The 57,671-nt window shown below is 33.2% G+C and carries 63 protein-coding genes and 4 pseudogenes (1 of these 67 running past the window's edge); 52 read left to right on the top strand and 15 right to left on the bottom strand.

All coding sequences use genetic code 11. From position 1 onward, the window contains the following. Nucleotides 1-238: 238 nt before the first annotated feature. The 6 genes from M1D73_RS29680 (at nucleotide 239) to M1D73_RS29705 (ending at nucleotide 5,156) form a co-directional block, all read left to right on the top strand. Nucleotides 239-883 (top strand): YIP1 family protein, encoded by a 645-nt coding sequence (locus tag M1D73_RS29680; protein ID WP_481158075.1) that lies wholly within the window; start codon nucleotides 239-241, stop codon nucleotides 881-883. 35 nt (nucleotides 884-918) lie between these two features. Then, nucleotides 919-1,113 (top strand): circular bacteriocin, circularin A/uberolysin family, encoded by a 195-nt coding sequence (locus M1D73_RS29685; protein ID WP_065211885.1) that lies wholly within the window; start codon nucleotides 919-921, stop codon nucleotides 1,111-1,113. 92 nt (nucleotides 1,114-1,205) lie between these two features. Continuing rightward, on the top strand, nucleotides 1,206-1,727 hold the full coding sequence (locus M1D73_RS29690; RefSeq protein WP_065211886.1) for a stage II sporulation protein M: 522 nt from the start codon (nucleotides 1,206-1,208) through the stop codon (nucleotides 1,725-1,727). Nucleotides 1,728-1,750: 23 nt separating this feature from the next. Beyond that, nucleotides 1,751-3,502 carry a hypothetical protein gene (locus M1D73_RS29695; protein WP_481158076.1) on the top strand — a complete coding sequence of 584 codons (1,752 nt, stop codon included), beginning with the start codon at nucleotides 1,751-1,753 and terminating at the stop codon, nucleotides 3,500-3,502. Nucleotides 3,503-3,543: 41 nt separating this feature from the next. Continuing rightward, nucleotides 3,544-4,257: an ABC transporter ATP-binding protein gene (locus M1D73_RS29700; protein WP_065211888.1), complete on the top strand. Its 714-nt coding sequence runs from the start codon at nucleotides 3,544-3,546 to the stop codon at nucleotides 4,255-4,257. A gap of 569 nt (nucleotides 4,258-4,826) precedes the next feature. Next, nucleotides 4,827-5,156 (top strand): PadR family transcriptional regulator, encoded by a 330-nt coding sequence (locus M1D73_RS29705; protein WP_065211889.1) that lies wholly within the window; start codon nucleotides 4,827-4,829, stop codon nucleotides 5,154-5,156. A 188-nt stretch (nucleotides 5,157-5,344) separates the two neighbouring features. Here M1D73_RS29705 and M1D73_RS29710 read toward each other — a convergent pair whose 3' ends face one another. Beyond that, nucleotides 5,345-5,980 (bottom strand): recombinase family protein, encoded by a 636-nt coding sequence (locus M1D73_RS29710; RefSeq protein WP_227596073.1) that lies wholly within the window; start codon nucleotides 5,978-5,980, stop codon nucleotides 5,345-5,347. A 163-nt stretch (nucleotides 5,981-6,143) separates the two neighbouring features. Between M1D73_RS29710 and thsB the strand changes: the two are divergent. Together thsB and M1D73_RS29720 are read left to right on the top strand one after the other, a co-directional pair. Next, nucleotides 6,144-6,581 (top strand): annotated as a pseudogene (thsB, locus tag M1D73_RS29715) (Thoeris anti-phage system ThsA activator ThsB); the annotation flags it as partial. Between the two features lie 365 nt (nucleotides 6,582-6,946). Further along, nucleotides 6,947-8,302 (top strand): annotated as a pseudogene (locus tag M1D73_RS29720) (IS3 family transposase). A 70-nt stretch (nucleotides 8,303-8,372) separates the two neighbouring features. Here the strand turns inward: M1D73_RS29720 and M1D73_RS29725 are convergent. The 3 genes from M1D73_RS29725 to M1D73_RS29735 all read right to left on the bottom strand — a co-directional run bounded on the left by M1D73_RS29725 (nucleotide 8,373) and on the right by M1D73_RS29735 (nucleotide 11,389). Continuing rightward, a complete protein-coding gene (locus M1D73_RS29725) occupies nucleotides 8,373-8,813 on the bottom strand; it encodes a hypothetical protein (RefSeq protein ID WP_481158077.1) in 441 nt (146 codons plus the stop codon). Between the two features lie 202 nt (nucleotides 8,814-9,015). After that, nucleotides 9,016-10,230 carry an MFS transporter gene (locus tag M1D73_RS29730; RefSeq protein WP_481158078.1) on the bottom strand — a complete coding sequence of 405 codons (1,215 nt, stop codon included), beginning with the start codon at nucleotides 10,228-10,230 and terminating at the stop codon, nucleotides 9,016-9,018. Next, nucleotides 10,220-11,389, bottom strand: coding sequence for an ATP-grasp domain-containing protein (locus tag M1D73_RS29735; protein ID WP_481158095.1), 1,170 nt, complete (start codon nucleotides 11,387-11,389; stop codon nucleotides 10,220-10,222). Before M1D73_RS29735 ends, M1D73_RS29730 begins: the two co-directional genes overlap by 11 nt. Here M1D73_RS29735 and M1D73_RS29740 point away from each other — a divergent pair. Beyond that, nucleotides 11,343-11,798 (top strand): annotated as a pseudogene (locus M1D73_RS29740) (RNA-guided endonuclease TnpB family protein); the annotation flags it as partial. The gene M1D73_RS29735 and the pseudogene M1D73_RS29740 overlap by 47 nt on opposite strands. Nucleotides 11,799-11,909: 111 nt before the next feature. Here the strand turns inward: M1D73_RS29740 and M1D73_RS29745 are convergent. The 3 genes and pseudogenes from M1D73_RS29745 to M1D73_RS29755 all read right to left on the bottom strand — a co-directional run bounded on the left by M1D73_RS29745 (nucleotide 11,910) and on the right by M1D73_RS29755 (nucleotide 13,259). Next, nucleotides 11,910-12,101: an aspartyl-phosphate phosphatase Spo0E family protein gene (locus M1D73_RS29745; protein WP_322374206.1), complete on the bottom strand. Its 192-nt coding sequence runs from the start codon at nucleotides 12,099-12,101 to the stop codon at nucleotides 11,910-11,912. A 208-nt stretch (nucleotides 12,102-12,309) separates the two neighbouring features. Continuing rightward, nucleotides 12,310-12,390, bottom strand: a pseudogene (locus M1D73_RS29750) (LSm family protein); the annotation flags it as partial. An 11-nt stretch (nucleotides 12,391-12,401) separates the two neighbouring features. After that, entirely contained in the window at nucleotides 12,402-13,259 is an 858-nt protein-coding gene (locus tag M1D73_RS29755; RefSeq protein WP_481158079.1) for a hypothetical protein, read from the bottom strand. A gap of 302 nt (nucleotides 13,260-13,561) precedes the next feature. On the opposite strand from M1D73_RS29755, the gene M1D73_RS29760 reads away from it, so the two are divergent. Genes M1D73_RS29760 through M1D73_RS29775 form a run of 4 tightly spaced genes read left to right on the top strand, consistent with a single transcriptional unit; the run spans nucleotide 13,562 to nucleotide 16,125 of the window. After that, nucleotides 13,562-13,963: a hypothetical protein gene (locus tag M1D73_RS29760; RefSeq protein ID WP_481158080.1), complete on the top strand. Its 402-nt coding sequence runs from the start codon at nucleotides 13,562-13,564 to the stop codon at nucleotides 13,961-13,963. Between the two features lie 25 nt (nucleotides 13,964-13,988). Beyond that, a complete protein-coding gene (locus M1D73_RS29765; RefSeq protein ID WP_427260321.1) occupies nucleotides 13,989-14,312 on the top strand; it encodes a hypothetical protein in 324 nt (107 codons plus the stop codon). Nucleotides 14,313-14,324: 12 nt separating this feature from the next. Then, on the top strand, nucleotides 14,325-15,488 hold the full coding sequence (locus M1D73_RS29770; protein WP_481158081.1) for an FtsK/SpoIIIE domain-containing protein: 1,164 nt from the start codon (nucleotides 14,325-14,327) through the stop codon (nucleotides 15,486-15,488). Then, on the top strand, nucleotides 15,472-16,125 hold the full coding sequence (locus M1D73_RS29775) for a replication-relaxation family protein (protein WP_427260319.1): 654 nt from the start codon (nucleotides 15,472-15,474) through the stop codon (nucleotides 16,123-16,125). The genes M1D73_RS29770 and M1D73_RS29775 overlap by 17 nt, the downstream gene beginning before the upstream one ends. Before the next feature lie 28 nt (nucleotides 16,126-16,153). On the opposite strand, the gene M1D73_RS29780 is transcribed toward M1D73_RS29775, so the two are convergent. Continuing rightward, on the bottom strand, nucleotides 16,154-16,375 hold the full coding sequence (locus tag M1D73_RS29780) for a helix-turn-helix domain-containing protein (protein WP_427260318.1): 222 nt from the start codon (nucleotides 16,373-16,375) through the stop codon (nucleotides 16,154-16,156). 382 nt (nucleotides 16,376-16,757) lie between these two features. Between M1D73_RS29780 and M1D73_RS29785 the strand changes: the two genes are divergently transcribed. Together M1D73_RS29785 and M1D73_RS29790 are read left to right on the top strand one after the other, a co-directional pair. Further along, a complete protein-coding gene (locus M1D73_RS29785; RefSeq protein WP_481158082.1) occupies nucleotides 16,758-17,228 on the top strand; it encodes an endonuclease domain-containing protein in 471 nt (156 codons plus the stop codon). A 493-nt stretch (nucleotides 17,229-17,721) separates the two neighbouring features. Further along, on the top strand, nucleotides 17,722-18,306 hold the full coding sequence (locus M1D73_RS29790) for a hypothetical protein (RefSeq protein ID WP_481158083.1): 585 nt from the start codon (nucleotides 17,722-17,724) through the stop codon (nucleotides 18,304-18,306). Between the two features lie 50 nt (nucleotides 18,307-18,356). On the opposite strand, the gene M1D73_RS29795 is transcribed toward M1D73_RS29790, so the two are convergent. Both M1D73_RS29795 and M1D73_RS29800 read right to left on the bottom strand, forming a co-directional pair. Continuing rightward, nucleotides 18,357-18,776 carry a hypothetical protein gene (locus tag M1D73_RS29795; RefSeq protein ID WP_481158084.1) on the bottom strand — a complete coding sequence of 140 codons (420 nt, stop codon included), beginning with the start codon at nucleotides 18,774-18,776 and terminating at the stop codon, nucleotides 18,357-18,359. A 27-nt stretch (nucleotides 18,777-18,803) separates the two neighbouring features. Further along, a complete protein-coding gene (locus M1D73_RS29800) occupies nucleotides 18,804-19,970 on the bottom strand; it encodes an Alp7A family actin-like protein (protein ID WP_481158085.1) in 1,167 nt (388 codons plus the stop codon). Between the two features lie 570 nt (nucleotides 19,971-20,540). Between M1D73_RS29800 and M1D73_RS29805 the strand changes: the two genes are divergently transcribed. Continuing rightward, entirely contained in the window at nucleotides 20,541-21,107 is a 567-nt protein-coding gene (locus M1D73_RS29805; protein ID WP_481158086.1) for a M23 family metallopeptidase, read from the top strand. Nucleotides 21,108-21,222: 115 nt separating this feature from the next. On the opposite strand, the gene M1D73_RS29810 is transcribed toward M1D73_RS29805, so the two are convergent. Then, nucleotides 21,223-21,711 (bottom strand): dihydrofolate reductase, encoded by a 489-nt coding sequence (locus M1D73_RS29810; RefSeq protein WP_481158087.1) that lies wholly within the window; start codon nucleotides 21,709-21,711, stop codon nucleotides 21,223-21,225. Nucleotides 21,712-22,146: 435 nt separating this feature from the next. Between M1D73_RS29810 and M1D73_RS29815 the strand changes: the two genes are divergently transcribed. After that, nucleotides 22,147-22,755, top strand: a complete 609-nt coding sequence (locus M1D73_RS29815) for a DUF3967 domain-containing protein (RefSeq protein WP_481158088.1) — start codon at nucleotides 22,147-22,149, stop codon at nucleotides 22,753-22,755. Nucleotides 22,756-22,934: 179 nt separating this feature from the next. On the opposite strand, the gene M1D73_RS29820 is transcribed toward M1D73_RS29815, so the two are convergent. Beyond that, nucleotides 22,935-23,279, bottom strand: coding sequence for a hypothetical protein (locus tag M1D73_RS29820; protein WP_481158089.1), 345 nt, complete (start codon nucleotides 23,277-23,279; stop codon nucleotides 22,935-22,937). A gap of 406 nt (nucleotides 23,280-23,685) precedes the next feature. On the opposite strand from M1D73_RS29820, the gene M1D73_RS29825 reads away from it, so the two are divergent. Next, nucleotides 23,686-24,087 (top strand): ArpU family phage packaging/lysis transcriptional regulator, encoded by a 402-nt coding sequence (locus M1D73_RS29825; protein WP_481158090.1) that lies wholly within the window; start codon nucleotides 23,686-23,688, stop codon nucleotides 24,085-24,087. 901 nt (nucleotides 24,088-24,988) lie between these two features. Next, nucleotides 24,989-25,417, top strand: coding sequence for a helix-turn-helix domain-containing protein (locus M1D73_RS29830; RefSeq protein WP_481158091.1), 429 nt, complete (start codon nucleotides 24,989-24,991; stop codon nucleotides 25,415-25,417). A 24-nt stretch (nucleotides 25,418-25,441) separates the two neighbouring features. On the opposite strand, the gene M1D73_RS29835 is transcribed toward M1D73_RS29830, so the two are convergent. Beyond that, a complete protein-coding gene (locus M1D73_RS29835) occupies nucleotides 25,442-26,368 on the bottom strand; it encodes a tyrosine-type recombinase/integrase (RefSeq protein WP_481158092.1) in 927 nt (308 codons plus the stop codon). A gap of 1,043 nt (nucleotides 26,369-27,411) precedes the next feature. Further along, nucleotides 27,412-28,416, bottom strand: a complete 1,005-nt coding sequence (locus M1D73_RS29840; RefSeq protein ID WP_481158093.1) for a Replicase RepFR55 — start codon at nucleotides 28,414-28,416, stop codon at nucleotides 27,412-27,414. 453 nt (nucleotides 28,417-28,869) lie between these two features. Here M1D73_RS29840 and M1D73_RS29845 point away from each other — a divergent pair, with 453 nt between their 5' ends. The 3 genes from M1D73_RS29845 to M1D73_RS29855 all read left to right on the top strand — a co-directional run bounded on the left by M1D73_RS29845 (nucleotide 28,870) and on the right by M1D73_RS29855 (nucleotide 30,440). Then, nucleotides 28,870-30,039, top strand: coding sequence for an AimR family lysis-lysogeny pheromone receptor (locus M1D73_RS29845; RefSeq protein ID WP_427260359.1), 1,170 nt, complete (start codon nucleotides 28,870-28,872; stop codon nucleotides 30,037-30,039). Continuing rightward, nucleotides 30,036-30,164, top strand: coding sequence for a hypothetical protein (locus tag M1D73_RS29850; protein ID WP_255290535.1), 129 nt, complete (start codon nucleotides 30,036-30,038; stop codon nucleotides 30,162-30,164). Before M1D73_RS29845 ends, M1D73_RS29850 begins: the two co-directional genes overlap by 4 nt. 135 nt (nucleotides 30,165-30,299) lie before the next feature. Further along, entirely contained in the window at nucleotides 30,300-30,440 is a 141-nt protein-coding gene (locus M1D73_RS29855) for a hypothetical protein (protein ID WP_176518721.1), read from the top strand. Between the two features lie 55 nt (nucleotides 30,441-30,495). Here the strand turns inward: M1D73_RS29855 and M1D73_RS29860 are convergent, their stop codons facing one another. Continuing rightward, on the bottom strand, nucleotides 30,496-30,888 hold the full coding sequence (locus tag M1D73_RS29860) for a helix-turn-helix domain-containing protein (protein WP_427260357.1): 393 nt from the start codon (nucleotides 30,886-30,888) through the stop codon (nucleotides 30,496-30,498). A 106-nt stretch (nucleotides 30,889-30,994) separates the two neighbouring features. On the opposite strand from M1D73_RS29860, the gene M1D73_RS29865 reads away from it, so the two are divergent. The 30 genes from M1D73_RS29865 to M1D73_RS30010 form a co-directional block, all read left to right on the top strand. Then, nucleotides 30,995-31,231 carry a helix-turn-helix domain-containing protein gene (locus M1D73_RS29865; RefSeq protein WP_000881199.1) on the top strand — a complete coding sequence of 79 codons (237 nt, stop codon included), beginning with the start codon at nucleotides 30,995-30,997 and terminating at the stop codon, nucleotides 31,229-31,231. Between the two features lie 165 nt (nucleotides 31,232-31,396). After that, nucleotides 31,397-33,661 carry a SpaA isopeptide-forming pilin-related protein gene (locus tag M1D73_RS29870; RefSeq protein WP_481158094.1) on the top strand — a complete coding sequence of 755 codons (2,265 nt, stop codon included), beginning with the start codon at nucleotides 31,397-31,399 and terminating at the stop codon, nucleotides 33,659-33,661. A gap of 34 nt (nucleotides 33,662-33,695) precedes the next feature. Beyond that, nucleotides 33,696-33,881 carry a hypothetical protein gene (locus M1D73_RS29875; protein WP_000334852.1) on the top strand — a complete coding sequence of 62 codons (186 nt, stop codon included), beginning with the start codon at nucleotides 33,696-33,698 and terminating at the stop codon, nucleotides 33,879-33,881. A gap of 77 nt (nucleotides 33,882-33,958) precedes the next feature. Next, complete coding sequence (locus tag M1D73_RS29880) at nucleotides 33,959-34,141, top strand: hypothetical protein (RefSeq protein ID WP_481158054.1); 183 nt, start codon at nucleotides 33,959-33,961, stop codon at nucleotides 34,139-34,141. Between the two features lie 59 nt (nucleotides 34,142-34,200). Next, nucleotides 34,201-34,440 (top strand): hypothetical protein, encoded by a 240-nt coding sequence (locus tag M1D73_RS29885; protein WP_481158055.1) that lies wholly within the window; start codon nucleotides 34,201-34,203, stop codon nucleotides 34,438-34,440. Between the two features lie 32 nt (nucleotides 34,441-34,472). After that, nucleotides 34,473-37,298, top strand: a complete 2,826-nt coding sequence (locus M1D73_RS29890; RefSeq protein ID WP_481158056.1) for a type IV secretory system conjugative DNA transfer family protein — start codon at nucleotides 34,473-34,475, stop codon at nucleotides 37,296-37,298. A gap of 5 nt (nucleotides 37,299-37,303) precedes the next feature. Further along, a complete protein-coding gene (locus M1D73_RS29895) occupies nucleotides 37,304-38,146 on the top strand; it encodes a replication-relaxation family protein (RefSeq protein ID WP_000337181.1) in 843 nt (280 codons plus the stop codon). Between the two features lie 4 nt (nucleotides 38,147-38,150). Continuing rightward, nucleotides 38,151-38,363: a hypothetical protein gene (locus M1D73_RS29900; protein ID WP_481158057.1), complete on the top strand. Its 213-nt coding sequence runs from the start codon at nucleotides 38,151-38,153 to the stop codon at nucleotides 38,361-38,363. A 5-nt stretch (nucleotides 38,364-38,368) separates the two neighbouring features. Next, nucleotides 38,369-38,623 carry a hypothetical protein gene (locus M1D73_RS29905; RefSeq protein WP_479350106.1) on the top strand — a complete coding sequence of 85 codons (255 nt, stop codon included), beginning with the start codon at nucleotides 38,369-38,371 and terminating at the stop codon, nucleotides 38,621-38,623. Nucleotides 38,624-38,636: 13 nt separating this feature from the next. Further along, nucleotides 38,637-39,614: a conjugal transfer protein gene (locus tag M1D73_RS29910; RefSeq protein ID WP_000487023.1), complete on the top strand. Its 978-nt coding sequence runs from the start codon at nucleotides 38,637-38,639 to the stop codon at nucleotides 39,612-39,614. 9 nt (nucleotides 39,615-39,623) lie between these two features. Then, nucleotides 39,624-39,875 (top strand): TcpD family membrane protein, encoded by a 252-nt coding sequence (locus M1D73_RS29915; protein ID WP_000281809.1) that lies wholly within the window; start codon nucleotides 39,624-39,626, stop codon nucleotides 39,873-39,875. A 27-nt stretch (nucleotides 39,876-39,902) separates the two neighbouring features. Further along, nucleotides 39,903-40,454 carry a TcpE family conjugal transfer membrane protein gene (locus M1D73_RS29920; RefSeq protein WP_481158058.1) on the top strand — a complete coding sequence of 184 codons (552 nt, stop codon included), beginning with the start codon at nucleotides 39,903-39,905 and terminating at the stop codon, nucleotides 40,452-40,454. Further along, nucleotides 40,414-42,984, top strand: a complete 2,571-nt coding sequence (locus M1D73_RS29925; RefSeq protein WP_481158059.1) for an ATP-binding protein — start codon at nucleotides 40,414-40,416, stop codon at nucleotides 42,982-42,984. Before M1D73_RS29920 ends, M1D73_RS29925 begins: the two co-directional genes overlap by 41 nt. A 58-nt stretch (nucleotides 42,985-43,042) precedes the next feature. Then, nucleotides 43,043-43,552 carry a hypothetical protein gene (locus M1D73_RS29930; protein WP_440047063.1) on the top strand — a complete coding sequence of 170 codons (510 nt, stop codon included), beginning with the start codon at nucleotides 43,043-43,045 and terminating at the stop codon, nucleotides 43,550-43,552. Then, on the top strand, nucleotides 43,549-46,269 hold the full coding sequence (locus M1D73_RS29935) for a CD3337/EF1877 family mobilome membrane protein (RefSeq protein WP_481158060.1): 2,721 nt from the start codon (nucleotides 43,549-43,551) through the stop codon (nucleotides 46,267-46,269). Before M1D73_RS29930 ends, M1D73_RS29935 begins: the two co-directional genes overlap by 4 nt. 56 nt (nucleotides 46,270-46,325) lie before the next feature. Then, a complete protein-coding gene (locus tag M1D73_RS29940; protein WP_481158061.1) occupies nucleotides 46,326-46,724 on the top strand; it encodes a hypothetical protein in 399 nt (132 codons plus the stop codon). A 27-nt stretch (nucleotides 46,725-46,751) separates the two neighbouring features. After that, nucleotides 46,752-47,879 carry a peptidoglycan DD-metalloendopeptidase family protein gene (locus M1D73_RS29945; protein ID WP_481158062.1) on the top strand — a complete coding sequence of 376 codons (1,128 nt, stop codon included), beginning with the start codon at nucleotides 46,752-46,754 and terminating at the stop codon, nucleotides 47,877-47,879. A 24-nt stretch (nucleotides 47,880-47,903) separates the two neighbouring features. Beyond that, entirely contained in the window at nucleotides 47,904-48,488 is a 585-nt protein-coding gene (locus tag M1D73_RS29950; RefSeq protein WP_481158063.1) for a hypothetical protein, read from the top strand. Nucleotides 48,489-48,506: 18 nt separating this feature from the next. Further along, a complete protein-coding gene (locus M1D73_RS29955; RefSeq protein WP_481158064.1) occupies nucleotides 48,507-48,827 on the top strand; it encodes a hypothetical protein in 321 nt (106 codons plus the stop codon). A gap of 25 nt (nucleotides 48,828-48,852) precedes the next feature. Beyond that, complete coding sequence (locus M1D73_RS29960; protein WP_000636253.1) at nucleotides 48,853-49,149, top strand: hypothetical protein; 297 nt, start codon at nucleotides 48,853-48,855, stop codon at nucleotides 49,147-49,149. Between the two features lie 127 nt (nucleotides 49,150-49,276). After that, the gene (locus M1D73_RS29965) at nucleotides 49,277-49,597 is read left to right on the top strand and encodes a hypothetical protein (RefSeq protein WP_481158065.1); all 321 of its coding nucleotides are present in this window, start codon (nucleotides 49,277-49,279) and stop codon (nucleotides 49,595-49,597) included. Nucleotides 49,598-49,628: 31 nt separating this feature from the next. Continuing rightward, nucleotides 49,629-49,835: a hypothetical protein gene (locus M1D73_RS29970; protein ID WP_098389773.1), complete on the top strand. Its 207-nt coding sequence runs from the start codon at nucleotides 49,629-49,631 to the stop codon at nucleotides 49,833-49,835. A gap of 135 nt (nucleotides 49,836-49,970) precedes the next feature. Continuing rightward, nucleotides 49,971-51,236 carry a Y-family DNA polymerase gene (locus M1D73_RS29975; RefSeq protein ID WP_481158066.1) on the top strand — a complete coding sequence of 422 codons (1,266 nt, stop codon included), beginning with the start codon at nucleotides 49,971-49,973 and terminating at the stop codon, nucleotides 51,234-51,236. Next, nucleotides 51,233-51,574 carry a YolD-like family protein gene (locus M1D73_RS29980; protein ID WP_481158067.1) on the top strand — a complete coding sequence of 114 codons (342 nt, stop codon included), beginning with the start codon at nucleotides 51,233-51,235 and terminating at the stop codon, nucleotides 51,572-51,574. The genes M1D73_RS29975 and M1D73_RS29980 overlap by 4 nt, the downstream gene beginning before the upstream one ends. Before the next feature lie 331 nt (nucleotides 51,575-51,905). Then, the gene (locus M1D73_RS29985) at nucleotides 51,906-53,186 is read left to right on the top strand and encodes a hypothetical protein (RefSeq protein ID WP_481158068.1); all 1,281 of its coding nucleotides are present in this window, start codon (nucleotides 51,906-51,908) and stop codon (nucleotides 53,184-53,186) included. Between the two features lie 70 nt (nucleotides 53,187-53,256). Beyond that, complete coding sequence (locus M1D73_RS29990) at nucleotides 53,257-54,270, top strand: hypothetical protein (RefSeq protein ID WP_481158069.1); 1,014 nt, start codon at nucleotides 53,257-53,259, stop codon at nucleotides 54,268-54,270. 960 nt (nucleotides 54,271-55,230) lie between these two features. Then, entirely contained in the window at nucleotides 55,231-56,442 is a 1,212-nt protein-coding gene (locus M1D73_RS29995; RefSeq protein ID WP_481158096.1) for a replication initiation protein, read from the top strand. Nucleotides 56,443-56,785: 343 nt separating this feature from the next. Beyond that, complete coding sequence (locus M1D73_RS30000) at nucleotides 56,786-57,148, top strand: GIY-YIG nuclease family protein (RefSeq protein WP_481158070.1); 363 nt, start codon at nucleotides 56,786-56,788, stop codon at nucleotides 57,146-57,148. A gap of 252 nt (nucleotides 57,149-57,400) precedes the next feature. Next, nucleotides 57,401-57,535, top strand: coding sequence for a hypothetical protein (locus M1D73_RS30005; RefSeq protein ID WP_255481549.1), 135 nt, complete (start codon nucleotides 57,401-57,403; stop codon nucleotides 57,533-57,535). A gap of 127 nt (nucleotides 57,536-57,662) precedes the next feature. After that, nucleotides 57,663-57,671, top strand: partial view of a hypothetical protein gene (locus tag M1D73_RS30010; RefSeq protein WP_481158071.1) — the 5' portion only. 327 nt of this gene lie beyond the right edge of the window; the window shows 9 of its 336 coding nt (coding positions 1-9); it begins with the start codon at nucleotides 57,663-57,665; its stop codon lies beyond the right edge, outside the window.

Consider the following 57,671-nt stretch of genomic DNA (forward strand, 5'->3'; position numbering starts at 1 on the left):
TTAATATTTAGACTTTTTTAATACATATAGCAATATATCTAGATTAATGATATATTGTTTTTGCGAGCAAGATATTACTAAATTTAGAAAAGGTTACTAATAAATGTTATAAAATAACATTTAATTTTGGTAAACACACTTCAAAAAAGTAATAACATTACAATTTTATAATAAAATGTGTAAATCATCAATAGCGTAATATCTTATTATAAAATTAGTAGGAATTAAAGGTGAAAGAATGTTAAAAAATAAAAATATCCTTTTCAATGTATTATTTAAACCGGTAGATTATTTTGATAAATTCAAACAAAAAAGGTCAACGTTTTTAAACATTATAACTTTACTAGTTCTAAATTCTATTATCATATATATGTTTTCAGGAACTATATTTGATAGTGTCTTAACAGATAAGGTTGATACTTCTCTCCCTATAGAAACTTATGAAAAATTCAAACCAATATTCTCAATATTAATTTTATTTATGAATAACATCCAATTAATATTTACTTTGCTATTATCAAGCATAATTCTAGTAGTGCTTGCAAAGGTGTTTAAAGTTAAAGTTAAAATGGCAGATGGGTTTGCAATATTGGTTGTAGCATACTTACCTATAATGATTAGTAATGCGATTAACTATTATGCTTTAAGTAAGTTCGGGATAGAATCACCTATTACGAGTATGGGGATTTTACTTGAGAAAACAGGATTTCCAATTTTAATGCACCTTGGTTCACAAGTAGAAATATTTAATATATGGTCTTGTTTTTTAATAGGATTAGGGGTACTAACTTGTGCGGATTCTAATTCAAAAAATGTAAGAAACCTTATTATAGCTTATTGGATTTTACAAACAGCGTTAAATGTAGTATTCAAATCGATGTAACTTAATAACTTTTCATTTAAAGGAGGTGAAATAATATGTTCTTAGAGTTAATTTCTAAATTAAACTTATCATCTAATATTGCAGAGAAGATTGTTGCTGTTTTAGATGCAGGCTCTGATGTTGCTACTGTTGTGGCAATGTTTACAACATTTGGTGTTGGAGCTTTAGCTATTCAAACTGGTAAACAAATCTTGAAAAAACAAGGTAAAAAAGCAGCTGTTAAATTCTAATAGCAATTATTTATTAATTAAATTAATACTATTAAAAAGTAAAGTAGGCGGTTTTGACCCGCCTACTTTACTTTTATAATTGAGGAGAACACATGAGTTTAAATAGATCACAAAAAATAGTAATATTTACAATAATATTTTCAATACTATCTATTGGTTTCCTTACTGGGTATAAATTAATAACTTTATTCGATTTAAATGCTACTGATTACAATGGTGCAGATTATTATAAAAATAATGAAGGATTTTCAGGTGTTATATCAATTTTTATGAATAATATTAAGATTGATATATTAGTTATTTCAGGGATATTTTTATTATGTTTGCCAACCATACTACTATTATTTATGAATGGATTTTGGATAGGGGCTACCATTAAAGCAAGCTTATCTTCAGGACTATCAATAAAATATATAATTTTGAGTATTCTCCCACATGGCATATTAGAGATACCAATATTAATTTTAGCTGCTTATATTGGGATGCAAGGAATATACTTTTATCAAAGTAAAAATAAGGATTATAAAAAGATAGTTAGGATAATAATATTAACCATAGTGTTAGGCTTTATAGCTTCTATGATAGAAGTGTATATAACACCTATATTTTTATAATAAATAAAAGTGAGGTTTATCAATTGAAAGGATACATGCTTAAATGGTTGAAATGGAAAATAAAGATAAGATGGAGGAATACATGGAATTATTTTTCATTCCTAAATTTAAAATTAAATGGGCAAATATTCTTTTTACTTAGTATATTAAAAGATTTAACTACAATGATGGTTAATCTTGGAATTTTTTATTTCTTATTTTATTATTTCTTAAATAATCCAGTGAATACTAATAGTGATTTAAATTTTATAAACTTGACTATTAAATTAATTTCAAGTTTATTTGGATCACAATTTTCTATTTTAATCTTAATTATTATTATAACAGTTCTATATGCTATTCAAATTGGAATAGTTTCATCGAAAAGGTTTAATTATTCCAAGGATAAAGAATGGATGGTATCACATTTAAATTTAACACAAAAAGAAACAATAATTTTATTATTTACTGAAGAAATGATATGGAGATTAAGAGATTTATCTATCATAATAATCCCTATATTAATAGCTTTCATACTTAATACAACGACTAATGCATTGTTCATATTGGGTTTGATACTATCAATAACATTTTTATATATTAGTTTAATTATTATAGTGGCCACAATACATAATTACTATTTAAAGCAGCAGTCAGGAAAACAGAATTTTTATCTAAGGTTAATAACTTCAGTAATATTTAAAACATCTTTATTTGTATTAGGCATTATAATAGCAAATATTTTAACACCATGGATTAATAATTTTCCTCAGTTATCATTAGAGAAGAAAACAGGTAGGCTTGAATTATGGGTAAAAGAAGGGTTTACTACGATTCAAGAACCAATGAAGCCAATGTTCTACAATATAATAAATATGATACAAGAGAACTATTATTTTGTCCCACTTTTTAGTTTTGTATTGTTTGTAATTGCTATTGTTATTGTTATACTCATATACAAGCGAGATATACATTATACTACACATGCAGAGAGTACATATTTAAGTAGCGTTGAGCGGCTATATACTTCAATGTTCACCAATAAAAAATTAAAAACATTAATTAAAGTTTTTTTTAGGAGTAAATATACTCATAATGTGTTTCCGATTTTATTTGGAAGTATGATGTTTTGGCTTGAGTTAGGCATATTTTCGGGGATACTTAGAAATTTAAAGAACTATGAATCAGAAATCTCAATATTTATAATTTCGTTTTGTCTATACTTTTTGACCTTCCATTTTATAAATCCTATACTGGATAAGCTCGTTGGGATTTTATCTTTAGAAAGCGATGGGAAACTAATTGTTACTTATTTTTTAGCGGGTAAAACACTTTGGGATGTAATGAAACAAAAACTAATGTTAATCTTTATTTTATTAATTCCAATATATGTTTTTTATCAAATAGTATTCTTTTTTGTAAGTCATATCCCAATACATTTAACTATATTCATAATTTTTACAAATATGATCATTTCGATATTGTATGTAATTATTTTACAAGTTCCGAGCGTAGTGAGTCCGCACTTTAATTATTTAAATATTGAAGACATTGATGATTATCCTGAGAAAATGCAAATTAAAGGGTTGATAGTAAGCGGAGTAAGTGTATTGTTTAATCCAATATTAATGATTCCAAGTGCTTTCTTCATGGTAAATAAATTTACGTATAATCAATATATTTTGTATCAATATATAATAGTAAACACAATAATAATCACTATAATTATTATTATCTTACTATTAATAAAGAAAAGGTTACAAAAGATAAGCTCGACTGAAAACTTAGATGTATAAATTGTATATTTTATATAAAAAATAAAAGGATGAAGACAATTATGCCTTTAACAACCTTAAAATTAGAGTCTTTAAACAAAAAAATAAATGCTGACCATATCATAAAGAACATCAATCTAGAATTACATTCGGGCAACCTTATAACCCTGTTAGGACATAATGGTGCCGGGAAAACAACATTATTTAAGCTTATTACAAAATTATTAGCACCGACTTCAGGGACAGTGCGTATATTACAAGATAATAATCAAATAACTAATGACAGAAATATGATTGGTTATATTGAGGCTGAGCCTTTCTTTTATGAAGAACTAACCGGTGTAGAACATATAGAATTTATAACCGAGCTATTTAATATTCCTAATAATACAGATGAAATAAAAAGGTTATCAACAATCCTGAATCTCGATGAATATGATTTAAATAAGAAAGTAAATGAGTATTCATTGGGAATGAAAAAAAAATTAGCACTAATAAGTACATTAATTAGAAAACCTAAAATATTATTACTTGATGAATATATATCTGGATTAGATCCTGTAACTTTAAAGAGGACAAAAGAAATACTAACTGATTTGAAAAAAAACACATTAATTATTCTATCCACACATCAATTAGAAGTAGTTCAAACGTTCTGTGATAAAATAGTTCTAATGAATGAAGGGACGATAGAGGAAAAAGTAACAGATATAAATAAGATAATAGAAGAATTCGATACTTTAGAGAATTATTTCATGTTTCATTTTGATAAATAAAATGAGGCATAAAATAATTACATATTTTAAAATAGAAAGGGATATTTATATTTTATAAATATCCCTTTCTAAAGATTCCAGAAATAATTTTTTCTTTTCAATGCGTTTAATTTTTTTGAATGTTAAAACTGATATTATGCAAAATAAAACATAATAAACATCATTATAGGTATTATCAATTATTTTTTTCATTATTTTCCTCTCAGCAATAAAAATTTTATTGAATATATTATACCATACCAAACTAAATAAGTTTGGTTCTGACGTATGAAAAAGAACATCCACGGTATTAGAGATATAATGAAATCATATTTCATAAACTTATTTATCAAGAGAGAACCCTGTTTTTTTACCCTTTATTCGCTTCAACTGCAAATTTTGATGACCAAGAAAACATATAATAATCACCTACTGCTACTAAAATACTCCCCTTCGTAAATGGTTTTTCTCTCAATTTTTTAAAGTGTAACTTAGTTTAATAAAACTTACAATGTGAATTTTATTTATTGTTTTTTGATTAAATAACATCAAGAAACTTGTATAACAACCTATAGAAAGGAAATGAACTGATGCATAGTCAAATGTTAAAAGGAGTTTTGGAAGGTTGTATTTTATATATTATCTCACAAGAGGAAGTATACGGTTATGAATTGAACACAAAATTGAATCAATACGGTTTTACGTATGTCAGTGAGGGGAGTATTTACCCACTATTATTACGTATGCAAAAAGAAAAGTTAATTGAAGGAACCTTAGTAACTTCAAATCAAGGACCTAAACGTAAGTATTATCATTTAACTAAGAAAGGATTTAAGCAATTAGAAGTATTTAAGGAAGCTTGGGGTATAGTATCAACATCTGTAAATCAATTACTAAGGAACGAAGAAAAAAGAAGATAACATTTCTTTTTTTGAATTATACTATGTAAGTTTAAAGTAGCTAAGCTAAAGAAAAAATACACTTTGTGGAGAAATTACATAATAATATAGAAAAAATGTTCCTCCTTTTGTAATTGTTATAGGAGGAACAGCGGAAGGTTTTTGGTTGCTCAGTTTTTAATTAAAAGATTTAACTTCCATTCGATAAATTATTGTTTAATTGCTTCATACTCTTTGATTATTTTATAAAAAGTATTTTTTTTAAGCTCTAATAGTTTCATAAATTGAACTCCAGTTATCTCTCTATTTTTCCACTTAGGATAAGTTTCTTCTATTATATATAGTTTCTTCTGATTTAATGCTGAAAGGTTAAGTTGGGGACGTCCTAGGTGTTTTCCTTGAGATTTAGCTACAGCAATACCTTCCGCTTGTCGCTGACGAATCTTTTTACGTTCTTGATCCGCAACATAGGACAGCAAAGATAAAAATTGATCTTCCATTAAACGGCCCATGTCCCCCATTTCACGAAATTTACGACTGTCAAACAGAGTTTCGTTTTCTAAAACAATAATATCTGCTTGTAATTCTCTTGTTATATATTTCCACTCCGAAATTACTTCATCATAGTTACGCCCCATACGATCTAAAGCATCTATATACACAATATCACCTTGACTCAATATTTTTCTTAATAATTGATATTGAGGGCGATTAAAATTTCGTCCACTTGCTTTATCAACAAAAATACGTCGAGCTTCTACTCCTCGTTCCATCATCTTATGTAACTGACGTTGTTCATTTTGTTCTTTTGTACTTACACGTATATATCCATAAATATTTGCCACGTTTCATATTCTCCTTACAGTTGTTACCATAATTATACCATTTTCGTTTATAAAGATGTTAGTTAAAAATAAACGTTTATAAAATAATTCGGATTACCTTTGTAAACTTGATGTTCCAACGTTTCCTAGATAGGGTTCCCGCGTTTGTAAAGGTATACCTTTACAAACGCGGGATATAGCACTTAAAAGATTAATAAATGGCGGGCTAAACAATACCTCAGTTACATGTGTTTTAATTGGATCTCAGACTTTTAATAGAAGATGGGTGAGATATGAAATTATGAAAAGTATAGAAAAAGGGAATAAGATAATAGGAATTCATATTAATGGCTTTAAAGATAAAAAAGGAAATATTAAAAGTAAAGGGCCTAATCCTTTCGATTATTTAGGGTATCAATATAGTGAAGACAGCAAACGGTTACATCTGTATGAGTGTACAGGGTAAAAATGGGTGGGATGTAAAGATTTATAACCGTATAGGGTGAATCAAATTGCTCCAGAATCACTTAGAGGAAAATTCTATAGTTTTTCATCGGTTTATCATGTGTATGATTCGGTTGCTGATGATGGATATAACAAATTTTTCTCTTGGATGAAATAATTAAGTTTTGGCTAAAAATATAAATGAAATTATCATTGGGATTAGATACAAAATTAATTAAATAAGAAAAGTACCTATAAAAGTAGGTGCTTTTTTCTTTGTTATATAGAAATTACACATTAATTTATATTTAGGTTATTTTAAAAAGAAAAAGTGATGAAGGGATTGATGGGGTATGTGTAGCAATGGAACAAAATTACGCAACAAGCATTAGCGGACATTATATGTGTTTGTAAAAAATATTTTTCAAACTATTAATTTGATTTCCTTTTTGTAAAAGATAAACAAATAAAAAAGAATGCTAGTTAACTGAACTGCACCCCAATTGTTAGACACAGTCTAACAATTGGAGGTGCAGTTTTTCTATGGCTAAATTTACAGCTGATGAAAAAATACAAATCGTTCTACGTTATTTGAACGGAAATGAAAGTTATCGAGAAATGGGTAGATTGCTCGGTATAAGTGACACAATCATTTTGAATTGGGTAAACCAATATAAACAGAATGGTCTGGAAGCTTTTCTAAAACGATGTACAAATTACACACAACAATTTAAACTAGACGTACTAAACTTTATGATTGAAAACGGTATGTCCTTATTTGAGACGGCAGCTATCTTTAATATTCCTGCCCCTTCAACGATTTCGGTTTGGAAAAAACAGCTCGAAACACAAGAAATTGATGCCCTTCAATCTAAGAAAAAGGGGCGTCCATCCATGAAAAAAGATTCAAATAAACAATTAAAACAACCTCTAGCTGAAGGGTCAGTCGAAGCACTTGAAGCACGCATTAAACAGCTTGAGATGGAAAATGAGTACTTAAAAAAGTTAAATGCCTTAGTTCAAAACAAGGAAAAATCACAAAACAAGACAAAGCGCAAGTAGTCTATGAATTAAGGCATAAATATTCGGTGAAGGCACTCGTGGAGCTAGCTACTATTCCTCGAAGCACGTATTATGATTTAGTAAAGAAAATGAATCGTCCAGATGTAGATGCCGATTTGAAAGCTGAGATTAAAGCGATTTATGAGGAAAATGAAGGTCGTTATGGTTACCGTCGCACTCGTGATGAATTAACGAATCGTGGCCAGAAAGTGAACCACAAGAAGGTACAGCGCATTATGAAAGTGCTTGGGTTAAAGTGTGTTGTGCGTATGAAGAAATATAAATCCTATAAAGGAAAAGTCGGTAGAATTGCACCTAATATTTTAGAGCGTAATTTTCATACAGATGCACCGAATCAAAAGTGGGTAACAGACATCACAGAGTTTAAATTATTTGGAGAAAAACTGTATGTATCACCTGTATTAGATTTGTATAATGGTGAAATTATTACCTATACAATTGGTTCTAGACCGACGTATTCGCTTGTTTCAGACATGTTAGAGAAAGCATTGGAACGTTTACCTGAAACCCACCAGCTACTGATGCATTCGGATCAAGGATGGTATTATCAAATGAGACAGTACGTCCGGACACTTGAATCAAGAGCTATCGTCCAGAGTATGTCCTCGAAAAGGCAACTGTTACGACAACGCAGTAATAGAAAATTTCTTTGGGATTATGAAGTCGGAGTTCCTCTACATAAAAGAATTTGAAAATGTAGAGCACTTTAAAATAGAATTAGAAAAATATATAGATTATTATAATACGAAACGGATTAAGGCAAAATTAAAAATGAGCCCGGTACAATACCGGACTCACTTTTATCAAGCTGCCTAATGAAATAACCGTGTCTAACTTTTTGGGGTCACTTCATAACTAGCATTCTTTTTTATTTAATATTAGTTTATTAACCATAATAAACTGTTCCGTGTTTAATTTTAACAAGTTGACCTGATTCACTAACAAATTTAAATTTATAAGCTTGGCTTCTTGGTAAATGTCTCCAAGGAACTAATGCCCATCCAGTACCTTGACTCGTTCCACTTTTACCCATATAAGATCCACCTAAAGTATATGCATATATAGGAACTGATTTAGGTCTGTTTTCTCTTTCAAACTCTATATCTTGTGGATTATAAAAAACTTGTCCTCCATAAATCCATACAAAATTAGAAAAACTTGTAGCACCAAAATCAGCTCTAGAAGTGGCTCTAGCTACCAAACTATTACTGTATGCTGGAGGATTTAAATCCGCATTAGAATAAGGATGGATTAGGTTATCATTTTCATCAAAATATTGAATTTGTTGTACTTGTTGAACTGCCTCACTTCTCAATTCTGTTTTCATTTATTTCTGCATATGCAGAAATAAATGAAAACGAAAATAAAGAAATTATTGATACTACCACAACACTCAACACTTTTTTTAACATATTAAAACCCATTAGTGAGAATATTGTTGGCTACGAAAAGCAATGAATAAACGTGAATTCCCTATTTCAAACAATTCGTAAAGAAATTAAGTAGGGGGTATTCCACTTTCTAATTACTTACATCTGATTATATACATTAATTTTACTCTGTTGATTGAGTGTTATATATTTTATTTCATAAAAATATATAATTAACATACTAACTGATACTGTAAATCCTATTACGCCTAAAATAATTCCTGTATACTTAGTATCTAACCATTGAAGTAACAATGCTAAAATTAAAGGTGAAGCTGCTTTTGTAAATTCAAAAGCTAAAGTAGATCTACTCGTCCAATATACAGTTTCCTGTTTTGTTTGTATAAATTCAAACAAAACAGTTCTTTGAAGAATACGGGATCGGTTGAAAACAAAGCCAAGTCCAAAAGCAGCTGCTATAGATAAGTGCCATGAATCTATTAATCCGATAGATATATCAAAAACAGCAATCAATATAAAAATATATTTAGGAATGAACTTTTCAAATTTACCTATTAAAACAGCAAGTAATGCACCTATTCCAGCTGCAGAACTAACAAACCCATACTGCATAGGATCCCAATGATGTACATTATGAAAAAGAACAGGAACTAAAAAATTAAATGTAGAAAGTTGTACAGCTAATATTGCAATTCCAATAATAGTGACCCAAAGTATCTTTGAGCTATTATAATTCCGTTGTTTATCATTATGAACCGTAGTAGATTCTTTAGTTTTCTCTTGATTACTGCTTTTCAAGAATGGTAAAACAAGTGGCAATATTACACCTATCCCTAATGAAAGAGCAAGACCATATAAAACATAATTAAACCCACCTAAACTCATTAAAAATCCTGCTAAAGCATTTCCTCCAAAAGAACCAATTTGGATCGATGTTTGTAGCGCATTTGAAGCCTTATTGGAAGAAAACCTCCCAGATAAAACCATTTGAGACATATAAGTTTCTAGACTTTGAATCGATAAAAACAATATAATTGAAAATAATCCAGCAAAAACATATAGGCTTAAAACATTTAAATATTTAGCATTTAATAAACTCACAATGATTATTAAAATCCCCATACAGCGAACTCCAGCAAAAATTAGTAAAGGGTTCTTAGTCATTTGCTCTCTAATTTTCGTTGAAAATTTTTGCATAAAAAATGGTAATAAACTCATCAGAGCTAATACAATTCCGAGGTGGACAGCAGACCCACCTTTATCCAGAATCGTCCAAGTGAGAGTTACAGTGAGCATCCCTTCGCTAAACATTGTACCTGCCAATAAGAATACGAATAAAGCCTCAATTAGCAATATGTTCTCCTTCTTTCAAAGGGTTTAGCAATACTTTTAAATCTAGCTCTTTTTCTAAACTATTAGCTATATCAATAGTTTTGTATCTATCTTCTACTGAATTATACCTACCTCGTACAGAGAGTAATCCTACAATATCAAAACCTTTTGGAGCACGATTTACAATTTCATTTTCCTGAGCAAGTGGATAATATGCACGGAAATTAGCCGAATTAGCAGCATTACCTGAGCTATTACTTTGAACAAGCCCTTCACGATAAACAAATTTGATACATGTTGATGCCTTAGGAAAACTAGCTCTTTTTAAGAAAAATTTATATTCATCTGAATTACTATCAACTATTTTTAAAGCATGTGCAGCCACTAAATCAATACCATGTACATCTCGAATATTCCTATATACATGTCCTGCACTAATTCTTATGCTAAATTCAACAACTTTATAATTATTATATTTATCCTTTCTTAACTCTACGTTAAAAAGACTATTTTTAATGTGAAGTGCACTACAAATATTTTTAGCGATTGTCACTAACTCATTTTCTTCATTCCCGCAATAAGGAAGTGAATATTCATCTTCTTCAAAATATGGTCCTAGCATATCTTTTTTATGATGAATGCCACCTAAATAAAAATTCCCCTCTACAACAATACCATCTAGTGTTACTTCTTCACCAGACATAAATTCTTCGATTAATGCTAAGTTTAAGAAGGTATCGTTATAATAAAACCCTTTTTTACTATAGGCTAGTTGATATAATTTTTCGAATTCTTCTTCTAATTGCTCATCAGAGTTTACAAGACTTACATTCATACTGGAAGCGGCTCTAGTCGGTTTTAGTATTACTGGATACCCAATTTTATGAGCTGCCTCTTTTGCTTCCTCCAATTCACTAACCTTTATGGAAATAGGAGATGGAATATTATTTATTTTCAAAAATTCTCTTTGATTTGCTTTATCTCTTGATGTTAGCGCTGCTTCAACTGGAACATCTAGATAACCAAATAAACTATTTAATTGGGCTACTAAAGTAATATCTGTTTCATGCCATGTAATAAATTTATCAATTCCATTTTCCAGAGCTGCTATTCTAATTTCTTCAATATAGTGAAAAGGATCTTCTCGCTGGAATAAACAACGAGTAAAGGTAGCTAGAATTCATGAATACATAGCAAATGCTAGAAAAGATTACTTAGACAAAATCTCAACTGAAATTATCAAAAACCACGATGTTATCGGTATAGAGGATTTGCAAGTAACGAATATGTTAAAGAATCATGAGTTAGCAAAAGCAATTAGTGAGGTATCATGGTCACAGTTTCGAGCCATGTTAGAATACAAAGCAAAATGGTATGGCAAACAAGTCATTGTCGTATCGAAAACATTTCCTTCCAGCCAATTATGCTCTTGTTGTGGGTATCAAAATAAAGACGTTAAAAATCTAAACCTACGTAAATGTGTTTGCCCTTCATGTCAAACACATCATGATAGGGATATTAACGCAAGTATCAATCTAAAGCATGAAGCGATAAGACTTCTAACCGCAAGGACTGCGGAGATAGCCTAATCAATTAGAGTTCGATAGAACTCTTTACTTAGGAATCCCTCACTTCTAAACGAAGTGAAAGTGAGGGTAGTTCAATTCTATATCTGTCTCTTATCTTTCCGTTATAAATCCTTATAAAAAGGATTCTTTTTTTATCTTAATTTTTTGGTCTAACCGATATTTCCTCATTGCTTCATAGATTAAAAGGTCTAATTTTTGACTAACACTAATTACTTTTTGATGTCTAAAACCATATGTTTTGACAAGATATCCTAATTCTTTTTTTTGATTTTCTATCCTCTTATGTAGTAATTTCATATCCACTTTTTCTTTTAAACTCCTTTATACATAGAATCATGAAAAAATTTATTCAAAAAAATACAAACAAAAAACAAGACTGAAACCAGCCTTGTCCTAAAGGAAAAAATAACTCTTATATCTAAGAGTACATTATGTATAAAAATTTTTGAAGTGGATACGTCAAGAAAAGGATAAAAAATATATATTTGTAAGATTTTGAAAGTTATTTATTCTATAAAGAAACCGTCGAAATCGCTTGTTTATAAAGGAACTGTTGCTTTCCATTGCTTAGAATTAGTACCGAAAACTTCTCTTGTGTATACATCATTTTGATGATTGCAACTCCTCTCCTTTTTTGGAACGGTTCATAGCTTCTAAGAATACATATTCTTTTACTGTTAGTTCAACTGTTGGGCAATATTCAACCTTTGATAATTCGTGAAATAAAGAAAGGTTTTTGTGTAGTCTTTGAATCATTTCATCTAAGGTGATGTCTCCTACACCATATTCGATAACAGGATTTAAAAATACGTCTATATCTATTAAACTTGGTTCAATTAGGGAAACAATCTCTTGTATCTTTGGCAAAACAATTGTTTCATAACGTTGTTTGAATAATTCTAAGTCTTCTGGTGCGGCTTCATTCTCACATAGCTTTTTGAAAGAAATTACATGAATGTCATTTCGTAATGAATCAATACGCTCTTCATAAAACGCTTTGTCAAATCCTTCTTTGTCAGCAACATCATAATGAAGTTCTGTTTGTGATCTACGCTTCTTCTTATAAGAATCCATGAGGACTTTTTCTTTTGCATTAAACATCATGATAAAAACAGTACGCTCTAAATTCATGACTTGGTTTGCTACGCTTAATGTTTCATCTAACACTTTTGCGCGTTCTTCTTCACTTAATTTTTTCATAGAGGATGGAACAAGTTTTTTAACATTCTCAAACGACTCGGAATTAATAATGTGTTGAAGAGAAAATTGAGCAACCTCTGGTAAACAAGGATCAGTTGTTTTGTCTAAGAGTAACAAATCTTTAATCGTTCGCACTGTATTTTTGATCTCTTTTTGAGCTTGTCGAACTTTTTCTATGCTTCTTTCTATGTATTCTGGTTGTTTAAGACGATTGAAAATGTATTCTCTTCTTTCTTCAAAATGTTGCTGTAAAAGTGACATAGTTGTTCCCTCCTCTATTTTCTGAATTGATTTAAAATTCCTCTTTTATTGTATCATTAAAGTTTATGAATTTGGGATGGTAGCAAGGTTTATTTGCAAGACAAGGTTTGAAATTGCATATCAGACAATCAGTGATACATATTCTTTACCAAAGCAATTACCAAAGTGGATATCAACCTTATAACCAAAGAACTTATCATGATAGCACTATCAAAAGAAATCTTCGATTATCACCTGTTTTTAAGGGATTTTGAGTTTTGTTTATAGTAGGAAAAATGAGATGAGAAAAAGGAGGGGGAACGATGAATAATTCTTATGAAATTATCGGTAATCAAATTAAATATTATTTGAGGGATGATCCAACAAGAGGATGGAACAACATACCTAATACGCAATTTCGAAGTGTGAAAGAAATTACAGAATGGTGTGGAAGTTCAACAAATGAAATTATGTGTGGGTGGGATGCGCTCAATCAAAATGCAATGAGTACAACGGATACAACAGATTTCTTATATAGGTGGATTAGTTGGTACGTGACAGAACCATTAGATAGTACAGCACAAGAAATACGCAAGTTACCAGATGAACTTGCCAGTTTTATAACAAATGTACCTGTTGATACATTTGAACACATTAAGAATGCCTCTCATATGGTGTTAGATTGTATATGCTTTGTATTGGGCTGGATACCAAATTTGTTATAGATATTCTTTTTTTAGGAGGGGAAACATGCCAAAGCGAAAAGAAACAATTCCTTTTCAAGCCTTTATGGACCAATCTTATAAGAAGAAAAAGCAAACAAAAATATATAGTATTGGCCCTATTAGTCCGTTCGCATTTTTTCATATGTCATCACCGCTTGTTCATACGTATGTAGCTCTGGGAATAGTAGGCGGCCTTACAATTGGAGCTGTTTTGTTAGAAAAATACTTAGTACGAAATGATTATGTTTTTGCATCCAATCTCCTTTCTAATGGTCTGTATTACGGTGTAAGAATTGGAGGAATTGGGTTCATTGGTTATGCATTTATTCGTATTTTACTCATGTTATAAGGAGGGTTACCAATGAAAAGATGGTTAAAAAAGAAAAAATATAAATGTCAGTTAGAAGAAGTATTTAAGAAAGCGAAACTATATGATGAGCACATTACACGAGGTGGAAAGGTCCCTATTTATCCTACGATTCATGATGTTTACGAAGGAAAGAAAAGTGTACGGTACACTTTTACACTACCTAATGGTGTTGATCCAGCCCAAATTCATAAGAAGTGGTTCTGCTTTCAGCAAATATTAGGTGAAAATCTTATGATGGAAGGTACCATTAAAAAGTTTGTACTCCATGTATTTTATTCTAATGCAAGTTTACAGCCTTACGATTACAGTTATAAACAATGGCAACCATTATTAAAACCACATCGTCTTCCTGTTGTAGTAGGACGGGACCAATTCGGAAATGCGATTGTGTATGATATGGTTGATTCAAATACACCTCATTTACTGATTGCGGGAGAAACAGGAAGTGGAAAAAGTAGTATGGTGCGCGTGATTTTAGCTACATTAATCCAACATATGTCACCAGAACATTTACATTTGTACCTGGGGGACTTAAAAAACTCAGAGTTTCATTTTTTAAGAAGAGTGAGGCATGTGAAGTATGTTTGCATGGAAGAACACGAAATGACAAGTATGTTTTCAAAATTATGGAGAGAGGTATTGCGTAGAAGAAAGGTAATGGAAGAATATGAGCTCGGTCATATTGATGAATACAATCAAATAACAAAAGATAGACCTTTACCCTATATTTTTATTGTCATTGATGAGGTAGCAATGCTACAGGACGAAAAGGAATGTGTCACCATAATAGAAAAAATATCAGCTGTCGGCAGATCGCTTGGCATTTTCCTCATGCTAAGTATGCAACGTCCAGATGCAAAAATACTTGATGGTAAGTTAAAGCTCAATTTGACGGTAAGAATGGGCTTTAAATGTGCGGATTTAATTAATAGTAACATTGTGGGGACACCTGGATCAGAAAATTTAAGTCAATCGGGCCAAATGATTTTAAAATTAGATGGTTTAAAAAAGGTGCAGGCTCCTTTTTTAGCATTGGACCAGGCAAAAGAAATAATAGAACCATATCGTTTATCTAAAGAGCAAAGTGTAAAGAAAGAAGAACAGGAGCATCAAGAAGATAAAATCTTTGGGGTGTTAGATGATGTTAACGAATAGAGATAAGCAAATTATAGGCCATTTACAGCAATTTAGATGTATGTCGCGTGATGATATTATTGATCTTCATTTTAGAAATGTAAAAAATGCAGTAACATGTTGTAATACTGTTACAAAACGTTTAAGTCGCGAAGGATATATTGATGTAGATACATCACAACGTCCATACGTGTATTTTCCTCATCCAAATACCATTCGTAAAGGTAGCCAAAAGATACGTCATTTTTTAGCGATTGTAGATGTATATAAGCAGTTATTACGAACCGAAAGACCGAAGATATTTCAAGTAGAGCCTAAGTATAAGAAAGGGTATATGGAACCCGATATATTTACCATTTGGCGTAAAAGTCCATTTTTTATAGAAGTCCAGAACTCCATTTATAATAAGGCTACAATCCAAACGAAAATAAAACGTTATGAATCGTATTTTCGTAGTATGGAATGGAAAAAAGAATCCTGGCAACCAAAACATAATATGGTATTCCCCTCACTTTTAATCCTTACTGATCTCAAATATCCAATCTCTAGTTCAAATTTCCGTATTTTTCAAGCACCCTCTATTCAACATTTTCTTACACAAGTACAGCAACCTAAAGACATTTCGGTTCAAATAGGTTCAGTCAAAGTAAAATTATGAAAGCACAAGATACTGTTTCTTGTGCTTTTTACATGTCCCAAAAGTCATTGATTTTGGCGTAAGGATCAATTTTTCTAATAGCATTTAATAATTTTTTCATGATTTCAGGTTTGGGGATATAATCTGTATCTCTACATGCTTTACTAATTGTTTTCGTAGATACTTTAGATTTTTTTGCTAGCTCTTGTTGTTCAATTCCTTGCCGATCTAACCACTGTTTTAGTTTGGTTCTGTTTTTGCGGAAAAACATTCTTCTCACTCCCATAGTTATAATTTTTTATTTACAATTATGGACAGGAATGAGAACTTACATACATTCCAATTTACCCTAAGGTAAATTAGAGTGTAAAAAGGTTCGATTTATAAATCATTCACACGAACGATTTATTGATAATTTCACTTGGAATGAGGTATACATACAATGCAAAGATTTGACTTACGCATCATACAACAAATCTTTGCAAAGCACTTTCCCAAAAAAATTCAACTTAATCTATATCTAAAGAACATAAAAAAAAGACTGCTTTGTTTTATTTGTATAAGATATGTAGTTGGAAAAGGATATATAAAAAGGGTTTGGGTATATTACGTTTTGAGCATTAACTTAAAACTTTTTATTGGAGTGTGAAAAGATGACAGGTTTATTCGTTGTATTAGGTTTCACAATTATATTTTATCTTTTAGCACAAATTCTCACTCCATCATCTACGTATAATCCCAATGATGATTCACAACGGGCGAAATGCTCTAACAAATTAGAAAAGCGTGTATATGATGTATTGCGCTTTAAAGGTTTTTATCCAACTGTACAATATAAAGTACCCAATAAACGTTTTAAATTAGATTTTGCGTTTTTTGCCCCAAATGGTTTAAAAATAGACGTAGAGATTGATGGGCCTTTTCATCGAACACCAGAAGGGATCAAACGAGACAATAGGCGGGATAAATACATGAAAACAAATGGATGGAAAGTGATTCGTATTACTGACATTGCATTAAATAATGGGTTTGAAAAACAAATACTTTTGTTGGTGGCAACATTAAATGAATTAGGGATAGAACCTTCTAAAGAAACCAATTTTGTTATGTTAGAACAGGAATAAGACGTATGATGAAAAACTACATCATACGTCTTTATTTTTTGAAAAGAGCTTATACTAAAATCCTTGTTTTTGCTCTTAGGTGGTTGCTATAAGTTTTTGTGATTCACTTATTTCATCAAAATCTCGTTTTAAGACTGTATCAATGCTATAGCACAAGGTAAATGTGTGGTTGTTAAAGAATAACTAAAGTAATGGGAAGACAGAAAAGGATACCTTAGCAATTAACAGAGTAATTAAATGGAATTAGTAATCCCTATAACAAAGATCAAAATTAATGGATGCTATAGTATTGATACAGGTATGCTGAGTAGATAAAGCGAAGACTAATAGAAAATAATACGGAGCTCCATAGGATTCCCTTGCAAGTATTAAGCAGGAATTGAGAGATAAAAAACTTACTTGCAAGTGGGATAAAAAGTGTACAATGAGTATTAAGGATTAGTAAAATGATACTGTGGTAAGAGTGTAGCGATACTATAATGGAGGTGGTTGAATGGAGAGCAGAGATGATGTTGTAAGTGAAGTGCATTTAAAAACAATAGATGTCTCCCGTATCACCAATCTAGCAGAGAGTACAATCAGAAAATATAGCTTAGAACTCGAAAAACAAGGCTATGAGTTTAATAAAGATGGCGATACAAGACTGTATCATGCCGATGATGTGACAGTTTTTAATACTCTAAAAGAGATTAGAGAAAAAACTAAAGTTTCATTGAATCACGCTGTTAGCGTGTTGATGACACAGCATTCCCGCACAACACAGGGTGTAGCGCGTTCGGAGGTTGCTGTGACAAGGGTTCAAAGTGAAGAGGAGCAATACGCGCTACAATCCATATCGAGTGAAATCAGGAACTTTCTAGAAGATATCAAGACTGAATTTATAGGTTTTCGAAAAGAACTTGAAATTGAACGTCAAAGCAATGATTTATTTAAACAAGAGCTTGAAGCGGAGCGTGAAAAAAATCAGGAATTAGAAAAGAAACTTGATCTTATTATGACAGAATTAGAAAAACTCAATGCTAAAGCTGATATTTCTAACCAAGAACCCAAAAGGAAGAAGCTATTTGGGATATTTTAAGTTTATACAAAACAAAAAGAGTTGCTCTGATACGGGCAACTCTTTTTGTTTTAGAAATCAGGATCTTCTAAATCGTCTTCATCTAATGAACCTGTAATGTTGGTATTAGTGATTAATTGTCCCATTTGACCTACGTCTTTTAATAAATCGTCTGCCAGAGAATTATGGGTATTCTCATCACTTTGCATAAGAACAGCAGATACAGGAGCCACCTGAAGATCTGAAATTGTTTGTGTAATTTTTTTTATGGCATTCATCATTTGTTCTTGGTTTTTTGAGACATTTAGAAGTTCTTTTTTTGCATCAAAGGGCTCTTTTTGTGTTAAGTCTTGTTCAACTAATTGAATAATATAAGTTGCCAGCTTTTTTGAGCGGGCTTTTTGCTCAAGGTGATTATAAACTTCTTCGCTCATGTGATCTGTTCGAAGCCCAAACACTGTTTGTTTCTCGGTCTTTTTAGTACGCCCCATAATGCGGCTCCTCCTTTCTGACTATACTTATTTCTCTGTTTTTTGCAGCATTTCACCGCGACTTTTTACTTCAAGACCATATAAATTTAATTTGCGTGAATCTGGTAAGAAAATATGATTTGCTTGAGCAATTTCAGCTCCATACATCTCTTCAATGACTTCATGAATGCTAGTTTCTAGTATTGGGGCAACACCACCGAAATAAACATATTTATAAACTTTATCAGCTGGTGCAGGCATTACATCTTGGATTTTTAAAATTAGAAACTTAGCAAACTCTTTTAAGGAAGAACGAATTTTGTCTGTTAAATCTACACGTTGGCCAGTGTTTCCGTCGATTAATTCCATTTTTGGTTTTTGGAAATTGTTTACTATAAATGTTTCAAATGAACGTAAATCTGAGAATTTTTCTAGGAACTTTTCTTTTCTTAATTTTTCGATATGAGATAGATAAGATAATTTGTCTATTGGTTGCATTGAATCACGGTTCTTAGGTGATTTTAAACCGGTTGGTGATAATACTAAATCAATCGTTCCACCACCGATATCAACAAGTACTGTATCGTTGTTATCAAATTGTCTTGCTTCTTCACGATCTTCTAATTCGAAATTCTTTTTAATAGCTAAACGTGCAATTTCTCCTTCGATACGACAAGTTGCCTTTGCTACAGTTATTTTTAATGTTTTTTCCATTCCTGGTGTATGTATTGTAACTTCATGCTCTCCAGCAAATCTTTCCGCCATTGCATTTTGGGCTTCACTAAATTTTGCTGTTCGTTTCAGTAACCAAATAGGTAACATTGTTTGGAAATATTCAATTTCAACTGTATTGTCATCCGGTTCGCGAGTTTCATTAATAGCATGATAGAAAGAAACAGCTGATAAAAACATTACGTAAGGGATAGGACTTGTAATTTTATCATGAAGTTTATTGACATGATTGTTAGCTAATGCATGTTTTGCAGCTTCGTCTCCAACTAAGAAGAATCTTTCAGTATCTTCTCCTGGGATTGTTGTTGAAATAAGTAGGCGAGATAATAATTCTTTAGGATTAGTAATGGTTGCTACAAAATGAGAATCAGCTTCGTCTTTACTGATTTCTACAACGTTTGTAGGAGTTTCGATATAGAAACCATCAATTAAGTTCATATCAAGTGAGTTACCAGAATCCTTATTCATCATAGTAATTTTCATTAACTATTCACTCCTTTAGTTATCTTGTTAACAAGATAACATTTTTTTAGCATTATTGGAAGTGTATTTTTGAAATAAGTTAACAAATAAAAATAATAATAAAACCCATAAATATGAGGTTTATTATTATTTTTATTTTTAAATATCAATTAAAGTTAACAATAAATTTATTGTTAACTTTAATTGATATTTATGCGTTTTTCACAATGTATTTGTATCTTTTCTTTTTTTCGGTAGAAGATTTTCCTTATACAATGAGGTGATAAGGCTTCTAACCACAGAAACTACGGAAATAGTCAATAAATTAGAGTTTGATAGAACTCTTTACTTTTGAATCCCTCGTTCTAAACGAAGTTAAAGTTAAGGTAGTTCAATTTATCATTAATTAAATAGGATTTGTATGTGGTTTTACGTGCTTTTTGACAACCCTCTATTTTCTAATTGATAAAATATAATCCAAATATTACTAAAATTTAAATAAATATTTATAAAAATTCAAAATATTAACAAATTTTACAAAAGTGATATATTTATTGTGTAACTTATAAAGATACTTAAGGGGGATTAATTATGTTTAAGAAAATGATAGTAAGTACCTTAGCAACAGGCTTATTATTCTCGGTTAGTGGAAATGCATTTGCTGAATCGCCAGATTATGATTCAGTGAAGTATGAAATCAACGCTGCAGTTAAGGCATCGGAATTTAAAGATATAGCAAAGATGCCTATAGATATGAAAAAAGTAAATTCCACCGATCCTTATAATTTAGATAAAAAGAATGGTAGAGTACATAAAGGCTTTGATTTTGCAGCGCCACAAGGAACAAGAATAGATGCTGTTCAATCTGGTAAAGTCGTTTTTGCTGATTTTGGAAGCAAAAAAAATGGGTTTACTGATTATGGTAATGTAGTAGTTATCGAACATACCTACAATAAAAAGAAAATTTATACCTTATATGCCCATATGAGTAAGATGTCAGTGAAAAAAGGTGACACAGTAGAAGCGAGTCAAAAGATAGGAGAAGTTGGTAAAACGGGAGAAGCGACAGGTAATCACCTTCACTTGGAAGTAAGAACAGATACACTTCATGGTGAACGTGTAGATCCAACTAAATATTTACCACCATTTAAAAAATAATAATATGTAAAACTTTTAAGCTAGCAGTCCTTGTATAGAATAGTTTAAAAAAGCCCTATTTTTTGCTTGCAACAGGGCTTTTTTATTTACATAATTTTCGTTATGAGAAGTTCTATTATAGGCCTATTTTCTCAAATACATGAAAGTAGTACTCGTACGGGTTTTTATCATTTTGAATCCCTTTTTCAGTATATATCTCTTTCCATAAAGAGAAATCAATTTCTGGGAAGTAACGATCTCCCTCAAATGTAGCATGAATCTTGGTTATGTATAGTTTTTGAGTGTAAGGAAGAAATTGTTGATAGATTTCTTCTCCTCCAAGGATAAATACTTCTTCTCCTTCACATTTAGAAAGAGCATCTTCAATCGAATAAGCTATATGACAGCCCTCGGCCTTATAGTATTTATTTTTTGTTAGGATAATATTTTTACGTCCATCTAAAGATCTTCCTATCGATTCATAATTCTTTCTTCCTAGAATGATAGAGTGTCCCATAGTAATTCGTCTTAAGTATGCCCAATCATTAGGAAGTCTCCAGGGAATATCGTTATTTTTACCAATTACATTATTTTCTCCTACGGCAACCATTGTAGATATTATCATGTTTTCATCTCCTTCACTTTATTTTATCAAAGAAAAGGAGTTTGTTTTTAATGTATATCATATACATGCTCGGTTAACATAATGCATTATTATCGGTAGCAACTATTTTGATAGAATCTTTGTCAATACAGGGATTCTTCTTTCTTTTCTAGTAAAATCGATATGCATGATTTTATACATGGTTGATATAGAGGGGATTCGAGGGATCCTGACTATTCTTTTTTTGCATAAAATCTTGTATAAATAAAAAGATTTTGGTGTAGGTATTTGGATATGATGAGTATTCAATTTTAAAATTGGTTTTGTAATAGGAATTATATAAATTAACTATGTAAAGATTATGGAAATTAAGAGTTTGAAACAAGTGACACGTGAATTATTAGGAAAAAGGGTATATCATTGCTATAGCGAATATATTTTTTGAGGTGAAACGCTATGAAGACGCTATATAGTCCTAGTGATGTGGCAGAGCAATTAGGTATCCAATCTAGCACATTACGTAAGTATGCTGATGTGTTGGAAAAAGAGGGTTATACTTTCATCAAAAATGAACGTGGGCATAGGAAGTATAGAGAAAGTGATGTAATGGTGTTTCGTAAGGTTATAAACCTAAAGAGCGACACAGACATGACATTAGAAAATGCTACAAAGCAAATAGTATCATGGCATCAAGGTGTTGAAGTGTTGCCATTGGAGCGACATGAAGTTGAGCGCTATGAAGAACCTGATTTCAACGCTATACCGCTACAGGTGATGATTCAAGAGCAAAAAGAAGTTATTGAAAAACAAAATGAATTACTCCAGGAATTAACTAAACGATTAACAGAGCAAGATCAGCGATTTGCACAACGAGAATCGAAATTACTAAGCGCTATACAATCGATACAGGATTCCCAGAAGCTTATAGCGACGAATTCTAAGGAAGACATAGCGAAGAACCAGGGCCGCGATGAAATGCTCATGCACACGATTAGAGAAGTTCAGGAAGTTAAAAAGATGATTGCAGCAAGTAAAGATAAGAAATGGTATGAGTTTTGGAAATAAATTCAATACTAATGGTATAAACATCATAAAACACCAAACTACTTATTTAAAATAGATAGTTTGGTGTTTTATGATGTTCGTATATTTTTATGAAAATATAGAGATTAAAAATTTAGAGTTATAAATAATATTTAAGGAATAATTTTCAGAATAAGTATTAGTTAAGTTGATTAATTTTCTTATTGGCATGTTTCAGGAGGAATAGGACCATTATAATCAATTGGTATACTTAAATCTAATGGTGATATATCATCAGAAAAGTCTATTGTACAGTTGTCTGGAATAATAATATTCCCAGATAGAGAACTTTTTTGTGGATCTGTTTTACAGCTAACACTTACAACTTGTAAGAAGATATCGCCAAGATCTTTATGTTTAACTTTAACCCATTGGAATTTTTTATTATTCCATTTTGAACACTGTGTTTTGTGATCATAAGGTCGATTTTGATTGTATTGATTATATGGAGAATGATATGGATTTTGATTGTATCGATCATATGGAGAATGATATGGATTATACATTTTGTATCACTCCTTCTTTAAAAAGGTTATTTGTTTTTAAATTTATAGTTATCGTATGGTCCGTTTTTTGTTATGTATAGGTTTTTAACTATATGTAAAAGCCTAAATTAAGAAGAAAGATTGAGCTATTATTTTTTTAATAAGTATATTAATTTAGATGTTTATACGATTGTAAATATCATTAATTTAAGGTTTTATCTTATTTTGAATGTATAATTTTTTATATATTTTGAGGATATTAGGAGATTTAGGGGAAGTTAATTGTTTAGGTGGAATGAATGTAAACTAATATTCAAAAGTTTACTTTGGATATTTAGTTTTTTTGTAACTAGATTAAGAGGGAACAGTACTATTTAAATGGAAATAAATAAATACTATTATTTTATTGTGAGGAATGAAAATTTATATGGGACGGAATATAGAAAAAGATATGGATAATAAAAAGTTGGATAAGAAAGCAAGTAAAAAAGTTAAAGAGATTTTAAAGCAAGTTGATGTTAGATGGCTTGTTTTAGATTTAGATATAAACCCTGATTGGTATTTTATTGAACGACCTATTGAGAAAATGTCTTTATTTGGTTATGAAAGTGAGTATCATAAACAGACTAAAGAATTCGTAAGAACTATTGTAAATGCAATTAATAAATTAAATATTAAAGAAAGAGAAATTATTATAAGAAGATTTTTACGACGTGAAGAACGATATGATTATGAGGTAGCTAATAAAATGGGATTGAGTTTAAGGACATATGAAAGATATAAATCTTTAGCTATTATTAATTTATCTATTGTGTTAGGGATTGAATAAGTGAAAAAAAAGTTTTATTTAGTGGCGGTTTTTTGGCAGAAAGATGACAGAAAGATGGCAGATTATTTATATTTTTAATGTGTTAAAATGTTATTATATAAGGCTTGTATATAAGAGCTTTTATTGATATAAAAGCCAAAATATTTATATGTTTTTTTAAACGTAAGGGGAATTCTTATAAAGAGTTTTCCTTACGTTTTTTATTTTTAAAGATTTAGAAATAATTGGCGGTTTTTTGGCGGAAATTGCGGATAAATTACGGACAAAATGGGGACCCTTTTTTGCTTTAAATTCCTATAAAATTGTTTTTAGAAGTAGAAAACTTATTAATCAGTGAGAGGAGATGTTTTTAAAAATAAACTTGCAAGTATATTTTTAAATTTTAAAGTGAGGTTAAATATATTGATGTCTATTTGGAAGATACTTTCATGTATTGGTGTAGCATTTAGTTTTATAGTGAGTTTTTTACAGTTATTTGCTTGGTTTTTTCCGCGTGAGTTTCCTAATGTTATAAAACATATAGGCAGTTTTATTATTAATAATTGGTTGATATTGATCGTGATTGGCTTGTTGCTTGTAATTATTAATTTATTAATCAATAGGCATAGTGAAGCAAATGAAAATAGTGAACAACAATCTAATTTAACATGAATAAAAAATAATTTTAAAATCTAATGTTTAAATATATTAATGTTTAAAAGTTTACATTTGATAAAAGTAAAAAAGAGTCCTACATTTATGGGATTCTTTTTTTTAGTTTCTGATAATATTTTATTAATTGAATGTAAAGAGTGATTTAGTAAGGATTTGAATATGTGAACCATTAGTTTACATGTATTAGATTAATGGTTTCTTTAATGATTAGGGGTTTATATGTAATGATTTCTTAGAGGTGAATAATATGAATTTAGGTTCGCAATTGAAAAAGTTCCGTGAATCAAAAAGCTTTTCACAAGAAGATGTAGCTCGAAAGGTTGGAGTGACTAGACAAGCTGTTTATAAATGGGAGAGCAATAAAAGTTATCCTGATATTGATAATTTGATTTTACTTAGTGAATTATATGAAGTAACAATTGATGAGTTAATAAAGGGATCAGAGGATGCTAGAGAGGAGTTAAATAAAAAAGATAAGGATGAGTGTGAAGATGATGAGGATGAAAATAATTTTGGCTTTTTTATAGGTATTGTTCTTATATTTATAGGGATATTTATTGGCATTGAAGGAATTTCTTTATTTATAACTATATTGGGAATGCTGATAATGGTTTTTTATAGTGATGTAAAAAAGGCAATTATTACTGAATTTAAAATAAAAAGAAGACCAAACTAGAATTTTTCTAGTTTGGTCTTCTTTTTACTGCTGTTTATTCCAGAATTGAACGTATCTATGCAGGGCCTCAACGCTTTTTAATCCTAAAAACGCTTTAATTTCAATGGGCTTCATGCCATTCTGTAGCGCATTTAGTATAAAACGGTTCCGTAGCATAGTAGGCGTTATATGAATTTCAGCACGTTTCGCTTCTTTCTGTAACATGCGTTGTACAGCGATTCGAGTTAAAGGGGCGGGTTGATCGTTTTCATAGTCCCAGCGGAATGTTTGCGGGCCGAAATCAAACGCCACAAAGAAGGGGTCGCCCGTTTGTTGGCGCGGTCTAACAAGATTAGGAATCTTGTTGTAATACGATAAGGCAAGTTTTACATGTTCTTTTGAAAGGGTAATGGATCGTTTGTGGGCGTGTAGTCCTCCTGGGGTAATCGTATTACTCCCAAAGTGTATATCATGCATGGATAGCGTGAGAATGTCCTGGATAGATAGCCCATAATCTAACATGAAGTGGATCAATAAAAGGTTACGTTCCAGAATAAACTTTCTGCCTGACGCCTGGTAGTCGGTTAACCCGTTATAACTACGCATGACGCGGAATAGCTTTCTAATTTCTTTGTCTGATGCAAAGTGTTTAGAAGTCAGTCCAGGAGGGGAGACATCACTTTTTAAATCCTGGGCCACACCATGAAATTGTAAAAAGTTAATCAGAATGCCTCGTACACGTTTGATATTAGAAATCGACGCTCCACGTTCCCTTTTAAGAGCTTTTAAGTATTTATCTAATACATTTGTATCAAAAGAACGAAAAAACGATTCTGGGGGCAATTTGACGTGTTTCTGAATCCATGATGTAAAAAGGGTGAGATCGTAGCGGTATTGTTTAACGGTGGAAGATTTACGGCCATGTTTTAACAGATCAGCAAGAAAAACATCAACGGAAAGTTCCCAAGTCATGTTTATATACTCCTTTGTCCTAAAAATTGTGTACCGCAATTATATACGAGAACCATACAAACAAGCAATAGGGGATTCTAGCTCGAGGTGTTTTTTTTGGCTTGTGGGATTCCAGGGCCAGGACATTGCGGGGACATATGGCGTGGCTAGACAGGGCATAGAGTTGTGGTATAGGTGGATATATAGATGTATTGGAATGTGTGGAAAGCGAATGATGGGCCGATGTTGAGGGAGGACGATAGGCGAGGAATGGGAATGGCCGCCGCCCCGCCTACGTAGTTTTTTGAAAATCTGCCTGGCAACGGAATCTGATTCATAGCTGAATCAAGATCCCCTTACCATGAGAGCTTCAAGGTAAATCAAAGTTTTTAAATATTCTGCGGAACCTTGTTCTATCAATGAGTTTAAGATTAGAATAAGTTCAGAATAACCTTAGTATATTGTCGCAACTAATTCTGTAGATTTATCTCATATTATTCTGAATTAATTCTGAGGTTATTCTCTTTACTGAAATACTCATAATGAACAGAAATGATTGTTTGTTTTTAGAGTGCTGTACTATGTATTTATGGTAAAAATCACGAATATTAGTATTTATACTGTCTACAGATATTCGGTGTTCCGTAGATTTGTATATTAAATGACAAGTAGATTTCTATTTTGGTATTTAGTTTGATCTGGGGGGTTATGTTTAAAAATCTAGAAAATTATAGTTCCCAATATGGGATACTTTTTATAATAAATCTTGTTTTAAAAAAAATTAAAATCATTAAATACATTAGGATTTATTTTTGCTCAATAAGCCTTACTCTCACAAGGGATTAGAAAATTCTTCTTATTTAATTACTGATTTAAGAGCAGGTTCAATTCGAGTATAAATTCATAGTGTATTTGTTGTGAAGAACGTCCTTAATTTACGAAAATATAATAGGTTGATAATATGTTTAATCTATTAAAATAAAGAATGACATGACAAAAAGCCTTGTTAGGGCAGATTTTTTTGAACAAGGCTATAAAACAATTATTTTTTTGAAAAAAGAGATTTAGGCGTTCGGATCAATCATTTTTTTGAATAAATCCATTGATGGTATGAGACTCTTTTTTGGTTTTCCAAATACCATATTTGTTGTACGTTCTTTTGCTTGTTGCTCTCTACGCTTTCTGTTTGCAGTTAACTGTTTTGTATATGTTGTTATGAAGTGTGCAGGTGTACTTACTAGCGATTTGTTTACTTCAAACAGCTGTACACAGTCCTCAAAAGTCTTTCTTGCTTCCCAATCTACGCATGGCGGCATGCGTAATGCGATTGTATAAGCATCCTTTTCAGTGATATTTGTATCTTTACTTATGATATACATATAAAGTTTCTTTTGATCTTCACTCATAAACTCATCCATTTCACGGAATCGTAGTTCTAGCTTTTCACCCGAATTAGGAGCATTTATTGGCTGTTTTTCTTCTACTTCTTCATTTGTAGGAGCAACAGAATCCAATATATCTATTCCCTGGCATGTAGGAACAGTTTGTTTTTCGGCTTGTTCTGTAGATTTCTCTTGTTTTTTACTTAGTCTTTTAGATAGAAACTTTGTAAATGTAGAAAAAATATCAATTGAAAACGCCCATTTTTGCTTAAAATATTCAATGATTTTCAAATAATTGGTATTGAGGCTTAATATGTAAATAGATGGTGCAATCTTACCATGACGTCTTGTTTTGATTTGATGGCATACTTGAAGGTCCTCTAACCAATTCAGAATAAAGTTGATAATCGGTACAGAAATACCCGATTTTTCACTGATTTGATTTTGTCTCATTTGAGAGTATCCTTCTTGTACTAGGTAAGATAAAACAACTTCCAATGCCTTATAGCGGCGTGGTGTTTGTACGAAGAAATCTTTAGTGGTTTTACCTTCTGTATCTAAAAGAATTGTATCAATAGCTTTAATTACTTTTTGTACTGTTTTATTAATAGCACCTGTAGGAACATGAACCAGTTGTGGGCTTAATTCTCGTTTTGCCTTACTTAGCAAAAAGTTATTTAGTAGCACAAAAAAACCTCCTATTTTTTCCACCACACATTTGTTAAGGAAAAGTAGAGGATTTTCTTCACAAGAGATTCACTTTGTGCTAAAATAAATGTATATAAGTGAATAAATTCTATGCGTTAAAAACCCTACTTTCTGGGATTTTTAATTGGTGTCTAGTTTGCCGACCGGAACAACCAATTAAAAATTTGTGAGGTAGGTTTTTTTTGTTTTGATAAATATATTTTATCGTTCTTCTTGCAGAATATCAATCTTTTGAAAGTAAAAATTACACTAAAGTGTTAATAATGTGTTTATTTTATACAGAAAATAGTTGTTTAAAAGTCTCTATTTGTCTGAAAAATATTGAGAAACATGTACATTTACCTATTTCTGTAATAAAACCCTTCATTCAGAACAATCGTTTGATATAATGTATTAAATATGTCTGAATTTTCTTTCAAGAGGTGGGAATGTATGAACTACTGGAATAGGAAATTACAAGAAGAAATTAATAATGCACATAAGACATATGATTGTTTTGCTGTTGAAGCAAAAGTTTCTAAGTCTACTTTAACAGATTTGTTTAAATACAATAAAGAAGTTTCAATGTTTAGTGTGTTTAAAATGGCGAAAGTTCTTTTCCCAGATAGAAGAGACATTCATGAAGAATGTTGTATAAACATTTTTGATCAATATGAAAGAAATGTAAAAATTAATATGAAAAGGTTATTTGTTATCGCTTATCTTAACGGTTATTCCTCGATTTTAAAATATTTAGTTGATTTATCTAGCAGTCATGCAGATTATAATGTGAAAAAATATTCTCCACTTTTTAAACTGTTCTATGAACGTCCCAGGGGCGGAAATCCGAAGGACCATCTTTTGTGTTTAGAAGATATTCGAAAAACAGTTCCTAAAAAAGAAAATTTAGATATGGAGATATTTTGTGATATTTTATACTTACTTTCTAGTGGTGATATTGGAGATTTCGGAATGTTTGATACATATAGAAATCGTATTGTTACCAATATTTCTAAGATTAAAAATCAGGATTTAAAACTACTTTATAATTACTGGATTACTGACATTTGGAGTTATGCTTTATTAAGAAGGCTAAAAGTCAATGAATTTAGAGAACAAAATAGTAAATTAATGATGTATGAAAATATACAATATTTCCCCGTTATGAGTGCGATGAACAATTTGAGGCTAGGAGAGAGTTTTTTATTTTCGGATTATCAAAAGTCATATGATTATACTTTAAAAGCACTTGAAGAATTAGAAAATAAATGTGATTTTAAGTATAGAATAGCCATAAATAACATGAACTTTTTAAAACTTATACACAATATAGAAATAGAAACAATTAACTTAGAACAGCTCCATCCAGCAGAATTAGCATTGTATTTTGTTTTAAAGAAGGAGTATTTAAAAGCAATAGAAATATTAATGAAATTAAAAAATAAAAATAAAAAACTGACGCCAATTCAGTATTGTTATTTAGGTCAAGCAAAAATGGACCTGGATATAATAGCCGAATCAAAAAAGTTATTCATTGAAAATGGTGATTACTTTTTTGCCCAATATGCAACAAAGGCTTATAATGATTGTAAAGAATTGTTAAAATGTGGAGGCGTAAAATGAAAAAACTAGCCATTTTATGTACTGTATCATTAATTTTATTAAGTGGATTAAGTATTTCAGAAAAAAATAAGATCCAAAATTCTAATAATGTGCAATATATGGTCGATCCTGGAGGAATGGGCTGACTGTAGAAAAACAAAAAGTAACAAAAGACACCGTTTATACGGTGTCTTTTGTTACTTTATAAACAGTTTTTTAAATGTTCGAACTGGATTTCGGCGAACAAGAATATCAATTAATCCCAAAAAAGGAGCGGCTATATGGAAAATATTCAAAATAAAGCTAATTGCGAATCACTTATTGTTCAAATTGTTCAGGCGTGTAATGGAGATTTAGAAATCATGGGAAAATTAATTGATTTATATGATAGTACAAACCATGTGGATATTGATTACTCGTAATTAACTAAAAAATATAGATAAATATATGTACTCTAATTTGTTATTATGATGCGCTCTACTCCTCGTGTTGCGATTGCATTTCTATTTCAATTTCCAGAAGTTGCGCCATCCTAAGAATTTCTTTTTCGATTCTTGGTTTGTGTTCTTCTGGAACATTTCTATATTTTTCAATCAAAATTTGAGCCATACGTTCTATTGGATCGGTTTCACTACTATCTTTTTCTAAAATTTCATTATCACTCATTTGATGGTGTAAAAGTCTTGATTCACTAACATTAAAAAATTTCGCGATTGTCGGTAGACGTTCAATCTTAGGGACTTTATCTCCATTTTCCCAGCTTGTTACGGTACTATATGGTGTATTTATGGCTTGAGCAAAATCTTTTCTACTAAGGCCTTTCATTGCTCTTAACTTTCGTATATTTTTCCCAAATATATTGTTATCCATTAGGTATAATCCTCCTTTTATACTTTGGTGTTATTTTTAACACTTAAGTGTTGACTTTCGGCTTTAAGCCGAATAAAATGTAATTAAGGGAAGGGAGGGTGAAAAAATGCTAGCGTCACATGAAAACAAAACCGTTGTACGAGAATACAGGGAATCCAAAGGTTTAAGTATTAAGGAAGTTTCCAAAGGCGCTAAAATTCCGATCGGCACATTATATGATGTTGAAATTGGAAGAAGGAGTCTGAAAGACAATAAAGCTAAAAAAATAGCTGATTTCCTTGAAGTTCCGATCGAGAAACTTTTCAGACCAACATATTATCGTGCAATACCCATCACAGAATGAATAAACCTCATGTTATTGATTACATCTATCTAAGTGTATTGTAAATGAAATTCGGCTAAAAGACGAAATAATTATGACTAAAGTATATTGTTCTATATTTAGAAAGATAAAATTCTAAATATTCTGTCCTTTGAAAACTGAATAATCCTAAAGGAGCTGTAAAAAATGGTTTTGAAACGATCGTATCAAACACTACTACTCTTTACGAGTGTACTTTTATTCATTATGAGCTTCTTGATTCCACTGAATCAAGCCAGTGCGGAGGTAATCAATCGAGAAAGGTATCAGATGGATTGGGCCTATAGCCCGCAGTATGGGAAAGATGTTCGTACAGAGCTTCTAAAGAACGCTAGTGGTCAAATTGCGTATTGTCTGGTATACGGTTTAAAATCCCCAAATGGAGAGGATTTACCCGAAGCGGGCAAAACAGATGATGTATCCTATCGTGTCTTAATGAATGGGTACCCACAGAAAACACCAGAAAATCTAGGAGTTTCCAATTGGAAAGAAGCCCATTACGCAACCCAATTAGCTCTTTGGAATGCACTTGGCCAGATTTCTGTTGATGAATTACAGTTCAAAAATGCGGCTGTTCAAAAAGCGGCAAAGAACATCATTCATGCGGCAAATCAAAGCCAGGATACACAAGATGTTTGGATGAATGTCATTCCAACGGATAAACAAGAAGCCCAATTAAACGGTGAATATTTCGAAACAACAACATATAACGTTCAAACAAATGCGAAAAAAGGTACATTTCAAGTACAAATGAACAATGCGCCACAAGGCACACGTATTGTCACAGAACAAGGTGAAGTGAAAGAAACATTCCAACTAGGAGAAAAGTTCCGTATTCAAGTACCAAAATCCTCTAAGAGTAGTGAACTATCTCTAAAAGTCGTTTCAAATCTAACGAATGTTCATGCGATCGTATATAAAGGAACAAGTACGATTCAAGATGCAACTGTATTATTAGAGCGCAGTACAGAACAAGTAAGCACAGACTTACAAGTATTCTGGAAAGCAAATGGCGCCTTAAAAGTGATGAAAGTGGATGAAAGCAAAAAGCCACTACCAGGCGCAGTATTTGAAATCGCAAACAGCAATCAACAAGTTATGGGAACGATTACAGCTGACAAAAACGGTATCGCTGAAATGGGTAATTTAGAACTTGGCACATACACTGTAAAAGAAGTGAAAGCGCCTATTGGATATGTGCTAGATGCTACGCCAAAGCCTTTTGAAGTGAAAACAGGTGAAGTTGCTGTTGTTGAAATGAAAAATGTACAAATCAAAGGCAATATTGAAATTAAAAAAGTAAGTGATACAGGCAAGATTCTCCCAGGTGTTGAATTTACAGTATTTACGCCAGAAGGAAAGGCAGTTACAAAAGTAACTACAAATCAAGAAGGAATTACGAAAGTAAATTCTCTTCCGTTTGGAAAGTATTACTTCCAGGAAACGAAAGGATTAGAAGGTTACTTATTAAATCAAACAAAGTATCCATTTGAAGTAAAAGAGCATAATCAAACACTTACATTCGAAGTGAAAAACGATCAAGTAAAAGGAAATGTACAGCTTGTAAAAGTAGATGAAGATGGGAAAACAAAATTAGAAGGTGCAGTTTTTATCCTAGCTGATGAAAAAGGCAGGAAAATCAGTGAGCATAAGACAGACAAAAACGGGTTAATCAAAATTGATAATATCCCATTTGGAAAGTACCAATTCATTGAAAAAACATCACCAGCGGGCTATGTGCTGGTAAAAGACCCGATTCCGTTTAGCATCACTGAAAACGGAAAAACAATTGAGCTAGTTGCAAAGAATACAAAGATTAAAGGCTCAATTGAAATTACAAAAGTAGACATAGCCGATGGAAATAACAAGCTACCAGGCGCAGAGTTTACAATCTATAACGAGCAAGGCCAGGAAGTCGTGAAGGGAAAAACAAACGAACAAGGCATTGCAAAGTTTGAGAAATTACCAGCTGGTAAATACACATATAAAGAGACATTCGCACCAGAGGGATATTTAATCAATGAAGAAACATTCTCTTTTGAAATTAAAACAGATGGTGCGATTATCAAACATGTTGTAGCAGATCAGAAAAAAGAAGTTCCACCAACACCAGAAACGCCACAACCAGAGCAACCGGAACAACCACAGCCAGAACAACCAAAACCACAACCAGAGAAGCCACAAACACCACAGGTCATTGAAAAACCTTTACCAACACCAGAGAAACCACAAAACATTGTAAAACAACCACAACCGATGAAAGAACAACCTAAGAAAGTAGAAAGCCATTTACCAACAACAGGCAGCAAAGCTGAAAATCCATATTGGAAATGGATTGGTATTACATTTGTCGTTCTTGGTAGTATCCTAGCTGTTTACGCATTTAGAAAACGTAAGAATCAAGAAGTTTAAAAAACTCTGAACTGATAAGGGAGGGCGGGATCAAATGTGCATATTTGATGTACATTATCAAATCAATGATAGGAAATATACGAAATCATATTTACTTGCATTGGTGGAAGATGGGTTTCAGTTGCGAAAAAATATCCAACATGTTCTGTTCAAAGAGCACCAACAAGAAATTACGATCCTTTCTACAGATTTAGAAGAATTAGATTTAGTAGCTTCATAATGAATGAAACCTCTTAGATGTACAGAATATTTCTATTTAGCTATATAGAAAGATAAAACAATACATGAGGATTTCTTATGAAACCAATTAAGCATATGCGAAGTAAACGCGGTTTTTATATCGGTCGAGTTCCTCATACAACACATACACCTTCAACAAGTAAGCGTACAGAAGAATGGGCGGGAAGAATGGGGAAAAGCATGATTTTCTCTTCTCACTTGGTCACGCTAGACCCTTACAAAAAAGCGCGCAAATCATAATATTCATGGGAGGACATTCTTTCACTGAATATCCTCCCCACTTAAAAGGAGGAAGCAAGATGGGAAAACAAGCGTATCAAAATCGTCAAGAATGCTGGGAAACGTTCTGGAAAGAACAAGTAACGGTAAATGGTGAATTAGATATTGAACAAGTGAAGCAAGAACTCTTCAACTATAAAACACTCTTAGATCAAATTAATCAACCTCAAAATGGAATCATGCAACCTCAAATCTTGATTCAATTAGTCGCAGAAGAACGAACAGAAAAGCATCGTGAAAAGATATTAGCTCTTGCATAAGGCCATTTCAAGGATAGAAAGGAAGTGAAGAAGTGGCGCACAGCAAGCTCGACAAAGAAATTGAAAACTTCATAGAAAAGAACTGGAAAATGCTTTTAGGTATAGGAGCTGTCGCATTTGTCTGGTTTTCTAAAGAAAAAATCCTCACAGAATTGATGAAGCTGGTGCCAACTGTAATCAGTGTGTTTCGCGGGTTTGCCTTATTGATCCTGTTAGGAATTGTCATACGAATTGTCTTACATGGCATCTATTTATACCTAGAAAAGAAGCGGTATCGATACGTATTATTCATTCCACACATAGATGATGAACTCACACCAGATAAACTAGGGCAAATGATTCGGCATGTACATGGTTCGGGCCGAAAACCTTTAGAACGCCTGTTAAAAGGGCGCGATTGGTACCGCATGACGATGTATCGTCCAGAGGGAGAAAACGAGCGTGTTCGCTTTTATTTAGGTGGTCCAGAAGATAAAATCAAACAGGTTGTGCAAGCCATACAAAGCGCCTATACCCATAGTGAAATTTATACTGTCCCAAAGGAAGACATGCCATTTCCAACAAGGAAAGCGGTAGGAGGACGGATGGTATTAAAGAGAAAGCGGCTAGATGCCACGTTATCACTCGCACGCTATACACGTGATGTATTACCGATGTTAGGAAGTGCAATGGAAGAAAAGACATGGGTTGATGTTGCTTTTACACCAGATAACGGGTATCAGCTGACAAAAGGGATTCGAAAAGCAGAAAAGGCCATTCGAAAGAAGAAAAAGCATGGGCTAGATGCCTTTGAAAAAGAAGAGATTCGCGCATTAAATAAGCGGTTTGCCAAAAATGAAGTCGCATTTCAAGTATCTGTTTCATTCGCAAGTGACTATTATCCTGGTGTACCTGTTATCAAGAACTTAGGACATATGGTGGCAAGTATTATGGCTGATGTGAATGAGCTGAGATATAGACGCTTTAGACGCAGTATGCCAGCTGTACCACATCCCGTATACGGAAAAATGATCTGGACGGGATCAGAGCTATTAAACTTGTTCCATCTTCCGAATGTAACGGGTGATAAAAACAGCAAGACAGAGCGAAACATCTTGTATCTAGATAAAGGTGAAAACATGATACCAGATGATTTATTGGCCGAAGGCATTTCAATTGGTCATGTAATGCATCCCTATATTAGGGACCGATTAGTAAAAATTCGAGAAGATTTCTTCAAGAATCATGGCTACATTACAGGGAAAGTTGGGTCTGGTAAAAGTACCATTGCCATGAGGTTGATGCAAAGTGTTATTGATAAGTGGCTAGAAAATCCGAATGAAGCGGGTGGATTATCCCTATTTGATCCGACAGAAGATTTGGCATATGTAGCAATGAATCGACTGTTAAAAGCGGAAAAGGATGGGAAACAGGTGGATTGGAGCAAGGTTCACTTTATAAGTTTTCGAAACACAGATCATCCGCCAGCCTTGAATTTATTTCATCGTTTTCCAAATGAAGATATCCAAACAGTGGTTGAATCCATTATGGAAATGATTAAGTTAATGATTCAAGGGCAAGCACAACAAACAGAACGATTACTAAGGGCGATTATTGGGACGTTACTTTGTGATAAGAGTCAAATTCATACGATTTTAAGTATCCCACTCTTCATAAGTGATGAAATGTTTCGAGCAAACGTAATAGCCAATTTACAAGGGCCAGAACAAAAATATTACTCTCATTTTTGGAAATATGAAGTAGGAAGCGCATTAGAAGACAGCACACAGGCAATTTTAAACCGATTAGATATCTTCCGTAATACGCTGTATTTAAAGCGTATGTACGGGCAAACAGGCTTTTCCTTAGAAATTCGGAAGTGGATGGATGAAGGCCACCTTATCTTTTATGATTTAGCGGGCATGGGAAAAGAAGATACATTACTAACAGTCGGTTACATTTGTAATCAATATCACCGTATCGCCCAACAGCGGCCGCATGGTTCAAAACTACATTTAGGCGTAATAGATGAAGCTCATGACGTGCCAGTACCCGTTCTTCCGAAAATCATCGCAAAGGATCGGAAGCATGGATTTGGATTATGGGTGATTACCCAGCAAGTTTCGGGACAGTTAGACAGAGAGCTAACAGACATGTTAACAGAGGCGGGCGGAAATTACTTTGTATGTAGGCAAGGTCATAATTCCGCAAAAACGTTAGAGGGCATTATGCAAAAGCAATTCCGTACAGAGTATTTGCAAAACCTTCCTAACTTAGTTGTAGCGATTCAAACACAAGATTATATCAGAGGTGAGGCAAAAAATGTGTGGTGTACGATACGTGTTCCACCATTAGACCGATACCTACCAAATGGAAAAGCGGCGAATTATAAAAACGAAAAAGAAATTCATGCATCAAATGAATGGACCAGAGCAAAGATTCATTCTTTAGAGCAACAAAATGGGAAAGCAGGATTAGAAATCGACAAGGAAATTGATGAGTTTCTATATGGAAAAGGCAAGTATCAACAAGCCGAAAAAGTCAATTTAACAAAAGAAGAACCTGTTGTGACATCGGGGCTAGATGAATTAGAAGAAAAAGCACCTTCCAATGAAGAAGTGAAAGAACCTGTTTCCGAAACAAAGCCAGTTAAACCCACACATCAAGCGCAAATTATCCCATTTCGAAAACAAGCTACCGAAGCGATAAAAGTGAAAGAAGAAAAACAAGAAGTGAAACAGCCAGAAACACAAACAAAAGAATCAGAAATAGAACTTCCAGAAGAAACGCCAATCATCGAACCATCAAAGGGTGAGAATGAAATGGAGGCAGTTATGAAAAGAGAAAAAAGCATTTTCGATATGTGGGAAAAGGAGTAGAGACTATGTGCAGTATGTTGTTATTGGAAGAAGACCAAAACTTACTTATGGATATACACAATCACATCTATGTTGATATGGAGTATATAACAGAAAAAGTATATCCAAACCATAAGAAAAAATCAGTATACTACCGTTTGAATCGTTTGGTACAAGAAAAATATTTAAAAAATGAATTACTTCCCATACCTGTTTCAAGAAACCAGGTTCGTAAATCTGGAAGACCGCAAAACGTATATACGCTTGCGGCAAAGGGAGTAGAAACAGTTTGTGGATTAAGAGGGAGTGTGCATTGGAAAAGTAGTTGGTCCCAACGTTCGGCATCCTTTGTATATCACAGTTTAATGTTAGCAAAAATTGAATGTGCCATGACATTAATATCGAAACGAGAAGAAAGATTGGAATTAAAAGAATGGATCAATGAACCGCGGGCCACATTCCAATATGCAAAAGGAAAAAATCGCGTCATACGCCCAGATGGGGTTGCGGTAATTGGATTAAAAGAAGCGATTGATAAAAACATTGGTGTATTCATGGAAATGGAACGTTCTTACGGATCAAAAGAAGTATTAGAAAAAAAGATCATCCGTTATAACGACTTCATGACGCAAGAAGGAAAAAAGGCAGACTATCGGACACATGCTGGTATGGGATATGAAATACCGATATGGCGCCTGGTATTTGTTGCAGGTAGTGAAAGTAGGGAAAAAGAATTGATTCGCTACTTAAAAGGGGTAAGCAGTCCAGAAATTCCAGTTTATATCACACTGTTTCAAGATATATTGCAAGACCCATTCGGGAATATTTATCGGAATATTCAAAATCCAAATGAGAAAGTGAGGTTCTAAGAATGTGTTTCGGTTTATTTTATCGATAAGCGCCTGTATTTTTCTGTTAGTTGTCTTTTCAGATTGGTTATTTGAAAGAGTACCAGGATCACGAGAAGCCTGGGAAGCGGTGAAAAGTAAAGTGGTGGAAATTTACTATACACAAGGATGGGAAGGTGTATTGCTTTTCTTCCTGGTCGTAGTGGGGATATGGAAGATGGTAGACCATAAGGGGTGATAAATATGGATATATTGGAAGGTTTGGAGTTTGTAAGGGAGTTTCGGGCTACAGATGGAGCGTCCTTTGAAGTAGGGAGGGATGAAGACAAACGGTATGTGGTTCATGCTCGATTTCCCTATATCACAGGCAGTCAAACGAAACTCAACAATTTTATCAATTATGCAAGAAATGAAATAAAAGATGAATCAACCGCGGTTGGTATGGCTTCATTCGCTTGTGATTGCTACGAACGATCTTTACGCCAGTACCGAAATTGAAGGGGGGATGAATATGTTTCAAAAGGTGAAACAGTGGTTTGCAAAAACATTTGAAAGTAAACAAGGGAAGGCAAGGAAAGCAACAAAGCTTCCTTCTTATAAAGGGCGCTTAATTGGAAAATGGGCCTTTTGGCTCCTGTTTAGTTGGATGCTAATTGTATCCATCACAACCGTAGTAAAAGGAAAGGGAGATACAACAGCAAAGGCCAGCACCACTCCAAAGGAAGTTACGCAAAAACAAAACCTTTCTACACGTCCAGAAGCAATTGAATTTGCGCGCGGATTCGCAAAGGAATACTTTACATGGCAAAGAGGGGATGAAGGCAAGAAGAAACGTTCAGAGCGCTTACATCCCTATATACCGAAAACATTTGATCCGCAAGTTGGTTTAGATTTTGTAAGTATGCAATGGGATTCCAATTTTCTATACGCAACTGTATTAAAAGTAGATGAGGTTACAGAGAAAGAAGCAAACGTAATTTTTAAAGTGAAATACAAATTAAGCCGCATGAAAGCAGATAATAGCGGACCAGAGGATAAGGAGGTGATCCAGCAAGTGTCGGTTCCTGTTCAATCAGATGGAAAGGCTTTTGTGATTAGTGGATTCCCTCAAATCGTCAAGGTGAATGAAAAAGCGGAAGTACCAGAAGGAAAAGAAGAGAAAGACCGAGAGGAAGTCCATGAACTCGCTGTAAAAGAAGACATTCGAGAATTTCTACCCACGTTCTTTAAATCCTATACGACCGCAACACAAAAAGAACTCGCGTATGTGCTAGCTAATACGGATATTAAAGGGTTAGAAGGAGCCATGAAATTTGAAAATGTACTTTCCTCTAAGATTTATCCAGGAAAAACAAAAGGCACGTATGAGGTACAAACAGAGGTATCTATGATTGATCCGCATTCTGAAACGAAAATGAAAACAGGTTACACGTTGTTTGTAAAACAAGATGGAAAGCAATGGGTTGTAAAAGACTTAAAAACAAAATAGGAGAGGGGCATGTATATGTTCAATATAAATCATTTTGTGTTAGGAATCGGGTTGGAAGGATTTTTTGAAATGATGAAGACACAAGGAACATACGCATTATATTGTGCGTTTATCATTGTTATCTTGATCGTAGCGGCAAAGCGTGCATGGGGAAAAGCGATCACGTTAATTGTTGGCGGCGGGATTGTTGTATTCTTCATTAACAAACCAGATGCATTAAAAACAATCGGAACGTGGTTAGGCGGATTGTTTGGCGTCTAAGTAAGGGATGGAAAGGAAGAGGGCTACATGAAGGAAAAAGAATCAAAATCTATCATTGTCTATTGTTTCGGAAGCTATATGAACTATATGCGAAGACAGTACGAAATTATGGGGTATCGTCTTCCGCGTGCGGTTACATGGAGGGCACTTGGTTATTTTGCGGCGGTAGAAGCGGGGCTTGTAGCCTTCCGCTTCCTTCCTCTCTTTAAATGGATCTTTGGAGATATGATCGATCAAGTTTGGCTCATGTACTATGGTGTGATTCCTCTTTTCCTCGTATGGGGCGCGGATAAATATAAAACAGATGGAAAATCACTTTTCTCTTTTGTTCGGTCCTGGGTTACATTTCGTTTACGTAAACATCAAAGTAGCCGATTAGTGACCTTGCCTAAACTAAAAAAACATGTGATTCGTGGTCATGTGTGTGTGCAATATGACGTTAAAGATATACCAATCGTACATTCATCTAGCGAAGAAGAAGAGAAAGACATACACGCTTATAACCTAACATTTTTACCCCAAAAGGAGGAAATGAAAGATGTTGAAAACGATGAACAGATCACCATTAAAGCACGTTGAAAAGAATTTAGCGTTTAGTATAGATGGAAAAGTATCCGCAGTATATGAAGTAGACGGATTCGAATACGATCATCAAGACGAAAGCACGAAAAAAGTATATTATCGCAATCAACTCGCTCTTTTTACCCATCAAGAATATGATGTCCACTTACTTGTGATTCCTCGTACAACAAATTCAGATGAAATTCTGGATGAACATATTTCCACTTTAAAAGGGCCGATGGCACCTACAGGACGCTTTCTTTTCAAAAAGGTAAAAGAATATTTACGAAATGCGGCCATTGCGAAAGAGAACATGGAATATCGCTTTTTTGTTTTAGTACAACTGAACATGGAACAGAAGGAAAGACAAATTCGTAACCCTGTCGTAGAAACATGGAAGTTTATGAAGAAGATAAGAGAAGGCTTTGCAGAGACAGCTCAAAATATATCGGGTATGAATGTGACGGATATTTTAGAAGAGGAAATTGAAAATTATTTAGAAGTAGAAGACGTGTTATTTAGCCAGGTTAGAGGGGCCTTTCATAATACAAGACGTGCGAAACCATCTACAACACGCTTTTTATTCCATCATAACTTTAAACGCGGCATGAAAGAACTGAATCGGAATCAAAACTGGAAGGTAGGTTCTACAGTTACGTTGCAAAATGAAGAAGGAAAGGCGGTAAAAGTACGCCGCCCAGATTTACAAGAAATGATCCAATTAACGGATACGGTGATTGATGAAAGCCCAGGACGTTCTCTTATACTCGAAAGACAAAATGAAGAAGGGGAAATTGAAACCTCTCATGTTGCTTTTCTTGCAGTGAAAGATATGCCCGAAATATCGGCGTTTCCTGGTGGAGAGTGGATTTATCGCATTCAATCGCATTCGTTAAAGTTTCCTGTTGAAATGAGTATTCGAGCGTATCACTTAGAAAACCAGATGGTCACACAAAAGCTCTCAAATAGTGAATTGGAATTAAACGATCAACGCCAACAAGCAATGGTAGGCGGTCGTACAACAGATTTAACAATTGATCGTAAAGCAAGAGGCGTCAAAATTGTAAAAGATCGATTTGAAACAACAGGAGCACCTGGATATGAACTAAGTGTACTGTTTTGTGTATATGCCGAAGATGAAAAAACATTAAAATCACGCGTCAATACGCTCATTACAGAATATCGCAAAATGAAAATTGAATTGGTCAATCCATTTGGAGAACAGCTAGCATACTTCTATGAGTTCTTACCAGGCTCTAAACGTTATAATACGGACTTCAAATTGTTTGTGGAGCCAGGTGTACTTGCAATGGGCATGTTTGGGGCCACAACACAAATTGGTGACAATCAAGGGTTTTACATTGGAAAGACAAAGAAATTAAATCGTCCTGTTTTTGTTCGTCCCGAACTAGCGGCGAAAGCATTAGATAACATTGTGACAGCATTTGAAAGTTTATCGGTTATGTTCGCGGGGCAAACAGGGAAAGGGAAATCGTTCCTAATGAACTTACTCGCTTTCTGGATTGTTATGAGTGGCGGAAGGGCATTTATTATTGATCCTAAAGGGGACCGCACAAGATGGCCCGAATTATTGCCAGGGTTCAATGAGGATACCTTGCAAGTGTGGACGCTTGGGAAGGATAAAAAGGATGCAGGCTGTTTAGACCCATTCCGAATAAGCGCAACAATTGAAGATGCGAAAAGTTTAGCACTTGAAATTTTAACGTTCCTATCGGATGTAGGATTAGAGGATATCCGATATGACTATTTATATAAGGCGATTGAACGAGTAGCGAAAAAAGAAGACGCATGTTTAACTTTGGTTCGTAAAGAACTAGAGGAAATGAAGAAAGAACCAAACTTATTGCCAACTGAATTAGAACGGTTAAATGCCCTTACAAATCGTTTAGCAACCTTAGAAGGCATCCAGCTAGGAGATTTATTGTTTGGTAGACCAGGTCAAGATTACCGCGTATTAAGCCTAGAACGCCCATTACAAGTATTACAAATTCAACATTTACGCATTCCGAAATCAGAGGAAAAGAATGAGAGTGTTACAGACAAATTATCTCGTAGTATCTTAATTGCATTAGCGGCATTTGGTAAATCTTTAATGCATTCCGATCGTAGTATTTTCAAAGTATACCTACAAGACGAGGCATCAAGTATTTTGAAAAATAAAGAGGGTGCGGCGTCTTCTGACAAAATCATTCGAGAGGGACGTTATCACAATATCGGCTTGTATTTAGGAACACAAAACGCATCCGATTATCAATCTGAAAACAAAGAGGTTGCCAATGTGGGTATGAAGTTCTGTTTTGCGCTGAAATACGATAAGGAAGCGGAAGAAATGTTGCGTTACTATAACTTACCGGTCACAGAAGAAAATATCTTAATGTTACGCCAGCTTAGACGTGGCGAAGCCTTGTTCCAGGATATTTTTGGCCGAACCGCGGTTGTAGAAATTGATCCTGTTTTCCAAGAATTAAAGACTGCATTTGATTCCTCTACGAAAACAGACGAAGAACGCGCACAACAATTGGCGTAATTCGTATTACAATACAGATAAGAGTATTCTAAATTATCTGTATATGGAGGATGGAACGATGAAAAAATTACGTATGTTATCTGGATTATGTGTAGCAGGAATGTTGATGGTAACGGGGATTGCGGGTTGCTCAAATGAAACAAAAAGCAATGCAAATCAACAAGAGAGTCAAAAAGAGCGTGATATGAAAGAAGCGGATAAAGCCGCGATGGAGTATGTAAGAGCTTATATTGAAATGGATTCAAATAAAATTAATGACTTGTTATATAAGAAATATGACTTAGGTAAAGATGAGGTTATGAATCCTGGTGCTAGCAAAGGAATGAAAGAAAGATACGACTTATATCGATATGATTTAAAAGAGGGAGCAAATGAATATTATTATCGTGTGAAATACTTTGATCCTGTAGAAAATGCTCAAATGGGAAGGAAATTAAGAATGGTAAAAGATGAAAAAGACGGAAAGTGGAAAAATTATGAATGGGCATGGGATTCCAATAATAGTTTAGATTCCATTGTAGGAAGTGTGAAACCTGTACATGTCCATAAATGGGGGCAAAAGGAATGAAAAAACTTTTCTCTATTTGTATGATTCTTGTATTCTTTTTACTACCGTTAGGGCCTTATGTGGCCCTAGCGGAAGATACAAAAACAGAAGAAAAACAGGAACAAAAAGGGGCACGAATTTCCGAAAATTTATTTAGTGGGTACACAGATGGAATTTATAAGGGCAAGTATTATGAGATTGATACGTACCAGCCAAAGGAAGATGAAAAAAACGTGTTTCAAAAAGTTGGTGGGTACTTATTTGGTGACGATAGTGTAGGAAAAGACTTACAAAGAATGCTGTATACAACCTGTCAATGGTTTGCAAATATGGCCTTTCAGTTAAATGTGATTCTTGGTCAATTAACCATCTTCTTAGTCGATCAAGCGTTGAACCTGGACATTGTAGATACAGTTGCGGATAAATTAGGCGCGGCTATGCAAAATATTGCTGGTATTGGCAAAGGTGGCTTTTTATCTTCTGGACTATTCCCAGCAATTATCGGTATTGCTTGTGTGTTATCGGCTTGTTATGCAGGTTATATCTTCTTTATTAAACGTCAGCCCTCAAAAGGTTTAAGTGAGTTAGTAAAAACAGTATTTGTCATTGCTTTTATTGTTACGTACATCGGGAACGCAAGTACAATCTTAAAGAGTGCGAATACAATTAGTTCTGAAATTAGTGTAACGGTATTAGCAAAAGCAACAGGAACGGTTGCGGGTGATCCAGGACGATCCAAAGCGGACGCAATCTTTTCAGTGAAAAAACAAATTTGGGATTTGTTAGTTGAACGACCATATTTGTTTCTACAGTATGGGGAAGACTCAAAAGAAAAGTTGGGTGCTCAACGAATAGATGAATTATTGGCAAAATCACCAGGGAAAGAACGAAATGAAGCAGTTGAGAAAGAAGTGAAAAAAGGAAATCAAATGATGGTGATTTCTTCTGTAGGAGAGCGTCTTGTATTTACAGTTATGTACTATGTCGTGAATACATTCGCAGGTGTTCCAGTGATTGCATTTTGTTTACTGATTGTAGCATTCCAATTATGGTTCCTTGTCATGAGTATTATCTCACCAATCGTTATGGCGGTTGCTCTATTGCCAGGACACCGCAGAGTTATTGAAAGCTGGGCTTCACAATGGATTCGCCCATTGGCATTAAAAATCTTTATGTCTGTTATGCTGGTCATCATCTTTACAGTAGCAGAACTACTATATGTGTTACCAGAAGCGGGCGTTGCAGGGTATGTGTCTACAATGATTTTCCAAATTCTTGTTTTCGTTTTATGTTACATCTTTAGAGGAAATATTGTTGCGGCCTTTAGTCGAGCACGTGGTGTGTATGAAACGGTCACCAATATATCTCTTATGACTGAAAACTTTGTAGATAAGGGGAAAGAATACGCTGGAAATACAATGTCTTATATTGGAGACAAAATGGGGATGCATTTTAACAACGCGGCTGAATTGGCGGCGGCAGGCGGCCAGTTAGAAAATGCAGGGACAGACGATGAAAAGACAAAAGCCAACCCGTTAGTGCAAGCCAATATACCGAATGATTTACCAAATAATCAAACGGAACAAGAAAAAGAAGAGAATAAAAAGAAAGGAAACCTTATTTCCTTACAGGATCGTGATAAAAATGGGGATTTATCACAGCAGGAAGAGGAAGGGAAAGAACAAACACTACCAGGTGAAGAAGAGGCACCAATGCAACAAGACCTTATCAGCTTAGATAAGGAAGCATTAGAACAAGAAGTAGAAGGAAAACAAGAAGGAACAGAGGTAGAAGAATCAGAAATGGACGTTCAACCAGAACTTGTATCTTTAGAAGATGAGGAAATTCCAACAGGAGAAGGAATGCCAGCTGACATAGAGGGATATGAAGAAATTCAACCAGAAGTACCAGAACAAGAGGTGCCATTAGAAGACATTCCGACTGATATAGAAGTATATGAAGAGGTACAGCCAGAAGTACCAGAGCAAGAGGTACCATTAGAAGAGGTTTCAACTGATATGGAAGCATATGAAGAAATCCAAACAGAGGTACCAGAACAAGAAATACCACTAGAAGAAGTTTCAAGCGATATGGAGGCATATGAAGAGATTCAAACAGAAGTACCAACACAAGAACTTCCATTAGAGGAAGTTTCAACAGATCATGAAGCATATGAAGAAATCCCATCCGATATCCCACAACAAGACATTCCAACAGAAGAAATTCCGATGGATATTTCAAGAGAAGAAATACAGCCAGAACAGGAAACTTCAACACATATTCCACAACAAGAAATCTCAGCGCCAATTGAAACAGAGGCAAATGAACCTTTAATACCAGATACAATTCGTGCAGATGTAAATGAAGAAGGTGTCATTGTACCTCATACACCAGAAACAACAAGTGCAGATATTCCAGATGCTATTCCTGCAGAAGTGACTGAAGCGGGGGAAATTGTTGCAAAAAAACCTAATATAGATGTCGAGTCAACTGTACAAGAGACAAATTCTTCTGACTCATTTATCCCAACGGAATCCATTTCCCCTACGGATTTAACACGAGTAAATGAGAAAGAAGTAAGCAAAAATGAACCGATTCAAGGAGAAGCGGAAACAATCGATACACCAGATATACAATATGGAGCTGTAGCCGCGGGAAGTGAAAATTGGATGCCTTCTACTGATCCGCAAAACTTAGATAACTTAGATGATTTGGAGCCACCAAAAAAAGATGAGTAGAGTCCTAGACTTTTAGGACTTTACTATTTTTTTACGAAAAAAGGAGCGATATAGCTATGAAACACTGGGGACTAACGTGTATGAAAATGGTGAGTATCAGTATTTTTCTCTGTATTGGGTGTTTAGGGTGGATGAACATAATCATTCTTTTCATACAGAGAGAATGGCCGACAGATTTATTAGGATGGATTGGTTTAGGGTTACTTATCTGGTATACGCTCATTCTTTTAACTCTCCAAATTATCCATAATGAGTTACGTTGCCCTATTGATGACAGGGCCAAACTAGCCTTTTTTATCTGGTTTGTAGGAATCGGTCATTTTGGATTATTAGACTTTATACAAAACCAGCAATCTACTCCTTTAACGTTACTATTTCATGTTTTAGCGATTATACCTATTCTTTTGGCCCTTACATATGGGCTGATTGTTCGAAAGTATTCCAATCAATCTTGATACATGTTGTAAGGGGGGAGGGATGATATGAGACCAGAAATAAAAGAAGTTGTAGATAAAACGGTACAAGAAGAGATTGCACAAGAACAAAAAAAGAAGAAGAAAAAGAAATCCTGGTTACTGACATTTATTTTTGGGAGTTCTACTTTCACGATAGGATTGTTCGTCTGTATTGGATTTCTTTTATTTATTGTTTTAGGGCAAGGCATTGGCAAAAAAGAAGAGGAAGCACCAGCAACCATCCCAAGTAATGGAATGACGGTTTGTCGGCCAGGTGGAAAATCAGTGGCACCAGAAGAATTACAACCCCACCTGGGCGGCGTTTTTACAGGGAAAGCACAAGCCTTTTTAAATGCAGGAACACAAAACCAAATCGATCCCGTTTTATTAGCAGCCATTGCAAAATTAGAAACGGGGAACGGTACTTCTAATGCAGTAAAGAACTATAACAATCCAGGTGGACTTATGGACCCTAGCAGTTCGCAAATGAAAGGGTTCATGAAGTTTGCCACTTTAGATGAAGGAATCAACGCTATGGCCCGAAACTTATATAAAAACTATATTGGTATGGGGATAACAACCATAGAAGCAATTGGAGCGAAATATGCACCGCCAGGAGCCGCAAATGATCCGCATGGTACAAATGGTTTGTGGCCTGTATTAGTAACAAAGTTTGTGGCGCAAATGGGCGGCCTTACTTTTAATTGTGAAGCGGGAAAGCCAGGCGGCGTTGTAGATACTGGATCAGCAAGCTCACAAGGGTTTATTCGTCCTATCGCTCAAACAACGATTACAAGCCCATTCGGGCCACGCTGGGGCACTATTCATAAAGGTATTGATTATTCTTGCCAAGACGGTGTCACACCAATTGCCGCGTCGAAAGGTGGCGTTGTAGAGTGGGCGAAATTTGGCGCTTCCGGTTCGGGGTTTGGCGGATATGGAAACGTAGTTGTAATCAATCATGGGAATGGATATTGGAGTTTATACGGTCACATGTCGTCCATTACTGTACAGGAAGGTCAAAACATTGGAGTCGGTCAACAGGTAGGTGTTTGCGGAAGAACAGGGCAAGTAACAGGGCCACATCTTCACTTTGAGATCAAAACATCTTTGACGTTTGGTCAAGTCGACCCAGCACCTTATTTGCCGAAATAAGCGGAAAGAAAGGGAGGATTAGGGATGAAACAGGGAATCGTTGGTTTAATCATAGTTGTACTATTGGGTATCAGTGTATGGTTATGGAATCAAAATCGCACCTTACAGCATAAAGTTGAGCAGACAGAAAAGAAATGGACGGAACAAGTAAAAGAGCTAAAAACAGAGAATCGAGCATTGGAAAAGCGTGTAACAGTTTTAACAGAAAATACCCAAGATAAAGGGCAAGAAGTAGCAAAACAGTTTGTAGAGCTGTTAATACAGAATGATAACAAGCAAAAAGAAAAGCCAGGGTTTGAAAAGATCAAAGAAATGATAACTGGAGAAGCACGAAACAAATTATTAAATGCGCCAGAGGATGCACATAACCATATAGAAGATGATGGGTCTATGCACATTCAAACGAAAGCAAAGATAACGGATATGTACTACATTAAAACCGCTGATAATAAAGCCGATGTAACGGTTAAATATGATTATCTTGTAACGGTTGATGGAACAGAACAACAAGAAAAACACACTATGAAATTAAATTTACTATTAGAAGGTGAAAAATGGTTTGTAGAAAATTATGAGTTCCAAATCAATACAGGAATTGAAGGGCCATAGAGAAAGGAATGAGGGGAGTTGGTAAATAAAAATGTATTGCATCACATTGGATATGAAATATTGCAAGAAACGTTTGTATTGATTCGAAATGTATTTTCCTATTCAAACCAAGATGAATCCAGTGTGACATATGTGCGAGAAATTACGGATGCCTTGCATAATATCCCGCATTCGATTCAGAAACAACATGATAAATTCCTGGAATTTGAGTTTAAATTGCTAGAAGAAACATTAATGCAAATGGATTTTGGAAAGGTTGCCGCACAAAACGTTCCCCATTTTAGAATGTATGCGGCGCGTGTACAGCAATTGTTACAGAAGCGCTATAAAGAGGTGTAATCGAGTGGAAATGGGGCGATAAAATATGATCGTATTGGGAATTGGGCTGTCAGTTTTGCTGATAGCCTTTTTATTTATCCAGGTATATCCGTTCCAGGAACAAAAGTTAGAACAGAGAAAATATGATGAATATGGAATCTGGATCATTATTTGTACAGGGGTATGTCTCTATGTTTCGCACCATTTTTTACAGGAAAACACATGGCAATGGGGATTAAAAATCATAGGTGCAACTTTTTTTACAGGGTTTTCAATTGGATGTGTTGGAAAACAAAGTATATATGATTTTCAACATAAAAAGTTTCCCTTTCAGAAAAAATAACGCTTCAAATTCGCTTGTAATTGATTTTAAAGAAACTGTTAATACATTTGGTATCGAATGAGATTACGCTCTTTATTCGGCTCTTTAAGTGGTTTAAATGGGTTCTTAGAAAGAAAGGGGGGTGAGGATGCTTTTTTTAAAGGTTATTGCATATATTTTGCTAAGTATAGGAGTTTGTACGCTTGTTTTAGCAGGAATAGTCGCTATTATAAAGAAACAAATGATAATCGCAAATATAAACCTATTATTGGCCATGTACTATTTTTGTTCGGGAAGTCTTCTGTATTTGTGCACGTTATGGGAAACACAAGATATTTTCCTACAAGCCTTTTTGATTTTAATTGTAGGAATTTCAATTATTCGATTGAGAAAAAGTTGGTATGTACCGCAAATGCGTATTCAACTTCAAAAACTGCAGGAGCAAGCAACAAATAAGAATGATTTGTGAGGAAATCCATGAAAAAAGGAGTGGAGAAATCTTGATACATCAATATGAATTGAACTTTTCAGTGATGTATAGTGGCAAGGTAACAGGCTCACAATCTACAATTATTCCAGCAAGTTCTTTAGAGGAAGCAAACGAGAAATTACAATCGGAAGTAAATCGGCGGTTTGGGAAATGCCATGTCAAAATTGGTCATACAAGTTTACTTGTTTCAGAGGATAGTCGATACACAATTGGATAAAATGAGGAAAGGAGCCTTGCAATTAGCAAGGTTTTTTTATTTGAAATGATTAAAATTTGTATTAAAAAAGTCTTATAAAAGAACATTAGTTCGTATATAATAGGAACTAATGTTCTTTTATTTGGGGGGATGACAGTGTATGACTATTCAATATTGCCGAATCGAATTATTTTATGTGTAGACCTTCGTAGCTTTTACGCTTCGGTCAGTTGCATCAAGATGGGATTAGACCCACTTCAAACTAAGTTAGCTGTAGTCGGTGATGTTAAAAGGAATGGCTCAATTGTTTTGGCTGCAACTCCACCATTAAAAGCGTTAGGAGTAAAGAAAATGGCAAGGCTATATGAAATACCACGTCGTAATGACATTCTCGTGGTAAATCCAATCATGGGAACCTATATCAAATGTTCCAATTATATAACGAGGTTGGCCCTACAGTACGTACCCATTGAGGATTTTCACCAATACAGCATCGATGAATTTTTCATGGATATTACCGATAGTATTCATCTGTTTGCTAATGACCCATACGAATTCGCATTGAAATTCAAACGTGAGGTTTATGAGCATACACGTATTGAGTGCACGATAGGAATTGGTCCTAATCCATTGATGAGTAAAATTGCGTTAGATGTGGAAGCGAAGAAAACGAAAGATTGCATTGCATATTGGAAGTACGAAGATGTACCCATAAAATTATGGCCGATACGACCACTTAGTAAATTTTGGGGGATATCGAGGAAGACAGAGATGAAGTTAAATCGAAAAGGAAAACATTCAATCGAAGCCTTAGCACAATACCCTCTGAAATATCTCAAACAAAGCTTTGGTGTGATTGGCGAAGAATTACACTTACATAGCAACGGAATTGATTTTAGCCGCATTTCAGAAAAATATATACCAGCAACAACTTCTATCGGAAAAAGCCAAATACTCATGCGTGATTACACGATAGAAGAATTTCCAATTATCCTACTGGAACATATCGAGGAAGTTTGTTATCGATTAAGAAGACAAAACAAACTCGCTCAAACAATCCATTTTTCCATTGGTTATAGCAAAAGTTACGCTGGTGGTTTTAGAAAAACTCACACTTTAAACCGCCCAACTAATCTAACAATGGATATTTATCATATATGTACATACTTTTTATATGAGTTATATACGGGTGAACCAATCAGATCAATTAATGTTTCTTTAACAAAGTTAATTAATGAAGGTGAAGAACAAATCTCCCTTTTTGATAACGTAATACAACGTGAAAAAGAAATGAAATTAACTAAGGTAATGGATGAAATACGCACTAAGTTTGGGAAAAACAGCATATTAAGAGGGATTTCGTACACAAATAGTGCTACAGCAAGATACAGAAACACATTGTTAGGAGGACATAGATCGTGAGTAACGCTAATATGCCAAAAGGAAGAGGAATGGTCAAGTGGCAAGGATTTTCCGCGATTCCAGAGCAATTCGCTGGTATCAGTCAAATTATTAAAGAAAAGACAAAAGTGGAACGACCGATTTTAACTCAGGAAGAAAAAGAATGTATAGAGAATATATTACTGTGTTCCTTGCTTTCTGAAGAAGAAATATTAATTACATATTACGAGGATGGCCATTTGCTTACTAGTTATATGACCGTAACGGATATCGATCCGCTAAATAGTGCTGTAATATGTACAGATGCTTTTTATAATAAGAACATCCTTAAATTTATTAATATTATCGATGTTAAGTAAGTAAATGGGGCTCGCTACATCGCTAGTTGCACTATCTATAAAGAAAAAAAGACGTTATCCTTCCTAATCTAGCTTGTTTAGAAAGGATAACGTTTTTTGTATTTAAGGGTATTAAAATTTATTAAGTTGATGGAGATATATAGAAATTATTGCAATTAAAAACTATTATTATCTTATAGCAATTTAGGAGTTTAACTTGATAGGTATCATTTTCACGGTATTTCAAATAAAAGTATTTAATAATCTTTTTTAATTGTTTTATCAAGAAATCGATTTCTATAAAGTATATAAATTTCTAATACATATATTTTAAAAGGTGGTTAGATTAGTAATGGAAAAAAGACAAGAATTAGCATTAAGGTGCCATGATATTACCTTAGGATTAGGTAATAAAGAGGTAGCTGAATTTGAAACATTAACTGAAGTAGGATTAATGGTTAAGCTCGCTCTTCATATAAGAGGACTTCCATTAATCCCTTATGACACATTAAAATTGGCTTCGCACCATTTTTTAGACATCCATCCATTATTATGTAAAAATATTGTGCATAATCTTGCAGAAATTGAATTTGTTAAAATTAACTCAGAGGGTAATACTATTAAATCTGTTTTACCTACGGTCCCTTTTTATGAAGACTTATATGAACAAGTAGGGGAATTTGCTGATTTACAAAAACTCAATGAATCAGAAGAGCTTGCAATTACTATTTTGAAGAAACTTACTGATTCACCAATTAGCTCTTCTTCTATTTATCAACTAGGAGCCGATAAAAAATTAGTTGATCGAAACTTATCAATTGGTCAACAAGGAAATTATATTATTAGCAAACGAAGCCGTGGAAAAGACATTCTTTTAAGCCCAGTCTACTTTTCGGAAAACGCTGAATTATTTTCTGAACTAGTTGCAAAATCTGGAGCTAACACTGTAAAAAAAATATTAGGTTTAATAAAACAATCTCAGGGTATTCCTTTACATATAATTGAGACAACAAAAGAAATAAATGGTACAAAGCTCAATGATGCTGAAATATCTCTCCTTAAAAGTTTAGCTCATGATAGTATCATTAAGCCACCTTCGATTGCAACAACTCACGCAGGGGAAAATTACTTTTTATTTACTCCTAAACCCGGCGATGCTAGATTAAGCCCAACTAAAAGGGAGATATATGAAAGAGCGATGGCTCTTGTTTCTGCCGTTAGACAAGGACAATATCTTCCAAAGCAGTATGCTATTCGTAGCCCATATGCAATCCTAAAAAAATTACAACGCGAACACTATATTGGTGCTAATACAGAAGCAATCGAACAATACAAACAACTAACCATATTAAGAGTTGGGAAATTAACTAGGACTCCTGCTGGCTGGTTTAGATTTGAACTAATTAATACTGAGGAAAATATTGAAGCTGTTAATCTTGCAGTAGACTTAATTGTAATGGGAGAGGGTAAAGGATTGGAAGTTGATGACGAAGTAAGATTAGCTATAAGCCAAGGACAAACTTATGTAGAATCCTTAATCAGTGCAAATAAATTGAAAGAAAAAGAAACTATTGCCCTTTCTGAAGAACATCAAGAAGAAGTAGATAATCTCTTTTTATTAGGAGGCGTTTAAAATTATTAAAGACAAAGGTCTTAAACTAAAATTAATAAAATACTATGTAGCGAATGAATGGTTTCCACATATGGAAGCCGAAATATATTTTTCAGAAGGTGTCTCACCAAAGAAAAAGGTTGTTACTGATTTAGATACTGTCGCGTTAATTCCTTCTGAATTTGGTGAACTTTCTCTTTTAATCGGTGACTGTAAAACATTAAAAAACCAGTCTCCTATATCCCGTTCTTTTTGGCTAAGTGGTTTAATGGGACTATTAAAAGCACATAAGGGACTAATCTTGCTTACTAAAGAGATTGAACGCGACCATAAACAACTATCTTCAAATCTAAATATTTCATTGTTATCTGAGAGGGATTTTGAGACATATGCAAGTAAAACTTGTATGCACTATAAATCAATTGATAGTGCTTTATGTAATAGTAATTCTTGGGACAAATATTTTGAATTATATAAGAGGTTCCCTACCTTGGAAAATGCAATACGATTTGTCAAAAATGAATTTTGGAATATTGCAGACGATAAACTTAAGCTTCGAAAAACCTTATTCATTATTAGGGATATTAGGAGAGAACTAAATCCAGATCATCGTGAACACATTGCACTTTTAAGTGATCTTATATCACTATTTACGATAGCCTTAAATCGTGTAACTTTAGATACTTTTAACCAATACCTACTACCTGAAACCAAAGAACATTTATCGAGAGAATTAAAAATTTGGATATGGGGTGGAATGGATCAATATTTATATTGGAATAAATTATATCAAATAGCTAGCCAAAAGGGTAATGACAGTGAAATGGAATTACCTGAATGGGATACATTTGTACAGCTTATTCGACAACTCTTAGAAGAACCTTATGCTACTTCCCATGTTCCACTAATACTAAGAGAAGTGGCTTTTGAATTCTTATCAGAAAATAGCCAGGACTATAATTATTCCAAACACTTAGCAAAAAAATATCCTCAATCTGCTAAATTTGCGATATTAATTAGTTCTTATGTATGTAAGGCGGCAAAATTACCTAAAGAATTTGATTCACTGATTATTGAAAGATTAATGAAAATACAAGATTTTTAATGTATTAAATTTAAGAATGTTATTTAGAAGAGACTTTTGAAGACTTCTATTGAACTGAAATATGAAGAAGCTTCCTTTACTAATGAAGGGGGCTTTTTTAGTACTTTTATTTGTTATGTCATTTAAGGAATGAGTTTTACAAAAGATACAAAATGTTAAACTCATGAGAATTAGTAATATATGATGAATATTAGGGTGAATTCTTATGTCTGTTATGACAAGGACTTATTTTCATGGTTACCACTTTTATCAATATAATCACCAGTTTTTCCATTTGAGTATTTATAGCTATGTAACAAAGATAAACGTAACAAATTTGGTTTTATAAACACATCACAGTTTGAAATTACATATGAAGTTTTAAAAAAAAGATAATATATTTTAATACCTTCAACATAATTTTATATGTTTTGTATGTTTATATAATAATTGTTTTATATGTTTTATATGTTTATATGTTTTAGGAAGCTGAAACATATTGATATGTAAGGGATTATAGTACTTATCTATAACAAAAATGGTTTTAAAGATAACAAATTTGGTTGCAGCTATAACAAAAATGGTTTTAAAGATAACAAATTTGGTTGTTTATTTATAACAAAAATGGTTTTAAAGATAACAAATTTGGTTCCGTCTATAACAAAAATGGTTTTAAAGATAACAAATTTGGTTGCCTACCTATAACAAAAACGATTTTAAAGATAACAAATTTATTTGTAGCTATAACAAAAATGGTTTTAAAGATAATAAAGTAGTTACATGATATATATTTTTATAAATTTAGAAAGATTAATTTTCATTATTTTAGTATTCTACATAATTATGTTATGTAGAATGCTTAGATATCTTACAGTGGGAAATCTATTATAAGATTTTGAAAAAAATTAACTATAACAAAGTGTTGTTGTTTGTTATAGTTAATTTAGCAATAGGGGTAGGAAAGGAATGACGTATGTAGATATGTCTATAAATCAAGATTTACAAATTAAAGAGAATAATATCGTTTCTAAATCAAATACTTTGATTGAAGCTAATTCACGTTTGAATTTAGTTGAACAAAAAATGTTACTTTGTTTGGCTAGTAATATTGAACCCAATGACCGGGATTTTAAAACATACACATTCCCAATTAAACAATTCCATGATCTACTTGGTTTGAATGGATCTACTAAATATACAGAGTTAAGTAAAATTACAAAGGAACTATTATCTAAAGTAATTGAAATTCGAGCAGGGGAAGAATTAATACAAGTATCTTGGCTTTCTTCAGCAATTTACAATAGAAATAAAGGGACAATTGATATGCGTTTCGATCCTTTATTAAAGCCATTCTTATTGGAGCTAAGTAGCAAATTTACAAGCTATAGATTGGCTAATGTTGTTAAATTAAAAAGTACATATGCTATACGTATTTATGAACTACTTAAGCAATATGAAGATTTAAGGGAACGTACAATTAGTCTAGAAAACTTAAGGTATTACTTAGATGCAATGGATGTATATCCTAACTATGCAAATTTCAAGCAACGTGTATTGAAACCCTCTCAAAAAGAATTAAACCAAAAAACAGATATTTCTTTTGAATTTGAGGAAATTAAAATAGGTAGGAAAGTACAAAAAATTAAATTCATCATTCGTGCTCAGAAAAAGAAAGATTCTGATTTAGTTCATTTTGAAAAGAAATTAGATAAGTTTCAACAGCCAAATACATTCGAACAAAAAATTAAAAGATTTGAAGAACGTTGTAAAGAAAAAGTATTTCCTAAAGTTTTTGAGAAATGGGCAAAGCATAAAGAGATTGTATTAGAGATAATTGAGGAGATACGTTTTCGTTCAGATATTGATTCGCCAATTGGTTATGTAGAGTTTATTCTAAATTCCCGATTAAAAGAACTTTCCGATAAAAAAATATTAAACGAAAGTAGTCAAAATGAAGAGGAGTCTAATAATAACTTAATAGAAATTGATACTATTATAGATTCAGTTATTACTAAATATTCAACATCTACAGGAGCTGTAGCTACATTTTTAGTTAAAGATACAACAATTGAGGAGTTAGTGAGAGTAGTTACATTAGAGGAAGCTGAAGATATTTGGAAAGAACGAGAAGAGTTTGTCATGGATAAAATTTATGGATTCATTAAAAGAAATAGAAGTAAGAAAAGATACTAGCGTTATAGGCCTCACCATATCAAAAAAAGAAAATTGTACGTTTAGACACATTTTAACTAATATACTGCACGTTAAGTATAAAACTAATTACTAAAAACCATGGATAGTGGTATACCTAAGTAACTACGATTAACTAAAATAGAGGGAAATAGAGTTTAAACGACACATAGATTAAGAATTATATAGAGGTAAACGAAAAAAGACGCTTAGTCTTAAAGGACTAAGTGTCAAGCTGAATAGATAAATAAATAAGTACATAGAGGGGAGCGATTCCCCAGCTTATCAAGAGTATATCATAGAATCATATTATAAAAGAAAAAGATTAGAAATGAGAGAGATAACTTTGATAAAGATTGAAATTCCTAAGAGTTCTTTAAGTATTCCAGTATCAGAAATTTATAAAGTTAATTCAGATTCAGGATTTTATTTTATAAGGGACTTAAGTGGGGAAATTGTTTACATTGGAGAGGCTTTAAATTTAAGTAAGAGGCTTACTAAACATATGACTGGTAAGAGTAGTGTTACAAAGAGATTCCATCGTGTGTTTCATTCTGTTGATGTGTTTTATTGTGATAGGAAAGATCGAAATATCTATGAATTATATGCTATTAACTTATATAAACCAATTGGAAATGTTAAGGGGAATGAGTTAACTAGCAAAGTGGAATTGAAAAAGAGACGTGAGGATTGGATAAAGGGATTATAAAGATAAACGTTTGGATTCTGGAGAAAATTTGAATGGAAACACTTGTTTGTTTAGGCATAATTTGAGATAATATAGGTAAGTAAGTGATTACTATTTTATCTATTGTCGCGTACTGGGATTAGGTATTGCTTTCTTTTTTGAGAATGCTTATCACCCAGTAATATTGTAGGGTAGATACCGTTTAGACAACGTGAATTATAAAGGGAATTTTTTTATTTATATCGAATACAACGTACGATCGGAGGATCGTCTATGTTCAAATTCTTCTATAAGAAGGATTCAGACACAACAGAAATTTCTTTTCATGTTAATTTTGAAGTTGTTATTTCTGCTGTATTTGGGTCTACTGGATTGTTTGAATTTATTAAACAACTATTGAACATATAGTAATTTGAAAAGGGAATGTGGAGATAATCCATGTTCCCTTTTTGTATATACATAATGCGTTTAAAATTAAAAAGTAATGCTATCATTATAGAGGGGGTAATTCATTAAAACTAAGGGGATAAAATAAATGGTTATT

The organism is Bacillus sp. PK3-067, from assembly GCF_056738645.1.

Bases quoted from the DNA above. Each gene is read 5' to 3' on its own strand.
- M1D73_RS29680 (WP_481158075.1), top strand. From the start codon at position 239: ATGTTAAAAAATAAAAATATCCTTTTCAATGTATTATTTAAACCGGTA.
- M1D73_RS29685 (WP_065211885.1), top strand. From the start codon at position 919: ATGTTCTTAGAGTTAATTTCTAAATTAAACTTATCATCTAATATTGCA.
- M1D73_RS29690 (WP_065211886.1), top strand. From the start codon at position 1,206: ATGAGTTTAAATAGATCACAAAAAATAGTAATATTTACAATAATATTT.
- M1D73_RS29700 (WP_065211888.1), top strand. From the start codon at position 3,544: ATGCCTTTAACAACCTTAAAATTAGAGTCTTTAAACAAAAAAATAAAT.
- M1D73_RS29705 (WP_065211889.1), top strand. From the start codon at position 4,827: ATGCATAGTCAAATGTTAAAAGGAGTTTTGGAAGGTTGTATTTTATAT.
- M1D73_RS29725 (WP_481158077.1), bottom strand. From the start codon at position 8,813: ATGAAAACAGAATTGAGAAGTGAGGCAGTTCAACAAGTACAACAAATT.
- M1D73_RS29755 (WP_481158079.1), bottom strand. From the start codon at position 13,259: ATGTCACTTTTACAGCAACATTTTGAAGAAAGAAGAGAATACATTTTC.
- M1D73_RS29760 (WP_481158080.1), top strand. From the start codon at position 13,562: ATGAATAATTCTTATGAAATTATCGGTAATCAAATTAAATATTATTTG.
- M1D73_RS29765 (WP_427260321.1), top strand. From the start codon at position 13,989: ATGCCAAAGCGAAAAGAAACAATTCCTTTTCAAGCCTTTATGGACCAA.
- M1D73_RS29770 (WP_481158081.1), top strand. From the start codon at position 14,325: ATGAAAAGATGGTTAAAAAAGAAAAAATATAAATGTCAGTTAGAAGAA.
- M1D73_RS29775 (WP_427260319.1), top strand. From the start codon at position 15,472: ATGATGTTAACGAATAGAGATAAGCAAATTATAGGCCATTTACAGCAA.
- M1D73_RS29780 (WP_427260318.1), bottom strand. From the start codon at position 16,375: ATGTTTTTCCGCAAAAACAGAACCAAACTAAAACAGTGGTTAGATCGG.
- M1D73_RS29785 (WP_481158082.1), top strand. From the start codon at position 16,758: ATGACAGGTTTATTCGTTGTATTAGGTTTCACAATTATATTTTATCTT.
- M1D73_RS29790 (WP_481158083.1), top strand. From the start codon at position 17,722: ATGGAGAGCAGAGATGATGTTGTAAGTGAAGTGCATTTAAAAACAATA.
- M1D73_RS29795 (WP_481158084.1), bottom strand. From the start codon at position 18,776: ATGGGGCGTACTAAAAAGACCGAGAAACAAACAGTGTTTGGGCTTCGA.
- M1D73_RS29800 (WP_481158085.1), bottom strand. From the start codon at position 19,970: ATGAAAATTACTATGATGAATAAGGATTCTGGTAACTCACTTGATATG.
- M1D73_RS29805 (WP_481158086.1), top strand. From the start codon at position 20,541: ATGTTTAAGAAAATGATAGTAAGTACCTTAGCAACAGGCTTATTATTC.
- M1D73_RS29810 (WP_481158087.1), bottom strand. From the start codon at position 21,711: ATGATAATATCTACAATGGTTGCCGTAGGAGAAAATAATGTAATTGGT.
- M1D73_RS29815 (WP_481158088.1), top strand. From the start codon at position 22,147: ATGAAGACGCTATATAGTCCTAGTGATGTGGCAGAGCAATTAGGTATC.
- M1D73_RS29820 (WP_481158089.1), bottom strand. From the start codon at position 23,279: ATGTATAATCCATATCATTCTCCATATGATCGATACAATCAAAATCCA.
- M1D73_RS29825 (WP_481158090.1), top strand. From the start codon at position 23,686: ATGGGACGGAATATAGAAAAAGATATGGATAATAAAAAGTTGGATAAG.
- M1D73_RS29830 (WP_481158091.1), top strand. From the start codon at position 24,989: ATGAATTTAGGTTCGCAATTGAAAAAGTTCCGTGAATCAAAAAGCTTT.
- M1D73_RS29835 (WP_481158092.1), bottom strand. From the start codon at position 26,368: ATGACTTGGGAACTTTCCGTTGATGTTTTTCTTGCTGATCTGTTAAAA.
- M1D73_RS29845 (WP_427260359.1), top strand. From the start codon at position 28,870: ATGAACTACTGGAATAGGAAATTACAAGAAGAAATTAATAATGCACAT.
- M1D73_RS29850 (WP_255290535.1), top strand. From the start codon at position 30,036: ATGAAAAAACTAGCCATTTTATGTACTGTATCATTAATTTTATTAAGT.
- M1D73_RS29855 (WP_176518721.1), top strand. From the start codon at position 30,300: ATGGAAAATATTCAAAATAAAGCTAATTGCGAATCACTTATTGTTCAA.
- M1D73_RS29860 (WP_427260357.1), bottom strand. From the start codon at position 30,888: ATGGATAACAATATATTTGGGAAAAATATACGAAAGTTAAGAGCAATG.
- M1D73_RS29865 (WP_000881199.1), top strand. From the start codon at position 30,995: ATGCTAGCGTCACATGAAAACAAAACCGTTGTACGAGAATACAGGGAA.
- M1D73_RS29870 (WP_481158094.1), top strand. From the start codon at position 31,397: ATGGTTTTGAAACGATCGTATCAAACACTACTACTCTTTACGAGTGTA.
- M1D73_RS29875 (WP_000334852.1), top strand. From the start codon at position 33,696: ATGTGCATATTTGATGTACATTATCAAATCAATGATAGGAAATATACG.
- M1D73_RS29880 (WP_481158054.1), top strand. From the start codon at position 33,959: ATGAAACCAATTAAGCATATGCGAAGTAAACGCGGTTTTTATATCGGT.
- M1D73_RS29885 (WP_481158055.1), top strand. From the start codon at position 34,201: ATGGGAAAACAAGCGTATCAAAATCGTCAAGAATGCTGGGAAACGTTC.
- M1D73_RS29895 (WP_000337181.1), top strand. From the start codon at position 37,304: ATGTGCAGTATGTTGTTATTGGAAGAAGACCAAAACTTACTTATGGAT.
- M1D73_RS29905 (WP_479350106.1), top strand. From the start codon at position 38,369: ATGGATATATTGGAAGGTTTGGAGTTTGTAAGGGAGTTTCGGGCTACA.
- M1D73_RS29910 (WP_000487023.1), top strand. From the start codon at position 38,637: ATGTTTCAAAAGGTGAAACAGTGGTTTGCAAAAACATTTGAAAGTAAA.
- M1D73_RS29915 (WP_000281809.1), top strand. From the start codon at position 39,624: ATGTATATGTTCAATATAAATCATTTTGTGTTAGGAATCGGGTTGGAA.
- M1D73_RS29920 (WP_481158058.1), top strand. From the start codon at position 39,903: ATGAAGGAAAAAGAATCAAAATCTATCATTGTCTATTGTTTCGGAAGC.
- M1D73_RS29925 (WP_481158059.1), top strand. From the start codon at position 40,414: ATGTTGAAAACGATGAACAGATCACCATTAAAGCACGTTGAAAAGAAT.
- M1D73_RS29930 (WP_440047063.1), top strand. From the start codon at position 43,043: ATGAAAAAATTACGTATGTTATCTGGATTATGTGTAGCAGGAATGTTG.
- M1D73_RS29935 (WP_481158060.1), top strand. From the start codon at position 43,549: ATGAAAAAACTTTTCTCTATTTGTATGATTCTTGTATTCTTTTTACTA.
- M1D73_RS29940 (WP_481158061.1), top strand. From the start codon at position 46,326: ATGAAACACTGGGGACTAACGTGTATGAAAATGGTGAGTATCAGTATT.
- M1D73_RS29945 (WP_481158062.1), top strand. From the start codon at position 46,752: ATGAGACCAGAAATAAAAGAAGTTGTAGATAAAACGGTACAAGAAGAG.
- M1D73_RS29950 (WP_481158063.1), top strand. From the start codon at position 47,904: ATGAAACAGGGAATCGTTGGTTTAATCATAGTTGTACTATTGGGTATC.
- M1D73_RS29960 (WP_000636253.1), top strand. From the start codon at position 48,853: ATGATCGTATTGGGAATTGGGCTGTCAGTTTTGCTGATAGCCTTTTTA.
- M1D73_RS29965 (WP_481158065.1), top strand. From the start codon at position 49,277: ATGCTTTTTTTAAAGGTTATTGCATATATTTTGCTAAGTATAGGAGTT.
- M1D73_RS29985 (WP_481158068.1), top strand. From the start codon at position 51,906: ATGGAAAAAAGACAAGAATTAGCATTAAGGTGCCATGATATTACCTTA.
- M1D73_RS29990 (WP_481158069.1), top strand. From the start codon at position 53,257: ATGGAAGCCGAAATATATTTTTCAGAAGGTGTCTCACCAAAGAAAAAG.
- M1D73_RS29995 (WP_481158096.1), top strand. From the start codon at position 55,231: ATGTCTATAAATCAAGATTTACAAATTAAAGAGAATAATATCGTTTCT.
- M1D73_RS30005 (WP_255481549.1), top strand. From the start codon at position 57,401: ATGTTCAAATTCTTCTATAAGAAGGATTCAGACACAACAGAAATTTCT.